Here is a 56976-nt window from a genome sequence, read left to right as displayed (position 1 = left end):
GGGCCGTAGGATGCGGCGCGGTGAGCGGCGCGCTCACCCTGCCGCGGCTGCGCCGGATCGTCGGACCGAACCGGCTGACCGAGGCGGGAACCGTGGCGCTGGCGCTGGCCATGCTGATGCTGGGGTTTGGCCAATCCGCCGCTGGGGGGATTGCCGCAAGCTTTCTGGCGGGGCTGGGCTGGATTGCCGTCCTGACCAGCCTGAACCTTTCGGCGCAAACCGCGCTGCCGAATTGGGTCCGGGCACGCGGGCTCGCGATCTCGCTCATGGTCTTTTATGGCAGCATGGCAGTCGGCGCGGCCTGCTGGGGCCAGGTCGCCGCGCGTTCCTCGCTCCGCACGGCGCTGCTGGCCGCGGCCCTGGGGGCAATTCTCGCCATGATCCTGACGCGCCATGCCCGGCTGGGCCAGGGGGATGGGCGTGATCTAGGGCCGGCGCTGGCATGGGCAGAGCCGACCATCGCCACCGATTCCGTCCCGGAATTCGATCGCGGCCCCGTCATGGTGACGATCAGCTACGAGATCGAGCCCGCGGACCACCTGCCCTTCCTTGCCGCCATGGCCGAGCTTTCGGGCGAGCGGCGTCGCGACGGGGCGCATGATTGGGGGATCTTTCAGGATGTCTCTGATCCGCGGCTCTGGGTCGAATGGTTCCTGCTGCCCAATTGGGCGGAACATCTGCGCCAACATGCGCGGGCGACCGGCCATGACCTGGCCCTGCATTCCCGCGCCCGCGCCTTTCACCGGGGCGCGTCTCCGCCGCAGATCCGGCATTTGATCGCGCCGTCACGCTGAGGGGCGTTTGCCATCGCATCAGAAAGGAGTTCGGGATGAAAACAATACTTGGCCTTCTGCTGGCCTTCGCGATTGGCGTCGGCTGTCGTTTCGCGGGAATCCCCCTGCCCGCCCCGCCCGCATTGATCGGGGCGGCGCTGGTTCTGGCGATGACGCTGGGTTATGTGCTGACCGACCGGTTTGCGGCATCTCGCGCTGCGACCACCCGCCTGCTCTGCGGTGGTCCCACCGGGCAGCCGCGCGAAGACCGATCATGACTGCGGCGCTTGCGGGACTCGCCCTTGGCGGGCTGATCGGCTCGACCTGTCGCTGGTTCGACCTGCCCTTGCCCGCCCCGCCCAGGATCACCGGCGCCTTGCTGGTGGTCGCGATGACCCTGGGTTTCATCGCGGCCGATTTGCTGCTGGAAGGGCGGGTCTGACGGCCCGCCAACCGGGCTGGACCTTGGCGGCGAACCTGCCATGATGGCAGTGCCGGATCCCGTTCCGGCCCACGACGACGAAGGGTATCCGAATGAACGAGGCGCGCCCGGTTTCCCCCCAGACCCGAGCAAGCGCGATGCTGCGCCATGCCGAGATCTGCGAGACCGAATTCCCCCTGCATGACCTTCCTGCCGAGGGAGGATTTGCGCTCGCCGCGATTACCGGCGTCACCGGAGCCTCCTATCGCCCGCTCGGCGCGATGATGCTGATCGAGGCCGGGGGCCGGCATCGGGGCAGCCTGTCTTCGGGCTGCCTCGAGCAGGATGTGATCCTGCGCGCGAGGCAAGCCATGAGCAATCGTCAGCCCATGCTGCTGCGCTACGGAGAGGGTTCCCCCTTTCTCGACATCACGCTTCCCTGCGGCGGGGCGCTCGAGATCACGATCATTCCCCACCCTCCGCGCGGCTTGCTGGCGGCTGCGGCGGAAAGGCTCGCCGCGCGGCAAGGCGCGAGGATCGTCATTGCAGAAGACCACCGCCTGGTGGCGCAGGCGGCGCGGGGCCTGGCCTTGTGGATCCTGCCGCAGATCCGCTTTCTCGTTCTGGGCAAGGGGCCCGAGGCGGCCTGTTTTGCCAGCCTCGCCCGGCAGGCGGGCTATCCGGTCGAACTGCATGCGCCCGACCGGCAAACGCTTGATGAGGCTGGGTTCGGCGAGATGACCCCAGGCTGGCCCGAGGGGGTCAGGATCGATCCCCGCACCGCGATCGCGATGTTCTTTCACGACCATGACCGCGAGGCCGAGTTGCTGGGTCCCGCCCTTGCCGGGCCCGCCTTTTATATTGGCGCGCAGGGCAGCCTGCGGGCCCATCAGGCGCGCTGCAAGGCATTGGCCGCCCTTGGTGTGCCCGCCCAACAGATCGCCCGCCTCGCCTCGCCCTTTGGGCTCATCCCATCGGCGCGAGACCCAAGGACGCTTGCCGTCTCGGTCTTGGCCCATGTTCTGGACAGGGCCAGGCAGCAGAGCGGCGCGGCGTGAGCCTTGGCGTCCTGATCCTGGCCGCCGGCGGGTCGCGCCGGTTCGGTCCCTCGGACAAGTTGATGGCCCGGATCGCGGGGCGACCCATGCTGGCGCATGTCCTGACCGCCTTTGCCTTGCCCGAGGCGCGGGAACGCCTGGTGGTCGTCTCATCCCGGACCGTCGCGGATCTTGTCCATCGGATGGGTTTCGAGCCCCATCGGATCGCACCCGGTCAGGAACAAAGCGCCAGTCTTAGGGCCGGGGTGGACCTGCTTGGAAAGCGCGGGGCCGAGCGCATTCTGGTGGGGCTGGGGGACATGCCCTGGATCACCCGTGACGATCTGCGCGCCCTGCTGGCCTTGGCAACTGCCGAAGCTGCTTGCGCAAGCAGGGCCGGTATCCCAATGCCGCCCGCCGTCTTTCCAGCCCGCCTGTTCGACGATCTGACGGCCGCGACCGGAGATCGCGGCGCGGGTGCAGTCCTGCGTCATATCCCGCCGTCGCGGCAAGTGCACCTGCCGGATGCGCATTTGCGCGATGTCGACGAAGCGACGGATCTGGCGTGAGCCTTAACCTCAGGCCTTGACCACGGTGGCGGCCTGCAGTCCCAGTCTGGCCATCACGTTCCGCGTGTCGATGACCAGCGCCGCCTTGCGCAGCAGGCTGTAATCCACAGCGTCGTGATCGGTCGCGATCAGGACGGCATCGCATTCGGCAATGGCCTCGGGGGTCAGGTCCACCGAGCGACGGCCCCGATAGTCGCCATAGTTGCGGGTCGGTGGAATCTCGGCCAGATGCGGGTCGTGATACGAGACTTCGGCCCCGCGCTCCTCCAGCAATTCCATCAGCTTGAGCGCCGGGCTTTCGCGCAGGTCCGGGACGTTTCGCTTGTAGGCCATGCCCAGCAGCAGGATCCGCGCCCGGCTCAACGCCTTGCCCTGGCGGCGGTCCAGAGCTTCGGCGAGGCGGGTTACGACATGGCGCGGCATGGCGGCGTTGATCTCGCCGGCCAGTTCGATGAAGCGCGTCGGAAGGTCATATTCCCGCGATTTCCAGGTCAGATAGAAGGGATCGATCGGAATGCAATGGCCGCCAAGACCCGGACCGGGGTAAAAGGGCATATAGCCGAAAGGCTTGGTCTTGGCCGCTTCGATGACCTCCCAGATGTCGATCCCCATTGCGTCGTAAACGATCTTCAATTCGTTCACGAGCGCGATATTGACTGCCCGGAATATGTTCTCGGTGATCTTGACCGCCTCGGCCGTGGCCGTGCTGGAAACCGGCACCACCCGGGCCAGCGCCGCGCCGTAAAAGGCGGCGACCAGTTCCTGCGCGGCATCCCCGTCTCCGGCGACGACCTTGGGGATGGTCGAGGTCGAAAACTGCGGATTGCCCGGATCTTCGCGTTCCGGCGAATAGCCCAGAAAGAAATCCGTTCCAGCCCTCAGGCCGGTGCCTTCGAGGATCGGCCCCAGCACGCTGCTTGTGGTGCCGGGCCAGGTCGTCGATTCGAGGATCACGAGCTGCCCCGCGCGAAGGCTTTGCGCGATGCTGCGGGCGGTCTCTTCGACAAAGCGCAGATCGGGCTCGCGATGCGCGTTCAGAGGCGTCGGCACACAGATCACGATGACATCGCATTCGCTCAAGCGCGCCGCGAAATCGGCGGTGGCACTGAACCGGCCCGTCGCCAGCGCCCCGGCCAGCATATCCGACGTGACGGCCTGAATGTAGCTGTGAGCGCGAGAGATGAGCGCGATCTTGGCCGGGTCTATATCGAATCCCGTGACCGGATAGCCTGCGTTGACAAGCGTCACTGCCAGCGGCAGCCCGACATAGCCCAGCCCGATCACCCCCGCCCGCGCTTCGCGGGTCTGAATGCGCGACATGAGCTTCGCAGCGGGGTCCGGTAAGGTCATGGATGCGTCCTCAAGGATCTGGAATGACGGTTGAAAATTCCGCTGACGGCTGTCAAGCTTTCTGCGGACTGCCCCTCATCCCAGCCGCAGGAATTCCCGATGTGTTGCCTGCAAGCGCGCCCTGACGCGCCCGTTAGAGTGATTACCGCCCTCGTCCTCGTCTTGGCCGGGACAACCGCGCCGCAGACAGGCCAGGCCTCGGAGCCCTCGACATTGCAGGACGGGTTCGAGGCCCAGGATTTTTCGCCCGAGGGCGGCCTGTACTATCGCGACAATTTCGAGCAATCCGCCGGGGAAGTGGTCTTTCAATCCGAGATCACCCGCGCGGGCCGGGGCGCCTTGCAGCTTTCGGTCCGCCCGCTTTGCCCGGCCGGGGCCGAGGGCTGCAGCGAAAGGGCCGAGATCTGGGAAAGGACCGCCCTGCGCATCCCCTATGACAAGGGGGTGTGGTATGGTTTCTCGATGCGCTTCGCCGAGCCCGTGCCGCAGGACGATCACCGCTATGTCATGGCGCAGTGGAAACGCGAGATCGGACCGGAGGCGGATGGCGATTTCAGCCCTTTCCTTGCGCTGCGGATGCGTTCGGGGGTGGTCTTCGCAACCGTCGAGACGAATTTTCTGGCCCTCCCGCCCGACGCGCCACCCGCTGCCAATGGACGCTGCCCGGCGGGGTGGAGCCCGGTCTGGCTTCGGCCGGAAACCCGGCAGATGCGGGTCCTTGTCGCCCATGCGCCAAATTGGAGCGACAGGATCGGTCCGGAATTCGACCGCTGCACGAATGCGGTCCGGGTCACTGGTCCCCGCGCTCTTCCCGAGGCCGGGCCGTCCTGGCATGACTATGGCTTTTACACCCTGCCGGGTCCGCGCGGCGGGGGCATGATCCATATCGCCGTCGATGGGGCGATCGCGGCCACGATCCGCGGCCATATCGGCCATGACGATCACGGGCTTGGCGAGAACCAGTATTTCAAGTTCGGCCCCTATCGCGATGCCGGCGCGGGCAAGTGGACGCTTTTCTATGACAACTTCATCCGCGCCGCGACATGCGAGGCCGTGCTGCCCAAGGCGCGGTGCGAAGGGCTGGAGTGAGGATCGCCTTTTATGCGCCGCTGAAACCGCCGGATCACCCGGTCCCCTCGGGCGATCGCCAGATGGCCCGGTCGCTGATGGCGGCCCTGAGACGGGGCGGGCATCGGGTCGAACTGGCCTCGGAACTGCGCGCCTACCTGCCCGATGCCCGGGATGAAGCCCGGTTTCTGGCGCTACAAACTGCCGCGCAGGCAGAGCGGGCGCGGCTGGCCGCGCTCTGGCGCGAGAATGGCGTGCCGGACGTCTGGTTCTGCTACCATCCCTATTGCAAGTCCCCCGACATGATCGGTCCCGAACTCGCGCGGGAATTCGCTTTGCCCTGGGTCAGTGCCGAGGCCTCGCTGTCAGCGCGGCGCGACCACGGGATCTGGCGGCGCAGTCAGGCGCTCGTCGCCGATGCGCTCGCGCAGGCCGCGGTCAATTTCACCCTGACACGGCGTGACGCCGAGGGGCTTAGGGGAATGCTGCCGGATCTGCGCCTCGCGGCCCTGCCCGCCTTTCTGGATCTGGACGATCTGCCGCCGCCCGCACCCTCGCCCAATGGTCAGCTGGTCACCGTCGCGATGATGCGCTCGGGCGACAAGATGGAGAGCTACCGCGCCTTGTCGGCTGCCTTGCGCCTCTTGCCCGCCGGGACCGGCTGGCAGCTTGACGTGGCCGGGGACGGCCCGATGCGGGCAGAGGTCAGGGCGCTGTTTCCGGCCGGAAAGGTCCGGTGGCACGGCCAGCTTTCGGCGCAGGAGGTCCGCGCGCTCTTTGCCAAGGCCAGCATCTATGTCTGGCCGGGTCAGGGCGAGGCCTATGGGCTGGCCTATCTCGAGGCGCAGGCCGCGGGACTTCCGGTCGTGGCATGGGCGACGGCGGGCGTTCCCGAGGTCGTGTCAGACGGGGAAACGGGCTTGCTCGCGCCAGAGGGCGACCTAGCGGGTCTCGCCGCAGGGATCGCCCGGCTTTTGTCCGATCGCGGGCTGCGCCGCCGGATGGGCGAAGCGGCGCGCATGCGTGTCATGGACCGGCACGGCATCGCGGCGGCGGCCCTGATTCTGAACAGTGAATTGCAAAGGATCGCCCGATGAGCCGCGAAAGAGAGCTTGCCCGACACGCGCTGGCCCTGCGCGCCGAGATGGGGCGACCCCTGCGCCTTTGGTGGCGCGATGACGATGCGGTTATTCCGACAGCCCCGTTGGACCGGTTGCTCGGCATCGCGGATGCGGCCGAAATTCCGCTGACCCTCGCCGTGATCCCGCAGCCATGGAACGGGATCTCGACCGGCGTCGCGCTGGCCGAGCGGCTCAAGAATGTGCCGCGCCTCCGGGTGGCGGTGCATGGCTGGTCACATCGCAATCACGCCCCACCCGACGCCAAGCGCCAGGAGCTATGCCCGACACGGCCCCTGGAGGAGATGCGTGCCGAACTGCGCGGCGGGCTTTCGCTGCTGCGCGAATTTCACGGGCCGCGCGTCCTGCCGCTGCTGGTTCCGCCTTGGAATCGGATCGCCGACGCGCTGGTTCCGCATCTGGCTGCGGACGGGTTTTCCGCACTCTCGACCTTTGGCCCCGAACGGCCCGTGCCGGGGCTGAGGGTCGTCAATACCCATCTCGATGTGATCGACTGGCGTTCTGGCCCGCGCGCGCGGGATCGCGACAGCCTGTGGCGCGATCTGCGTCTTGCCGCGCAATCGGGCCAGCCCTATGCGGGACTTCTGACCCATCACCTGGCCCATGACGAAGAGAACTGGCACTTTCTGAGCGAGATGATCGACCTCACCCGCGATGGCGGCGTCGAATGGACCGGAATCGAGAAACTTGCCGGTCTGGACTGAGCATTATTGCTGGCCGGGGTTCTTGCCCAATTGCGCCCCCAGCGAGCGGATCACCCCCTCGCTGCTCTTGCAGCATGAGGTCATGAGCTGCATGAAGCAACTGCTGTTGATGCGCAGCACCTCGACATCCGAAAGGGCCGTGACCGTGGCATGCCGGGGTGTGTCATTCAGCATCGAGGACTGGCCGACGATGGCCACCTCGACCTCGGATCCGGTCTTGACCGTATGGCGGTCCGCCTCGGATCTGAACACATCGACCGAGCCTGACAGGATCACATAGGCCCCGGAACTGGGCTCACCCTCGCGGAACAGGATTTCCCCCGGCGCGAAGCTCTCGCGGCCCGAGGCAAAGCAGAGCAACTTCAGCCGCGCCGGGTCGACCCGCGACAGGAGGGGCAGTTTCCGCAAAAGTGCAACCTCGTCTTCCAGCAGCATGACAAGCCCCTTTCAGGCGCAGCGCCTTCCCGACCCGTGCAAGACGGGATCAGGAAATGACTGCCTGAAACTCACCAAGGTTATCGTTCACGTCCCCTGTCCCGGACAGCGCGGCCGCAACCAGCCTGCCCCGGGAAAATTCCGCCTTTCTCACAAAATGGTGTGCCAGCGCGGGATTTGCAAGCACCCAGACGATGCCCGGCGGTTCGGGCTGCCCCGCCAGAAATGCAAGGATGTCCTGGATCATCCGCTCCTGGAACACCGGATCCACCCCGGAAAGCGGTTCGTTGAAGACATAGAAGCGCGAATCCCGCAGCAAGGTCCGGGCAAGCGCCAGCCGCTGCCGCTGGAACAAGGTCAGCCGACGCCCGCCGGCGCCGATGTCATAGCCAAGGCCGAGTGTCAGAACGGCATCGCGCAGCTTGCGATCCTCGGCCATTGCCTCGGCGAGGATGCTTCGCACCCGCTCGGCGATCCGCTCTTCCGAGCGGCCGATGCGGCGGTTGATCTTGCCGAAGAGAATATTGTCGAGAATCGTCGCACGCGCCAGATAGGCTGCGGGATCATAGGGCTGAAGATGGTCGCGCAGGGCCGCAGGCATCTGCCGGTCAAGTCTTTGGCGGCCCTCGACCAGCATGTCGCGCAAGCCGTCGTCAAGCAGGCCGAAGCGGTATTTCGGCTCGATATACCACATGGCCAGCCGCACCAGACGGACAAGATGCGCGGGTTTCGCGCGATCCGCGCCGCCCGTTTCGGTCTGCGATAGGATATGTTCGAATTCCGGCAGTTCCTCGGGGCTCATATAGGTCAGCCATTGCAGGAGGTCGGGGTTGTCGGCCATCCCGCCGAACAGATCCAGGGTGACGCGGGCAAAGTTCCGGCCCAGATCGAAAAGCCGCGGCAAGAGGCCCGTCGCGACCAGCGTTTCTCGAAAGAACGGATCCGAGACGATCACGCCGATCGAGGCATTCCTCTCGGCCGGGATGCCAAAGAGAAGGTTTTCGCCAATCGTCGCTTCGGCATTGTAGCGCCCGCGATCAAAGGGCAGGACGGTTCCTGCCAGGTCGCGCTCGGTCAGGCGGGCATGCAGCCGGCTGCGCATCGCCAGAACCGCCGCGACAAGCTCTGGCGTGGCATCGGGGTCGACCGTCTGGTGAACGGCAAAGCTCATGATGTCGCCGCGCAGGCCGACCACCTCGAGCACTTCATGGATGGCCGCCATCAGTCCGGCATCGCGCAGCGAAGGCTGAATGGCGTCATAGTCGATCCAGTCCAGATCCTTGTCGAAGACCGGGTTTCCTGTCATGCGCGCCTCTTTCAGACGCCATTCGCGCATGTCATCCGGCTCAGGATTGCCGTCGGCCAGCGGGTCCGCGGGCCGACGCTTGAGCCCATAGGTGATGTTATCCATGACCGTTCCGCCCAGCAGGTGGATCGCCGGGCCAGCATAGCCGATCATGCGGCCCGTCACGCGCTCGGGAAGCTGGCCGAGATCACGCTCGCCCAGCACGATCCTGCCCTGCGAAGGCGCGACTAGCCCGGCGAAGACTTCGCCGATGACGGGCGCGCCGCCGCCGGATTCCCCGATCACGGCGAGGGTCTCGCCCGGAGCCACCTGTAGCGAAACATCCTCGAGCAGGGGCGAGCCGAATTCATTGCGCAGGAACAGACGCTGCATCGCGAGCGGGCCAAGCGTATCGGGCGGGATCTCGGCGTCGATATCGTGCCTTGCCGGATCGACCAGACCCTCGGCCTCGAATTGTTCGATGACCTGCTCGTATCGGACCTGCATGTCCTGGCGCGCCAGATCCCAGTCGATCAGTTCCTTCAGGGGGCCGGGCAGTTCCTTATAGGCATTGATCACCGCGATCAGCTGCCCGACATCCAGGCTGCCGCGGATCGTCAGATAGCCGCCGATGGAATAGAACAGGAAAGGCGTCACCTGCGCGATGAAGTTGTTGAGAAACTTGACCAGGAATTTCCACTGGTAGATGTCATAGCGGATGCTGAAGATCCGCCCGAGTCTGGCGACGATATCGGCCCTTTCCCAATTGGTCGCGTCATTGGTGTGGATGGTCTGGATGCCATCCACGATTTCGGCCACGCGCCCCGCGAGCTCTCGCGCGGTCAGCTGTCTTTCCCGCCCCAGCCGGATCAGCCGCCTGCGCATCCGCGGGATGATCAGGACCTGAATGCTCGCCATGACCGCCGCCACCACGCCCAGCCAGAAATGCTGGACGAAGATGAAGATCATCGCGGTAAGCGCCTGACCTCCCAGAAAGACCGGCTGGGTAAAGGCATCCGCCGCAAAGCCGCCCAGCGGCTCGATCTCATCCTTGACCAGACTGGACATCTCGCCGGATTTTGCCTGCCGGAATCGCTGCGGGGGAAAACGCAGGATACGGTCGACCAGCTCATAGCGGGTCCGGCGCAAGAGTCTTTCGCCCAGAAGGCCCTTGCGGACATTGATGTAGAATTTGAACAGGCCGTTGATGATGACAAGCGCCAGAAAGGTCAGGCTGAGCGCGATCAGCAGCGGGACCCGCTCAAGCGCGACCCCCTCGAAGATCCGGATCTCTCCGATGAAAGGCAGGGTCGGCGCGATCCGGAAGAAAAGCTGCGTGCTGCCGGGCTCTTCGAAACCCATGCCCTGAATCGGGCGGTTGACGATCTGCTTGGGCAGGTCCAGCGCCAGATAATATGGGATCATCGAGACCAGCACGACCATGACGATCAGGATCTGCTCTCGCCGCGTATGCATCCAGATATAGCGAAAGATATTGGGTTCCATCGAAAGCAATCTCTGTGCCGCGGCTTCAGGGGCTGGAAAGTCCAAGGCAGAAGGGCGCGGTCTTCTTCAGACAGGTCTTCGATATTCGGCGAAATTGTAGAGGATGTTGGCAGTCTGCTCGGCCCCGTCAAGGTCAAGCCCTTGCGTCTGGGATCTCGGTCGGACGAGCGCCGCACTTATTGCCGCCGCCAGTTCCTGTCCGCTCAGCCCATCTTCCGGCAGGACCGTCGCGCGGCCGATTTGCGCAAGGCGGCGGGCGCGGGTCGCCTGCTCGGTCTCGCCTCCCGCTGCAAATGGCACAAGTATCGCATGGCAGCCCGCACGCAGCAGGTCGCAGACGGTGTTGTAACCGGCCTGCGATACCGAAAGCCGGGACGCGGCGAGAAGCCCCACGAAATCCGGGCGGAACGTTTCGATCTTCACGGTTCTGGATGACAGCGCGGCGGCGCGCGCCATCAGCTCGTCGCGCTGCGGCTGCGGCAGATTGGGGCCGCAGATGATGCAGTGACGCAGACCGGGGGGCAAGATCGCGGCCGCCTCGAGTGCGGCCCGCGCCAATGCCGCCCCGACCGCGCCCCCTCCCGCGGAGGTGACGGTGTCAAAGCCCTCGGGACGCTCTCGCGGGGGGGGCGGCGCGACCAGACCCGTATAGGTCAAGCGATCCGCAATCTGCCCGGCCAGGGGAAAACTGTCCTCGAGCCGCGCGAATGTCGGATCGCCATGGATCAGCACGCCGTCGTAATGGGCATGGATCAGCGCGACGGTTTCCTCGGCCCGGCCGGGTTTCGCCTTTTCTTGCACGATGTCGCGCAGCGAGCAGAAAAGCACTGGCCGCGGACGGGCTGTTTCAATGGCGTCAAGCAATGGAAGAAGTTCGAAGCGCATCTGTCTGCGGCCAAAGGGAAAAGCCTCGGTCAGCACGATATCGGGCCGAAGCCGGCGAAAGGCGTCGCACAAAAGATCGCGACGCGCTTTCAGGAAATCGTCCTGGACAGGTCGCCCTTGCGCATCCGCAAGCCCGGCGAAACCTTCGCACGCCATCTGAACCGGCGGCAAGGCGATATGCGCCAGGCCCGGCGGGGGAAAGCCCGGCACGGGCAGGCCTCCGGTCACCAGCGTGATCTCGGCGCCGCGGCGGGACAGGGCCTGGGCGATGCGGCTGGCTCGTGCCAGATGGCCGATGCCCAGCAGGTGCTGGACATAGAACAGGATGCGGGGCCGCGCCGGATTTCGGGTCAAGACGCGCTCCAGCTTTCACGGAACAGGGCGGCAAGCTGGTCGATCCCCCGGTCATGGCGAAAGTCCTGCTTCACGCGATGCATCGCGGCTTCACCCAGCCGGGCGCGCAGGCATGGCGCGCCGATCAGCCGTTCCAGCGCATCGCGCAGCGCGACCACGTCATCCGGCGGGACCAAAAGCCCGGTCTGCTCGTCGCGAATGAATTCCGGAATGCCCGACAGCGTAGTGCCAAGACAGGCCAGACCCTGACTGGCCGCCTCGACGATCACATTGGGCAGCCCATCCCGGTCCCCATCCGCCGTCCTGCGGCTGGCAAGGACGAAGAGATCGGCCGCGCGATAGGCCTCGAGCACCTGCGCCTGCGATGCGGGTCCACGCCATTCGACCCGCCCGGCAAGGCCCAGCCGGTCGGCCTGCGCCCGAAGCTGGGGCAACTCGCCCCCGCCGCCGACATGGACCAGACGCCAATGCACCCCCGCGGGCAGGCCCGCCAAGGCGTCGAGCAAAAGATCGAAGCCCTTTTTCGGAACCGCGCGGCCGATCGACAAAAGGCGCACCGGCGCTGCGGGGTCACGCCCATCGCGCAAAGGGCGCAAACTGGCCGGGGACGGGAAACGGTCGAGGTCGAGGCCGTGATAGGACAGATGCACCCGCGCCCGCGGCGCGAGGGCCGACAGCCGTGCCTGACCCGCCTCGGTGCAGACCACGGCCCAATCGGCATCGGCCAGCTTGCGCGACAGATCCCAGCCCGGCGACGTCCAGATGTCCTTGGCATGGGCCGAAAAGGTGAAAGGCCGCCCGTCCATCGCCGCGGCATAGCGCGCGACCGAGGCAGGCGTATGCGCGAAATGGGCATGGATCCAGTTCGCGCCGTCAGGCATTTCCGCCACCGTGACAAGCGCCTGACCGAAGCGCCGCAGCCGGTTGGGCGTGGGATCGCGCGCGAGGTCGCGCAGAAGCAGCCCGACGGCCCGCCCGAACCCCGGACGTCCAACGCAGGTCCAGAAGCTGCGTAACACGCGGCCCGGCTCGTGCCAGAGATATTCCGGAAGGTAGCTGACCGTCGCGCGGATCTCGTCATGGATCGGGTGGTGCGTGCGATCGGTCGGATGCCGCAACGAGACGATCCGCAGCCGGAAGCCCCGGCGTTCGAGGCCCAGCAACTCCTGGGCGATGAAGGTCTCGGACAGGCGCGGATAGCCCTTGACGAGGACGATAAGCAAAGGGGGCTGCGTCATGCCGGCCCCGGGACTGCACGCAATTGGTGCCTGCCCGACGGACGCAACCAAGCCCCGACGTCGCGCGCGATATTCTCGCGGCCGTCAAGGCGCAGAAATCCCGCTTCGATCGCGCTGGTCGATCGTGAGGGCGGTGGCGATTGCGGCAGGTCGCGCAGGGCAGCGGCCATCTGCGCGGGGTCGCCCGCCTGCGCGGGCGGCATGACCCGCAGCATCCCGAACGCCTCGGCGCGGCTGGCGCGAATGGCCTGTTCGCGCCGCGGCTGGAGGCGCGGCACGATCACGGCGGGCCGGTCGAAGCTGAGGATTTCGCAGAATGTGTTATACCCTCCCATCGCCACCACCCCGGCCGCGCCAGCCACCAGATCCTCGAGCCGGTTGTCGAATTCCAGCACCTCGATCCCGGGCAGGTCTGCGGCGCGGGCGATGAATTCGGCGCGTTCCCGGAAAGGCAGATAGGGTCCCAGCACGACCAGCGTGCGGCAAAGCCCGGGATCATGCCGATGCGCGGCATAGACCTGCTCGATCAGCTCCGCACCGTCGCCGCCGCCCCCGGTGGTGACGAGCAGATACTCCCCCTGTGGCCGGGCCTGCGCCGGTTCGGCGCGCAGCAGCGAACGCCGCAGAAAACCCGTATAGCGCATCCGTGCCCGGATCGTTTCGGATACCGGCAGCCCGGCAAGCGGGTCGTAGAAGGATTGCGGCCCATAGACCCAGATCGTGTCGTAATAGGCCTCGATCCGGCGCAACAGATCCTTGCGCGCCCATTCCGGTCCCAAGAGTTCGGGCGCGTCCATGACATCGCGCAAGCCCAGGACCAGCCGCGTGCCCCGCGTCTTGAGCAGGGTCAGCGTCTCTTCGATCTCGCCATGCAGGCCCATCGGCTCCTTGTCGGTGATGAAGATGTCGGGGCGGAAGGTTTCGGCGGTATTGCGAATGATCGCGCGGCGGATCTCGAGCGTGTCCTCCAGCGCGGTATGCTGGGCCATGGATTGGTATTCGCCGTTGCGCAGCTTGATCACGCTGGGGATCTTCACGAAATCCACGCGCATCCGGTAATCGAACGCCCCCGCGATCGTGGTCCCGGAAATGATCATGACCGAAAGGCCGTGATAGGCATCGACCAGAGTATGGGCGATCTCGCGGCAGCGGCGCAGATGGCCTAGCCCGAAGGTGTCGTGGCTGTACATAAGAATGCGGGCATTATCGAGTCTGGGTTTCATGGCATGTTCCGAAATCGATTGGTCGCACGGTATCAGTGATAAGGATCGGCGGCGTCTCGCAGACCGTCGCCCAGAAAATTGAAGGCAAGGATGACCAGGATAATGGGCAGCATGGGCCAAAGCAGCCAAGGATAAAGCGCGACAATGTTAATGCCGCGCGCCTCGGTCAAAAGGATGCCCCAGCTTGTGACCGGGGGACGCAGCCCGAGGCCAAGGAAGGTCAGCGCGGTTTCGCCAAGGATCATCGCGGGGACCGAGAGGCTGGCGCTGGCGATCAGATGCGACAGCACCCCGGGCAGCAGGTGCCGGCCGATGATGCGCGGCGTTTTCGCGCCCATGAGTTCGGCGGCAAGGACGTAATCCTCTTCGCGCAGGGCGAAAAGCTTCGAGCGCACGGCCCGTGCCTGGCCGGTCCAGTCCAGCATCCCAAGGATCACCGTGATGCCCAGATAGACCAGAAGCGGGCTCCAGCTCATCGGTATGATCGCCGCCAGCGTCATCCAGAGCGGGATCGAGGGGATGGACTGGATGACCTCGATCATGCGCTGCATGGCGTGATCGAACCAGCCGCCGCGATAACCCGCGATGCCGCCGATCACGATGCCCAGGACAAAGCTGACCATGGTGCCCAAAAGTCCGATCGTCAGCGAGATCCGGGCCCCGTGCAGGATCCGCGACAGCACGTCACGCCCCAGACGATCCGTGCCGAGCAGGTTCAGGCGCCCGCCCTCGGCCGGGCAGAACAGGTGCAGATCGGCGGGAAGGAGCTTCCAGAATCGGTATTCCTCGCCGCGACAGAAGAAGCGCAGCTTCTGGATATCCTGGGGATCATCGGAATAGACCCGGCGCAGCTGGTCCAGGTCCAGCCGCATGGTCTGGCCATAGACGAAAGGCCCGACCCATTGCCCCTCATGGAACAGATGGACGCGCTGCGGCGGGGCGTAGATGAAATCGAGGTTGCGGCTGTCTAGCCGGTAGGGCGCGAGAAACTCGGTGATCAGGAGCGAGCCATAGATCACCAGCAGGAACACGCCCGAGATCAGCGCGAGCCGGTGGCGGCGGAATTTCAGCCATGTCAGCCTGAACTGGCTGGCGCTGCCCATGCCGAGATATGCCCCGCCCGGCTCGGCCTTGGGGTCGAAGGGAATATCCGAGACGTAATGCCCCAATTCCCGACCCGGCGGCGGCAAGGGCCCGTTCATCCACGCCTCCCTTGCAGGCGGATGCGCGGATCAAGCAGGCTGAGCGCGATGTCCGAGACCAGCACCCCCAGCACGGTCAGCCCGGCCAGAAACATCAGGAAGGAGCCGGCAAGATACATGTCCTGACTTTGCAGCGCCCGGATCAGCATCGGCCCGGTGGTCTCGAGCGACAGAATGATCGCCGTGACCTCGGCCCCCGAGATGATCTGCGGCAGGATCGAGCCTATATCCGCGATGAAGAAATTCAGCGCCATGCGCAGCGGGTATTTCAGCACGACCCGCGTGGGCGAAAGTCCCTTGGCCCGCGCCGTCACGACATATTGCTTGCCCAGTTCGTCCAGCAGGTTCGCCCTCAGCCGCCGCGCCATCCCTGCCGTGCCCGCCGTTCCGATGATCAGAACCGGGATCCAGATATGTTCGAGGATGGAGCGGAACTTGGCCCAGCTCATCGGCTGGTCAAGATATTGCAGATCCATCAGATGCCCGATCGAGGTACCGAACCAGACATTGGCGAAGTACATCAGGATGATCGCCAGCATGAAATGCGGCACGGCAATCCCCATCAGACCCAGAAGCGTCAGCCCGTAATCGCCCCAGCTATATTGACGCGTCGCCGAATAGAGCCCGATCGGAAAGGCCAGCATCCAGGTGAAGGCGATGGTGACCATGCTGATCAGGATGGTCAGCCAGAGCCGGTCGCCGACGACCTCGTTGACCGGCATGCGATATTCGAAACTGTAACCGAAATCGCCATGCAGCATGCCGCCCACCCATTGCAGATAGCGCAGCGGCGCGGGGTCGTCGAAATGATAGCGCGCCTTGAGTTCCTCGATTTCCTGAAGATTGGCCGCCTCGCCCAGCATCTTCAGTTCTTGCACATAGCTTTCGAAATAGTCGCCCGGCGGCAGTTCGATAATGGCAAAGATCAGCATCGAGATGACCACCAGCGTGGGCAGCATGATCAGGATGCGGCCAAGGATATAGCGCAGCATCTAGCCCTCGTCCTTCTGCCAGAACGTATCGGGCATGTAGATCCCCAGAAGCGAGGTGGGCTGGAACCCGATCAGCCCGGTCTCGGGCACGTTCTGCAGCCGGGCGTGGCGCGCGACGGGTTGCTTCGCCCCGTTCACCGTGCCGATGGTAAAGACCTGATCCGCATGGATCGCCAGCATCCGATGCCAGATCTCGGTCCGCTCGTCATGGCTGCGCGATAGCCGCCAGCGCCGGACCAATGCCACCAGTTCCTGCACCTCGGGCAGTTCCGGCGCGATGCCCTGCGCCCCTTTCGAGGAATAATGCACCCCCCAGCGCGGCCATTGATGCTGGTCGTCGGTGGTCGGGGCCAGTTCATAGGGGGGCATCTCGGCCGTGGGCACGGCATTGTCGAGGCCCATCCACACCGCCATGCTGGTCTGTCCGGCCATGCTGCGGCTGCGCAAGAGGTCACGCTGAGAAACCCGCGTCCAGAGCGCGATCCCGACTGCGTGGAAATGCCCGGCGACCAGTTCCAGAACATCCGTCTCGACCGTGCTTTCGCCAGCGGTTTCCGCAAGGATGCCCGCCACGCGCCCGTCCGGCAGGCGACGCAACCCGTCCATCCGGGGTTTGGACAGCAGCGTCTGGTCCAGAAGCGCATTGGCCTGATCGGGATCGTATTGCGCCCAGGCGCGGGCATATTCCTCGCGGTAGAGGGGGCTTTCCGGCATCACCGTATTCGCGCTTTCGCGGGCAAGGCCAAAGAAGAGCGCCTTGTTGATCTCGGTCCGGTCGATCGCGATCGAGAGCGCCCGCCGAAGCCGAACATCGCGAAACAGCGCGCTCCAGACCGGGTCGGCGCAGGTCATGTTGGGCAAGAGCGCCACGCGCGAGCCCTGGGTGCGGGTCCAGAGATCGACCTTGATGGGAAAGCGGCTCTCGGCCTCTTTCACCAGCGTATAATCCGAGAAATCTATGCCGAATGCCTGCAGGTCGCTTTCGCCGGTTGCGACCTTGGCGGGGATGATGTCATAGGTCGAGACATTCATCACCACGCGATCGACATAGGGCAATTGCCGCCCCTTCTGATCGACGCGGTGGAAGAACGGATTGCGCTCGAATACGAATTGCTGGGCCGGGGGGCGGGTCCGGGGGCGCCACGGGTCGAGCGTCGGCAGATCGGGATTTTCGGGTCGCGTGATGCGGCTCATTTTCTGATGAAGCGCCTGCCAATCGTCCACGCGTTCCGCCCGGATCAGGGCGTCGAGCCGGTCCGGCGAGGCGTAGCTCGCATGGAATCCCTTCATGTAATGGGCAGGCATGCAGATCCGCAGCGGCGAGGGCGCGGCGAGCAGCGGCAGGAAATCCGGCAGGGGCGCGGGCCAGGAATAGCGCAGGGTCAGATCGTCCAGCAGTTCGAAATCCGGTCCCTGCCCCTCGAGCCGCATCTCGGGGGGCATGCCGCCCAGATCGTCGCGCAGGATCACGTCCTGCCAGCAATAGCGAAAATCCTCGGCGGTAAAGGGATGGCCGTCCGACCAGCGATGCCCCTTGCGCAGATGCAGCGTAAAGCTGCGACCCTCATGGACCTCCCAGGCGGAGAGAATATCCGCGACGAGGTTCAGTTGCAGGTCATATCCGACCAGCCGCGCATAGCCATTGATCGGCATGTAGCGGATGTCGCGCTGGCCGCCGATCAGCACGCGCAGCGTTCCGCCATGCTGCCCCGCGCTGCGGCCCAGGGCGTCAAGGTCGATCACGCGCGGCTCGACCGGCAGGCGCATCTCGACCGGGGGCAATTCCCCCGCGGCGACGCGTTCGTCGAGCATGGCCGCGCCGGTAAACCCCCGCCCCGCCTGCGGGCCGAAAGCGGTCGCGCAGGCGAGCATCGCCGTGGCCTTGCGCCGGGTCAGGACCGGCCCCTTCATCGCGCCGCCCCGGTCCGGGGAATGGCAGACGCCCGGCATGACGTCCGCATCCGCACCCGGTGGCCTTGGCCCATATCCTGCAGTTCCGCAGGCGCGCCGGGGGCCTCGCGAAAGGCTTCGGGCCAGAGCAGTTCGGCCTTTTCCGCGGGCATGCGCGCCGCGGCGATGTCAAGACGCCGGGCCGGGTCCGGCACGGGCACCGCGGCCAGTAGGGACCGGGTATAGGGATGGATCGGCGCTTGCATGATGATGTCGCGGGGGGCGATCTCAACCAACCGGCCCCGCCACATCACGGCAATCCGATCCGCCATGTAGTTCACCACGGCCAGATCATGCGAGATGAACAGATAGGTCAGGTTCAATTCTCGTTGCAAATCCTTGAGCAGGTTCAGGATCTGGGCCTGAACCGAGACATCCAGCGCCGAAACGACCTCGTCGCAGACGATGAATTCCGGCGCCAAGGCCAGTGCGCGGGCAATGCCGATGCGCTGTCTCTGCCCACCCGAGAAACTGTGCGGGAACCGCGTGGCAGCACCCTCACCCATGCCGATGGCCTGCAGCAGCGCCGCGACCAAACGGCGGCGCTCGGCCGCGCTGCCGCGGCGGTGGATATCCAACGGCTCCGACAGAATATTGCCCACCGTCATGCGGGGCGAAAGCGACGAGACCGGATCCTGAAAAATCATCTGCACGCGGCTGCGCAGCGTCGCGAGTTCCGCGCCCGATGCCTCGGCGAGGTCGATGACGCTCGGACCGTCGTCAAGGATGATGCTGCCCCGGTCCGGCTTGATCGCGCGCACCAGCAACTTGCCCAGGGTGCTTTTCCCCGAGCCACTCTCGCCGACCAGACCCAGACATTCGCCGCGCAGGATATCGAGGCTCACGTGATCCACCGCAGGCATCGGGACCGGCTTTGGCGCCAGCAACCCCCAGGACTGGTGGCGCGGCAGAAATGTCTTGGTGACGTCGCGCAAGGAAATCAGCGCCCGCGACGGGCCGGCCGCGCGTCTGGGAGCGGCGTGCTGCAGGCCCATGCGGGCAAGATCGCGAATCCCGTCGGCAGGGATTTCCCGCAGCGGGCGCAACCGCGTCCGGCCCCTTTCCCCAAGGCCCGGCACGGCCGCGATCAGGCCGCGCAGATAGGGATGGGTGGGATCGCGAAAGATCGTCTCGGTGGCTCCCGCCTCGACCACGCGGCCGTGATACATCACCACGACCTCGTCGGCGATATTCGCGACCACCCCCAGATCATGGGTGATCATCAGCACGCCCAGGCCCAGTTCCTGTTGCAGGTCCCGGATCAGGGCCAGGATCTGCGCCTGGATCGTCACGTCCAGCGCCGTTGTCGGCTCATCCGCGATCAGCAGCGAAGGGCCGCAGATCACCGCCATGGCGATCATGGCGCGCTGCCGCATTCCCCCCGACAATTCGAACGGATACATCGAATAGACGCGTCCGGGATCCGGGAAGCCGACCCGGCCCAGCATCACCTCGCAGCGCGCGCGTGCCTCGGCCGCCGAGACCGGCAAATGCAGCCGCAGGGCCTCGGAAATCTGGTTGCCGATGGTGTGCAGCGGCGAAAAGGAGGTCATCGGCTCCTGAAAGATCATTCCGATCTGCCCGCCCCGTATGGCCCTGATCTGCCGCCCGTCGCGCGGCAGCGTCATGAGATCGACCGCCGCGCCCTCGCCACGGTCAAAGATGACCCTGCCCCCGACCCGCGCATGGGCCGGTTGCAGGCCCATGATGGTCAGCCCGGTCATGCTTTTCCCCGAGCCCGATTCGCCGACAAGCGCGGTGATCCGTCCGGGCAGCACGCGCATGCTTGCCGCATCGACCGCGCGCAATTCACCACGATGCAGTGGAAAGGAGACCGAGAGCCCCTCCACTCGCAATAGGTCACGCGGCGCGGTCGGCAGGATGTCCACTGGTTTTCCCCGAGCACAGGCGTTGACAGCTTATGTCACGCCGTGAATCTGTCGAGTCGCAAGATGCGAAGCGGGCCTGAAATGCCGCAGCTTCCCTCAGATTGTATGCGCCGCGCGCAGGGCTATCTCTTTGTTTTTGACAGCCTGCCCCTGCGCAGCGCAGTCTTGCAACAGATCCGGCGACTCGTCCGGATGGTCGCATCATCGGGGAGGTAACGATGCGCACTGTAATTCTGACCGCTGTCCTTGCGACGGTGGGGTTTTCATCTGCATCGCTTGCACAGGACATGACCGTTGGCGTGTCCTGGTCGAATTTTCAGGAAGAACGCTGGAAGACCGACGAAAAGGCCATCAAGGACGCGCTGGAGGCCGCAGGGGCGAAATATGTCTCGGCCGATGCGCAATCCTCTTCGGCCAAGCAGCTTTCGGATATCGAGGCGCTGATTGCGCAGGGCGTCAATGCGCTGATCGTGCTGGGTCAGGATACCGAGGCCGTGGTTCCCGCCGTGCAGGCAGCCGCGGACGAAGGCATCCCGGTCGTCGCCTATGACCGCCTGATCGAAGACCCCCGCGCCTTTTACCTGACCTTCGACAATGTCGAGGTGGGCCGGATGCAGGCCGCCGAGGTGCTGAAGGCCGCGCCCAAGGGCAATTACGTCATGATCAAGGGCTCGCCCACCGATCCGAATGCCGATTTCCTGCGCGGTGGCCAGCAGGAGGTGCTGCAGAAGGCGATCGATGCGGGCGAGATCACGATCGTCGGCGAGGCCTATACCGATGGCTGGCTGCCCGCCAATGCCCAGAAGAACATGGAGCAGATCCTGACCCAGAACGACAATAAGGTCGATGCGGTCGTGGCCTCGAATGACGGCACCGCAGGCGGGGCCGTGGCCGCGCTGACGGCGCAGGGGATGCAGGGGATCCCGGTCTCGGGACAGGATGCCGATCACGCCGCGCTGAACCGCGTCGCGCTGGGAACGCAGACGGTCTCGGTCTGGAAGGATTCGCGCGAACTCGGCAAGAACGCGGCGGAAATCGCCCTGGCGCTGGCTGGTGGCAAGGCTGCGGCCGAGATCCCCAATGCCATGAAGTTCAAGACTCCCGGCGGCAAGGACATGGACGCGATCCTGCTGACGCCCGTGCCAATCACCAAGGAAAACCTCTCGACCGTGGTCGATGCCGGATGGATCACCAAGGACGCCCTCTGCCAGGGTGTCCAGAACGGCCCCGCGCCCTGCAACTGACGGGAACAGGCGACGGCGCATCCCGTGCCGTCGCCGCCTAAGGATATGAGTGATTTTTCCCCCGCCGCCTCGCGGACCCGCCGGAACTGGCTGGAGAAACTGGAAATCGACCTGCGATTGCTGGGTATGATCGGGGCCTTTGCCCTGGTCTGCCTGTGCTTCTCGGTCGTCACGGATGGCCGGTTCCTGTCAGCCCGCAATATCTTCAACCTGACGATCCAGACGGTGTCGGTCGCGATCATGGCGACGGGCATGGTCTTTGTCATCGTCTGCCGTCATATCGACCTGTCGGTCGGCGCGATCCTCGCTCTGGCTTCGGCGGTCATGGGGGTGATGCAGGCGCGCTGGCTGCCCAATGCGCTCGGGCTGGGACTGGGGCATCCGCTGATCGCGCCGGTGACGATGATCTCGGGTCTGGTCACGGGCACGGCGATCGGGGCGCTGAATGGCTGGCTCGTCGGCTATCAGCGCATCCCCGCCTTCATCGTCACACTGGGTGGGCTGCTGATCTGGCGCTATGTCGGCTGGTATCTGACCGCGGGACAGACCATCGCGCCGCTGAACCAGACCTTCCTGCTTTTTGGCGGGGCCGAGGGCACTTTGGGGGTCGGGGCCAGCTGGGTCGCGGGCGGGCTCGCCGCCGCCGCCGCCCTTTGGGTGATCTGGTCCGGCCGCCGTCGCAAGCAGGCGCATGATTTCCCTGTCCGACCGGTCTGGGCCGAGACGGTGGTGATGACGCTGGCGGTCACGCTTATCATGGGCTTCGTCGCCATTCTCAATTCCTATGAGCTGCCCCAGGCCAAACTGCGCCGGATCTTCGAGGCGCGCGGCGAAATCATGCCCGAGGGTTACACGCAGGGCTATGGCCTGCCCATCTCAGTCCTGATCCTGATCCTGGTCGCCGTTGCCATGACGGTGATCGCGGGGCGGACACGCTTTGGGCGCTATATCTTCGCGACAGGGGGGAACCCGGATGCCGCCGAGCTTTCCGGCATCAATACCCGGCTGCTGACCGTCAAGATCTTTGCCCTCATGGGGTTTCTTTGCGGCCTCTCCGCAATCATCGCGCAGGCCCGTCTGCAATCCCACCCCAATGACATCGGCACATTGGACGAGTTGCGGGTGATCGCCGCCGCAGTGATCGGCGGCACCGCCTTGTCGGGCGGCATCGGCACGATCCACGGCGCGATCCTTGGGGCCTTGATCATGCAGAGCCTGCAATCGGGCATGGCCATGGTCGGGGCCGACGCGCCCTTGCAGAATATCGTGGTGGGTGTGGTTCTGGTGCTGGCCGTCTGGATCGACATCCAATATCGCAAAAGGCTGGGCATGAGATGACGCCACTTGTTGAAATGCGCGACATCTCGGTCTCGTTCGGGGGCATCAAGGCGGTGGACCATGTCTCGGTCGATCTCTATCCCGGCGAGGTCGTGGGCCTTCTGGGCCATAACGGGGCCGGAAAATCCACGCTGATCAAATGCCTTTCCGGTGCCTATCGCCCGGATGCGGGCGAGATCCATATCGACGGCAAAAAGGCCGAGATCCACAATACCCGCGACGCCCGCGCCTATAACATCGAGACGATTTATCAGACGCTCGCATTGGCAGACAATCTGGACGCGGCCTCGAACCTCTTTCTGGGCCGCGAGCTTGTCACCCCCACCGGCCTTCTGGACGAGGCCCGGATGGAGGCCGAGACGCGCCGGATCATGGCGAGGCTCAATCCCAATTTCCGCAAGTTCTCGGAACCGGTGATGGCGCTGTCAGGAGGACAGAGGCAATCGGTCGCGATCGCACGCGCGGTCTATTTCAATGCCCGCATCCTAATCATGGATGAGCCGACCGCCGCGCTTGGACCGCAGGAAACCCAGATGGTGGCCGAACTGATTGACGAATTGAAACGCCAGGGCCTGGGGATTTTTCTGATCGAGCATGACATCCATGCGGTGATGAAACTCTGCGACCGCGCGGTGGTGATGAAGAACGGGCAGCGCGTCGGCACGGTGCGCGTCGATGAGGTCACCGATGACGATATCCTTGGCATGATCATCATGGGGCGCAAACCGGAAACGGCTGTCTGACAAATGGCGCAGGGCCCGCTCCCCATCATCCGGGTGCGGTGCTGCGCCGGACCACGCGTAGCTTTCCGCTGGGACCGCCGCCGCAGAAGAACCGCTCCGCCCCGTCCGATTCGAGCCCCGAGACGCCGATGCCCTCGGGCAGTTCGATCGTGTCGATCACCCCTCCCGACGCTGGATCGACATGGCGCAATTCGCTGCGATCCTCTTCCCATGTGCCGTGCCACAATTCGCCATCGACCCAACTGATGCCGGTGACAAAGCGGTCCGAGGCGATGCGGCGCAGGATCGCTCCGGTTTCGGGGTTGATCTGCACGATGGCCCGGTCCTTGTATTGACCGACCCATAAACTGCCCTCGGCCCAGGCCAGTCCCGAAGCATCGCCGCCGGCCGGTGCCGGGATTGTGGCCAGAATCTTGCCCGTTGCGGGATCGAGTTTTCGGATATGCTCTCCCGCGATCTGAAACAGATGCGTGCCATCAAAGGCCGTCCCGGCATCTGCGGCAAGATCTACCGCGCGCCCCAGCACGCCCGTATCGGGGTCGAGCGCCTGCAACTGCGTGCCCGTGGCCAGCCAGACTTGCGCGCCGTCATAGCTTACACCATGCACGGCCTTTATCCCCGGAAAGGGGCCATATTCGCGGATGATCTCGGCCTCGTGCTTCATCTGTCCAACCTACCCCTCCGGCAATGCCAGCGAGAGTAACATGCCTGTCGGGAAACCCGGCACGCCTTTGATGATCCAGCGCCGCGCGCGACCATGGCCGAACCATTCGACCTTTTCCGCCCGGTACAGCGCCTCGAGCCCGCGTTGCACCGTGCGCGGGCTGACCCCCAAGGCGAGGGCAAGGCCCGAACTGCTCCAGGCCTCTCCATCCGCGAGAAGGGCGAGCATCTGCCCCTGCGGGCCCTCGACCAGCGGGGCCAGAATGGTCGGTGGGCCGCCGTGCGGCTGCAAGATGAAACCGCCGGACGTCGCCGAGACCTCTGCAAAAGGAGCGATCAGCTTTCGCAGCCGCGCGATTTCGACCCGCAGACGCGCGCGATGCGATTCATCCGCCTGCCGCGCGCGAAAGACCCGAGCCAGAAGATCCTGACGCGCGACATCATCCGGCCAGGCCTCGGCCAGACAGCGCGCTAGGCCGAACAGCACGGGGCGCGCGGCCAGAGACACGACCTGCCCCGATTGGCGCAAACGGTTTCGGAACGCGTCCAGAATGAACAGGTCCGACGCGATCAGGGCCTCGATTTCCGCAAGCCGCATCAGGCGCTGGCCGCTCTTTTCGATCCGTCGGGCGAACGGCTGCTGAATGGCCCGCTCGGCAAGCAGGACCTCCATCTCAAGCGCCGGAACCGCCCCTGTCGCCGGGGCGTTTCGCGCATGCCGCACCGCCTCGAGGGCGGGTTGGCTCTGGATGCGCCGCATCGCGATTCCGGCCCGGACAAGCCAGTAGCCCGGCAGCGACAGCGCGGGCATATCGCCAAGGTCGATCGCGGCCAAGGCATCCTCGGCGGCATCGACCTCGCCCATCAACAAGGCAAGTCGCGCCTGCAGGCAAGACGCATGGGCCGCATTGGCGCGATCGCCACATGCCGTCAGGACCCGTTTCGCTGCCGCCAGACTCGCGGGCAATCCGGTCAGATGACGCGTCACCAGCGCGATCTCGGCACCGGCGAGATTGCAGCGGGCGACCGCGAGCGGCTCTGCCGGCCCAAAGCCCCGCGATGCCCCGCGCAACAGATCGCGGGCCCGGTCCAGATCGCCCAGCCGGGCCATGGCGATGCCGCGCAGCGCCAGCGCGGCGGGATCGGAACGAAGGGCGACACGCTTCAGCGCCCCGAGCGCAGCGCCCGTGGCCAAAGCGCGCGAAGCGGCAGCAATCACCTCCTCCATCGAAATCGCGCCATGCTTGTCACTCCCGGTCCGGCCCGGACCCGTTCTAGATCTGGGACATCGAAAGACCATCGGACAGGAGCGGCCCCATGGCAACGCAGTTACAGGTCTCGGAATGGCTGTCGCGTGCGGCGGCGCCGGTCTGCCTGGGGATGGCGTGGGTGGCGGCGGGGGGCCACGGGACTATATGCGTCTCGACCCCCGGTCCCTGGCCCCTGAACGACATGGCCACGATGTATCTGCTGATGAGCGTCTTTCATCTGCCAGCCTGGCTGCGGCCATGGCGCGGCAAGACCATCACGCCTATCCCCCTGAAAAAGGAGAAATGCCAATGACCCCCACCATCGTCCCACGCGAGGCATGGCTTGACGCGCGCAAGGCATTGCTGGCCCGCGAACGCGCCATGACCCACCAGCTTGACGAATTGCGGGCCGAGCGACGCAAAATGCCCTGGGTCCGCGTCGAAGAGGATTATGTCTTTGACGGTCCTTCGGGAGAGCGCAGCCTTTCCGACCTCTTCGAGAACCGCAGTCAATTGGCCGTCTATCATTTCATGCTGACGCCCGGCTCGGATCATGTCTGCGAGGGCTGTTCGTTCATCGCCGATCACATCGATTCGGCGCGACAGCATTTCGAGCAGGCCGACCTGTCCTTTGCCGCGATCTCGAGGGTACCCGTCGCAACAATCGAGGCCGTCAAGCGCCGCATGGGATGGAGCTTTCCCTGGCTTTCCTCGGCGCGGAACAGTTTCAATTTCGACTTTGCCGTGTCCTTCACGCCCGAAGACCGCGCCACGGGTCGCGCGATCTACAATTACGGCACCGTCATCCGGAACAGTTCCGACATGTTCGGAACGAGCATCTTTGCCAAGTCCGAGGACGGTGCGGTCTATCACACCTATTCCACCTATCACCGGGGCAATGAATTGCAGATCGGCGCATTCAACTGGCTCGATCTTACCCCCAAGGGCCGGAACGAAAGCGGGACGATGAGCTGGGTGCGGCTCCATGATGAATATTGAGCCCTAGGGCAAGCGCAGGGGTCAGGGTTGTGAACGCCTTGGCCCTTGACCTTGCGCCATTTCGCCGCAACCACTGTCGTTCCACAGATCAGGCGACGATGGCGCGGATAATGTCACAGAAATTCCCCCCCCTTTCCGCGCAACTGGCGGATGCTTTCCGCCTGCATCGCGACCGCATCGCGCTCAGGGATCGCGACCTGCACTTGAGCTATGGCGAGTTGGCCGCCTATATTTCCGCCTGCCGGGATATGCTTGAACCGGAAAAGGCCGTCGCGATCTATGGCGCGCCGGGGACGCTCTTCGGGGCGGCCGCGACCGCCTGCGTGGTGCTTGGCTGCCCTTTCGTGCATCTTGATCCCGCCATGCCTAACCCGGTTCTGGCCAATATCGTCGAAGAACTGGGGATCGGCCTGATCGTGACGGCGCAACCTACCCGCGCCGGGCAGTTGCCGCAGCATTGTCGCGTCGTCGATGCCGCCAGCTTCCTTGCCGGTCCTGCCTGCCCGAATCTCGAACCGGGTCGCGTCGCCCCCGAACATCCGATCTATCTCGTCGCGACTTCGGGCACGACGGGACGGCCGAAATGCATTCCGGTGACTCATGACGCGGCCTCACTGTCCTATGAATGGCGCGACGCCTATACGCCCTACGCCCCCGGGATGAGGGTCGGGGTCTATATCTTTGCGATCTGGGAAATGTTCCGTCCTCTGCGCAATGGGGCCGAGGTCTGTTTCCCGGTGCTCGAGGACCTTCTCTCGCCGCAGGCTCTGGCCGGTTTCATCACCGAGCACGACCTGCATGAGATGCTCTTTACGCCCTCGTTCTTCGAGAAGATGCTGCAAGGTCTGGATCATCAGCGCGCCGCGGCTCTACCCTTGCGCCGCATCATCCTGAACGGAGAGGTGGTCAGCGACCGCCTCGCAGCCGAGGCCCGCGCCAAGCTGCCCGAGGCGGCGCTGTGGAACCTCTACAGCATCTGCGAAACGCATGACATCTGCATGTCCCGATTGGCCGGTCCGTCGCGCCGCGCCGAGGGGGTCAGCGTCGGCAAGGCCATGCCGCATCTGCGGGCAGTGGTGCTCGACGATCACGATCGCCCCTGCCCGCCCGGCACGCCCGGGCTGCTGCATTTCGAGGGGCCCCGCATGCTGGGACCGGGCTATGTCAACCGGCCCGAGGAAACCGCGCGCCGCTTCCGCGAGGTCGTCATCGACGGCCAGAGCGCGCGGCTTTACGACACCGGCGACCGGGGTCTTGTGGAAGCGGACGGCGAGATCATCGTCATGGGCCGCATGGCCCATATGCTGAAGCTGCGCGGCTATAGCATCCAGACCCGCGAACTGACCGAAACCATGGCAGAGTTCCTCGGTTTTTCCCACGCCATTCCTTGGGTCCGGCAGGATGGCGATCAGGACCAGATGCTGGTCTTTTACTACACCGCCGATTCCGACCAATCTGCAGCCAATCTGACCCAATGGCACATTCCGGGCGGCCAGTGCCGTATCCCCGAGCCGTTGGCACGCAGGCTGCGCGCGGTCCTGCCCGCCTATTGCGTGCCGAGCTATCTTGTCCAGCTTGACGAGATCCCGATCCACGCGGTCTCGGGCAAATGCAATTACGCCGCCCTGCCCGAGATCCTTGCGCCCAGCCGCCAAGATGACCACTCGCACCTGCCTGCGAGCTTACGCCATGCCGCCCGGATCCTGTGCTGCGAGCCCTCCGAGATTGATCCCGGCCGATCCTTTTCCGAACTGGGCGGCGATTCCCTGATGTGCGTCGATCTGATCGTGTCGCTCGAGCGCGAATACCGGACCCGCGTCGATTTCGACCGGGCGCTGAACCTGCCGCTGATGCGGCTTCACGAACTTCTGGCGGAGGCAAATCTCGGCGGCACGACCGAGACATTCGACCGCAGGGGGATCTTCCTGACCGGAGCGACCGGATTTCTGGGCAGACATGTGCTGGCCGAAGCGCTCCGGCGCCTGCCCGGTGATCAGGTGGTCTATTGCCTCGTGCGCCCCGGCCTGCAAGAGGCCCGCGCCCGGCTCGAGGCCGCCGCGCATGGGTTGCCGCGTGATCGCGTCATTCTGGTCGAAGGCGCGCTCGACCAACCGGATTTCGGGCTTGCCCCCCGCGACTATGCCGCTCTTTGCGCCCGGATCGGTCAGGTGATCCATTGCGCGGCGACGGTGAACCTGGCTTTGGGGCGCAGTCAGATGGAAGCATGGTCGCTGGCCGAGACCCAGACCATTCTCAAACTCTGTCGCGATTCTGGCGCGGATCTTCGCTTTTCCTCCTCCAGCGCGGTCTTTCCCGGGCAGGGTGGCCCCCATCCCGAGCGACCGGCCAATATTTCCGGCGATGGCTCGGGCTATGGCGCGGCCAAGGCCGTGGCCGAGGCGCAGATTGCGGCATCGTGCATCGCCGCGCTGATCCTGCGCCTGCCATCGCTTTACGATCTTGACGCACCGAACCCCAGGGATCTCTACGAGAACGTCCTGACGGCCTGTCGCGAGATGCGCGCCCTGCCTCAAGGGTTGAGTTTCCCGATGACTGATGTTCGCGCCGCGGCGGCACTTCTGGTCGCTGCCCGCCCGGCGGCTGGGACGCGCTTCTGCAACCTCGTCGCGCCGCCTTTCACGCCGCAATGCGAGGGGTACGAGGTGCTACCGATCGAGGAATGGCTGCATCGCGCGCCGCTGACCGAGGGGATACGCAAGCTGATCGCGGCCGATCACCGGATGCTATGCGCGACGGCCCATTTCGACAATGCCGCCGCCCGGAACCATTGGGAACAGGCCGGATTGGGAGATTTTGCTGCGATCAGCACCCCCGAGCGGCTGATCGCGGCGCGGCTCGGCTACCACAGAGAGCCCGCATTGACCTGAACATCCTCCATGGTGATCGCGCGGGCGGCATCACTGACCAGAAAGGCGGCCAGCTCGGCGATCTCTTCGGGCTGGACCAGCTTGCCTTGCGGGTTCGACGCTTCGTATTTCGCGACCACCTCGGCGCGCGGCGCGCCCGCCGCGACCTCGTCATCGATGAATTTCCTGAGCATCTCGGTCTCGACCCAGGTGGGGCTTATGCTGGTGCAGGTGATGCCATGCGCCGCCCCTTCGAGGCTGACGCAGCGCCCGAGCCCCAGAAGCCCGGCCTTGGAGGCGCAATAGGCCGCATTCGCGGCCATGCCCTGATGGGCGGCGACCGAAGCGATATTGACGATGCGGCCCCAGCCCTGCGCCTTCATCAGCGGCATGACCTCGCGGATCATCTTGAACGTGCCGGTCAGGTTGGTGTCGAGCGTCTCGTTCCAGATCCGGTCGGAATGGCCAATCACCTCTGCCTCTTCATAGACGCCCGCCGCATTGACGAGAATATCGACGCGCCCACGCTGTGCGATGACAGATTGCACGAAACGGCTGCAGCTTTCCGTATCACGCACATCCAATCGGCCAAACGCGACGCTGTCGCCGAATTCCGCCTCGAACGCGGCGCGCCGTGCAGAGTCATCGGCGCTGCGCGCACCGACATGCACCAGCATCCCGCCCTGGGCGAGCCGTCGCGCGATCGCCCGCCCGATCCCGGACAGGCCCCCGGTCACCACGGCGACCCTTGGTCGATCATTGATTGGCATCTTGCGCCCCCCGCATCTCGTTTGCGCCCTGCTCTACAGGCTCGGGGCGGCGGGCGAAACCAAAAGCAGTCTTCAGCCGCGATCCCGCAATTCTCGCGACAGGGTCGCGCCATCACCCTGCCCCCTCGCCCGCAAGGCAAGCCGGCCACGATGCAAGGCGTCGCGGATTTGCCGCGCGGCTCGTGCCCGCGGCGACCGGGCCCATATCACCAAATCGGCATAGTCGCGGCTTTCCGTCGCAAAAGGCGCATAGGCGGCGGCCCCGGAATAAAAATCCACGCGCCCCGAAAACCCCTCATCGATCAGCCCCGCGATGGCATGGCGCAACAGCAGGAAACCGAGCGAATATTTTCTGTAATCCTCATCGTAAAAGGCCTTGAGCGCAACGGCCTGCGCGCCATCTCGAAGCCAGATCATGCCCGCCACCATCCTGCCACGGTCCCGCACCGAGACCATCCAGGCCCGCCCGCCATCACCGAAATCGGTCTGGGTTGCGAGGCGGTAAAAGCGCTCGATCCTGGGCGTGGCGGAAAGCAATTCTCCGCGCTGCGCCTTCCAGCTTGCCCGCTCGGCCGCAAGATATTCGGACAGGCCGCTGCAAGCATCCTCGGCACCGAATTCGGCATCACATTGCTTCAAAAAGGCGCGCTGCAATTGCGCTTTTCGGCCAAAGGTCGATGGCGAGCGGCTGGCGAGGTAGGTTTGCGGCTCTTTTCCAAGCCTAGCCAGCCATCGCGGGGATTGACATTCGCATGCGACGCTTAGCCCAAGTTCTGCTCCGGCAGCGACGAAATCGTCACGCCATTCCGCAGACAGCCCCTGAAGATGCAGCATCTCCCATCCCGGGCGCGCGGCAAGGGCGGAAAGAAGCGAGAAGGCCCCGTCCGTGCCGGGACGTCCGGCCAAAGCGCGCTGGCTGTGGCCATTGGTGAAACTGCGCAGCACCCTTGCGCCCATACGACGCTCGCGGGTCAGGGCCAATGCCGCTTCATCGCCGACCACCAGCAGGTCGTCCTCTTGCCCAAAGGATTGGTGCCACAGTTCCGCCCATTTCGCGCAGGTCGTGAGATCCCCATCCCGATCCAACAGGCGGCGCAGCCCTGCATCGCGCATGGCATGCGAAAAAGAGGTGATCCCGGCGCTCATCCGTCCTGCCCCCGCAGCCGCGCCAAAAGCGCCAATGCGCCCCCATAAATCCCCGGACGCATGACGACCAGATGAAGATCGTCGCGGCTTTGATCGGCATAGGGGCGGGGCCATTCCGCGGTCGTATTGAAGTCGATGCGAGAAGCGCCATTGCGCCAGGCCCAATCGATCAACTCATGCAGCACCAGCCTGCCATGACCGGCCTTTCCGCTGCTGGGCCGGTGCAGGGTGATCATCGTCGTCAGGCAGCCCGCCCCGAAAAATCCCAGACAGGCGGCATGAAGTCCGTCATCGCCGCGCGCCACCGACATCACGGGCCGCAAGCGCGGATCGCGGGCCAGCGTCTCGAAAAATTCGCGCTGTTGCCCCTGATACGGCACCGAGAGCGCCTGTCCCCTTGCCTCTGCGACCAGCCTGCCGCCAGCCTTCCAGCTTGCCGCGCCAAGGGCCGCAAAGGCCGGCATCAGGTCGCTCGCCGCATGGCCGTCCAGCACGTCGAAGCGAATGCCGCTGCTTTCGGCCTCGGACGAGGCCCGGCGAATATTCTGGCGAAATTTCTTTGACTGGGTCGCGACGATTTCCGCGATGGGCCTCGGTTTTTCCCGCATCAGATAGGCACGATCCGTACGGCCGCGGAAAGCGGGACAGCCGGCATGGCGGAAGGAAGCTGCGGCAAGCTCGAATTCCCCCGCCTCGATGGGAAAGATCCCGATATCCCAGCCCCGCAGCCTGCGCAGCCGCAGCGTAAGGGGAGGCCAGAAGATTTCCTTGGCCAGGTCGCCCCGGCATCCGGCCATCCGCAGATTCCCACATTCCAGGCCGAGAACCGGGCTAAGCTGGCGCAAGGGAATAACGCGCGACCGTTTTTCGGTCAGAAACGCGGCATCGCCCGACAGGTAATCATAACGCGGAACCAGTCCGGGATGTCTGAGATGGCGCGAGATCATCAATGGCTGCACCGCCCGCAGCGTTCCGGCCCCATCACGCAACCGGGCGGCAAAGATCCGGGCGCGGTCATCGAAATGCGCGGCGAATGCCTGCGAAAAAGCCGGATGCCCCAACAGGGGGTAGTTCGGCTCGGCCTTGGCCAATTCCTCCCATTCGGGATCGGGCCACAAGGGGGAAAGCTCAGCCGTGATCGCGGTCGGGATCATGGGCGGCCCTTGTGGATTCCGGGGGCAGGTCCTCGACCCGGCGCGCCAATCTTTCAAGCGCGCGGCCAAAGGCGTTTTGACGCAAAACGATCATCACGCCAAAGGGTTCGCAAAGATCGGTATAGGCCCGCAGCCAGCCATCGGTCGAATTCATGTCCAGTTTACGGATGCCGTTTTCCTCGCACCAGAGCAGCGCCTCGTGCATCAACGCATGTCCGGGCGAGAAGGCTTGCGCCGCCGGATCGAAAAAGGTGAGCCCCCCGGTCAGCCATCCATCGCATTCGAACCACAAGGCAATGCCGCGACATGCCTTTTGCTGAAAGAGCACAAAGATCCGCGGCGCGATTCCGCGCTGGCCGGCCAGTGCCCGCAGAAAGGCGATCTGGGTCTCGGTCAAGGGCACGCGGACCGGCGGCCTGCGCTCAGCCTCGCGGTTCTTCCAACTCACCGCCGCCATCTCGCGAAGATGGCCCAGTCCCGCCTCCAGCCGATCGGGCCCGAAATACTCGACCCGTATCCCCGCCGCAGCATTGGAGCGGAGCATGCGGCCAAGATTTTTCCTTGTGTTATGGGACATTCGAGCGAAAAGCTGATTCCAGCCCGGATAGTCCGAATATCCAAGATAGTGTCTTCCGGTCTGCCGGAAAATCGCCGTGAGCCCCGCCTCTTGCCAGGCCTGCGCGACCTCATGTGCCATGCCCTGCGGGACGGGGATCTGCGCATAGTCCCAACCCGGCAGGGCTTTGAGGGCGGCTCCGATCCGGCAGAGCGCCTGAACCGGCTCCGCGTCCAGAAGCCGTGCCGAGCCGCGCTGATTTCCCGCTTCGAGCGAAGTGGCCGGCGCGAGCATGCGCAAGGGAAGGACACGTTTGCGGGCCTCGCGGACGAATTCCGCATCCGCCGGAATGGTCAGAAAACGCTGACCAAGCTCCAGCGGGGCGCGCATCCGCACCCGCACCGCCGGATAGGTGAATCCGGCACCGGTCAGCACAGCATATCGCAGATTTGCTGCGAAACTCTGCCGCCAGGCTTCGACGAAGCCGGGATGTCCATGCAGGGCCGAGAAAGGCCAGGGCTTGGCGGCGACAAGGGCGTGGCGCGGCGGATCCTTGTGCCGGAACCCGACCGGCATCTCATCGGCGCGGCTCATTGACTAACCCGAAGCCAGCGCGTCGAGATGGTGGAAAATGGCCTCGGTCGTCGCTGCCTGAGCGACGGGATACATCATGTAGCGATCTCCGTGAAAGGCGTAACGCGCGATATAGATGCCCTCGTTTTCGAGCCTTTCGAAAAGCTCTTCGGCATTTTGCGGTCGGTGGGCGAGGACAAAGGGAGTTTCCGCCGGCAGGGGGGCAAGGCCACGCTGCTCAAGCCCCTGAAACACCGTCTTGCGCTCATTGATGAAACGGGCATGAAGCGCGGCATAATATGCCCGATCGGCCAGCGCCGCGGCAGCGGCCGCCGCCGAGGGCGAGGACAGCGAAAAGATATTCTCGGTATTGCGGACAAGCTGCGCCAGATCCGGGGCGGCATAGGCATAGCCCACCCGCGCACCGGCAAGGCCGTAGAATTTCGAGAATGTCCGTAGCCCGATGATCGCGTTTCGGCGTAATTTCACGGCGGCGACCGTATCGAAAATGCCAGACGCGGCCGCGTATTCGATATAGGCCTCGTCGATGATCACCGGCAACCGCGGTGGCAGCGCATCGAGAAACTCATCCATTTCCGCCTGCAAAAGCGGCGTCCCCTCGGGATTCGCAGGGTTGATCAGATAGACCAGCCGCGTCTGCGGCGTGATCCGGTCCAGAATGGCACGCAGATTCTGCGACGGGGGCGATTGGGCATCCCCCAGGTGAAAGCGGGCGCGCGCCTGGGTCACACCGGCACGCCGGCAGACAAGGTTGAATCCGAACCAGCCGGGGTCATGCGAGACCACCTGCTCGCCCGGTTTTGCAAATAGCGACACGAGGCGCGCCAGCACCTCCCAAGACCCCGGCCCAAAGGCGAACGAGGCCTCGGGCAAGCCATGCAGATGCGCGAGCATTCCCGTCAGTTCCGAAAGGCGCTCATCGGGGTAATGGCTCAGCGGCGCTGCCTGAAGCGACCGGTCGATCGCCTGCAGGGCCTCAGGACTGGGGCCCCACGGATTTTCGGCCCGGTCATGGATCGAGAAGCGCAGCGGATCGCGCGCCGTCGCTTGGCCTTGATGCAGGAAGGGCGGATAGGCGATCGGGACAAGAAGCGATTTCGGACCAGCCAGCAGCGTCTCGGCCTCGGGCGCGGCGAGATATCGCCACGAGGCGACGACCCGCCCCTGCACCTCGGCCGCGGGGGCGGTCGCAACATGCAGAAAGGCCGGAACGACGACCGGGGCGGGCGGCAGCAGGGCGTTCGAGGCCCAGTCATGCGCGGCCTTCCGCTCGGTCTGGACGGAATGCAGCGACAATGTCACGACCGTGATGCCATGCCCGTCGCCGTCCGCGGCCATGGCCCGGGTCAGGCTTTCCAGCCCGGATTTCGAACTGTTATAGGCCGCCATTCCCGCGCCGGGCATCTCGGTGGCAAGAGACGAGACATTGATGATGCGCAAGGGGCGGTTCTGCGCGACTGCCAGCCGCGCCGCCGCCCGCGCCATCAGGAATGCGCCGGACAGGTTGATATCAATTGCCTCGCGGAACGCGCGCGGATCGGCCTCCCAGAAAGGCTTGCCCCAGGGTCCGCCCACGCCGGCATTGTTGACGAGAATATCGACCCCGCCGAGCCGGGCATCGATCTCGGCCAAGGCACGCTCGGCGGCTTCCGGATCCGAGGCATCTCCCACCACGACCTGCACGACCGCGCCCTGCGCGATCAGGCGCTGCTTCGCGTGCTCCAAGGGCGCCAGGTTGCGCCCCATCAGCGCGACCCTGGCCCCCGCCTCGGCCAGCGCCCCGGCCAGGACCAGGCCGACCCCCTGCCCCGCACCGGTCACCAGCACCACCTTGCCCGCAAGCTCGCCTTCATTCGCGACGTAAGGCAGATTGCGAATCGTCGTCTCGATCGAATCCGGGGTCGTGAAATGCGCCCTGACGCGCCGTGCGACAAGTGTCGCTTTGGCGGCAAACGTCTTGAGGCGGTGTGTCCGTGAAAGGTCGACTCTCTGCATCATCCACCGTCCGACATGCAGGGTAAGCGAGAGATTCAAGCTGTCAGCCAAGACTTGCTCAAATGCATCGAAGAAACAATAATAATCGCCATGACCTGCCGGATCCTTCCCCCGGGAGGACCGAACATCCCGGCAGCGCGGGCAGGTCGTCATGGCTCACCATCCCATCTACTCCCCCCCGGCAGACGGTCCCGGCACCCCCCTCGCAGGCGTTGTTGATGCACGCATTGGTTGAACAACTGCGCCGTTCCGCCACAGCCCAGGTCGCGCTGGGAAATGCCGCGGGGGCCGGATTGGGGCTGCTGCTTCTGCTCGTGCTGTCGCGCAGCCTTGGCGTGACCGGTTACGGCCAGATCGCGCCCGTGCTGACGATGATCGATCTTGGACAATTGCTGATCGATACGCTTCTGGCGGCAGGCGTCGTGACGGTCGCATCGCGCCGAATGACGCTGCAAGATGCGGATGACGCGCTATATACCGGATTGTTGCTCAGACTGGCGGGCGGATTGATCTATGCGGCGATCCTTGTGCTGGCGGCCGAATGGCTGTCGCGCAAGATGCTGCCCGATCTGCCTTTGGCCGTCTGGATGATGCGGTCTGCGGGCATCGCCGGAGGGTTTCTGGCCGTGCAGAGCGCGCTGATTGGAATTTCACAAATTACCAATCGCTTTCATAGCGTTGCGATATCTTCTTCTTACAAGAACCTGTGCCGGCTAGGAGCCGCCCTGCTTTGTCTCGGGCTTGGCGTCAGGGATCCCGCCCTGTTGGGCATTGCGCTGGCCGTCTCGGGCCTTGTCGCACTTGCCGCGACCATGGTCACATGCCGCGGCCGTTTCGGATCCGGCAGGTTTTCGCCGCAGATCGCGCATGAGATGCTTGCGATCAACAAATGGATGGTGCTGGCCTCGGTCTCGATCGTCGCCAGCCGGGTCGACATCATGCTGCTTTCGGCCTTCAGCACGCCCGATCAGGTGGCCTATTACGCGGCATCGCTGCAACTTTGCGTCGCGATCGGCATTCTCAGCCAAGCGATCGTCACGACACAACTGCCGCATGTGTCACGTCTGGAAGAGCGCGACGAAATGCGCCGATATGCCGTGACCTGGGTGAAGCGCGCGCCCTGGTCTCTGCTGGCGGTCGCGGTCTTTCCGTTTGTCAGCCCCTGGCTGCTTTCTGGGTTGATGGGGGGGGACTTCCGGCCAGGGCATCGCGTATTTGACCTGCTTTTCGCCTCGTCCATGCTGACTTTGGTGATGAACCCTTTGTTGCTGACGCTCTTTCCCCTGGGCTCTGCGCGGCTTTTCGGCCTGATCGCATTGCTTCAGGTTCTGGGGAAATGGGCCATCGCCTGGGTGGTGATCCTGCCTTATGGCGCGACAGGCCTGGCCGGGGCGGATGTGCTGACGAAGTTGACGGCGGCAGGAGCCATCCTCTGGTTCGTTTTTCATGCTCTTGGGAAAGGCAGCGCCCCGGCTGACCCTGCGCAGGCGCGCGATTCCTAGACGCGCGTTTCCAATCGAACGACATTCGTGGCCCGCGCCGCCGGGGGCTGCGCCCGAATCGCGGTCAGGGCGGCGAATTCATCCGCGTCCCCGATGATCCCGACCTTTTCGGGCCGGACCAGATTTGCCAAGGTCTCGGACAGCGCACGGCGCTCGCGCAGGCGCTCGTCGAAATAGGCGATGGTCCGGCCGAGACCCTCGACAATATCCACGACCGGCGCCCAGCCCAGTTCGCGCGTGGCCAGCGTTATATCCGGTCGACGCCGCGTGGGATCGTCCTGGGGCAAGGGTCTGCGCTCGATCCGGCTCGCGCTTCCGGTCATGGTGATGATCCGCTCGGCCAGTTCGAGGATGGTCCGCTCCTGGGGATTGCCCAGATTGCAGGGCCGGGCCATGTAGCACGGTGCCTCCATCAGCCGCACCAGCCCATCGACAAGATCCGACACGAAGCAAAAGGACCGCGTCTGACTGCCATCGCCATAGACCGTCAACGCCTCGCCCCGAAGCGCCTGGACGATGAAATTCGAAACCACCCTGCCATCATCCGCCGCCATCCGGGGACCGTAGGTGTTGAAGATGCGCGCCACCCGGATATCCACACCATATTGGCGGGCATAATCATGGCAAAGCGTCTCGGCCGCACGTTTGCCTTCGTCATAGCAGGCACGCGGACCGCTGAGCGACACGCAGCCGCGATAGTCCTCGCGCTGGGGATGCACTTCGGGATCGCCATAGACCTCGGAGGTCGAAGCCTGCAGGACCCGCGCCCCGCTGCGTGCCGCCAATTCCAGGACATTGATCGCCCCGAGCACGTTGGTGCGCATGGTTCGAACCGGGTCGGCCTGATAATGGGCCGGGCTGGCCGGGCAAGCCAGATTGTAGATCCGCTGGATATTGTCGATTCCCGAAAGCGGCAATTCGACATCGCTGGGCCGGAACTCGAATCGAGGATTGTAAAGCAAGTGCCCGATATTACGCAGAGAACCCGTTTGCAGATTGTCCACGCAAATAACCCGGTGGCCATCCTCGAGCAGTCTTTCGCATAGGAAGGACCCAACGAAACCCACGCCACCGGTAACAAGAACTCCAATCATTACGACCCCCCAAACACCGAAACTTTTGGCTGGTAGGCAAGGAAAATCCTGTATTTCCAATGCCTTTAGACGCCCGTCCTGCATCCGGCAGGCGTCGAATCTCTTTTCGGGGCACCCTTCACGGGACTTAACCTGTGCATAATTACCACAGTCGCCGGATTGCCGAAAGTTTTTCCTTGGTGGCCTGTCAGCCTGACCAGCCCGGTGCTTGGGGCGGATCGCGTCCGGGGATCATCCCGGCGGATGGCTATATCCCAGCACGCGTCCCGAGCCATCGACCTCGCAGATATGTCGGCGTGCGCCATCGCGCGTTTCAATCTGCGCGATCCCGCCCTCTTCCGAGAGCCACTTCGCGCTGACCTGTGAAACTGGCCGTGCGACATGGGCCGCGATCACCTGCGCACAGGACGCTTCACGCATCGAGCGCGACGCGCCGGAAGGCATCTCCGGCGCTGCGCAGGCAGCCAGCGATCCCAACAAAACCATGGCGGGGATAGGTCGCATGATGTGTCCTTTTGCAGAAGTTCGGCACAGCCTAGCACGAAACCGCCCGCCAGACATTTCGCCGGAAACGCGCCGGGGCCGTTGCGCCGGGAGATGCGTTTCCCCTTGGGCAAGTGCCAATGCGAAAGGAGAAACCATGGAAACCGCCAAGAACACGATCTGCCTGTGGTATGACAAAGAGGCCGAGGAGGCCGCGCGGTTTTACACGGCGCTGTTTCCCGACAGCCGGGTGACATCCGTGTTTCGCGCCCCCAGCGACTATCCGTCGGGCAAGGCGGGGGATGTGCTGACGGTGTCATTCACCGTCGCAGGGATCCCTTGTCTGGGGTTGAATGGTGGCACCGCCTTTCGCCATAGCGAAGCGTTTTCATTCCAGATCTCGACAGAAAATCAGGCCGAGACCGACCGTTACTGGGATGGGATCATCGCGAATGGCGGCCAGCCCAGTGAATGCGGCTGGTGCAAGGACAAATGGGGGATCTCTTGGCAGATCACGCCGCGCGTCCTGAGCGAGGCGCTCGCCATCGGCGGGGACGAGGCCAAACGGGCCTTTGACGCGATGATGGAAATGTCCAAGATCGACGTCGCCAGAATCGAAGCCGCCCGGCGCGGCTGAGGACGGAAACGGAAGGGATGCGACAGATTGGCTCTCTGCGGTTGTGCGCGATCGCGGGGCACTGTATGCCGCGCGCAAAATGACGGTTGATTGACGGGCATGTGACGAGTGAGCAAGGCGGATGAAAACATCGGGGTCTCCGACGGCCCCCGCAACCAGTGGAAAACCCTCGACAAGGATTTGAAGCGGGTCGTTAGCCTCGAAGAGGCCAGCTTCAGCGTGTCACGCGCTATGGCTGCCCCTGCACTGGGGCTGCTTTTCGTCATCGTCGTGGCGCTTTCGGCCCTGACCCTGATCGGCGCCAGCCAATCCGGCATGCTGATCGTCGGCGCGGCCGTCGTCGCCGCCTATATGGCGCTGAATATCGGCGCCAATGACGTGGCCAACAACATGGGTCCGGCCGTCGGCGCCAAGGCGCTGACCATGGGCTCGGCCCTGATCATCGCCGCGATCTGCGAAACCGCGGGCGCGCTGATCGCAGGCGGGGATGTGGTCTCGACCATCTCGTCAGGGATCGTTTCGCCCGAGGCAGTGGCCGATTCCTCGACCTTTGTCTGGCTGATGCTCTCGGCCCTGATCGCGGCGGCGCTCTGGATCAACCTCGCAACGCTGATCGGCGCGCCAGTTTCGACCACGCATTCGGTGGTCGGAGGCGTGGTCGGCGCGGGTGTGATGGCTGCAGGCTTTGGCGCGGTGAACTGGCCGCAAATGGTCAGCATCGCAGCAAGCTGGGTGATCTCGCCCTTGCTCGGCGGCATCTTCGCGGCCCTGTTCCTGGCATTCATCAAAGCCAAGATCGCCTATGTCGATGACAAAATCGGGGCGGCTAAGCGCTGGGTTCCGGTGTTGATCGGCGTGATGGCGGGAGTGTTCGCGACCTATCTCGCGATGAAGGGCCTGCGCCGCATCCTTCCGATCGATCCGCTGACCGCGCTCTGGGTCGGCGCTGTGATCGGGGTTCTGTGCTGGATCGGCGCGCGCCCGCTGATCGCGCGCCAATCCATCGGCCTCGAGAATCGCAAGAAATCGCTGCGCCCGCTTTTTGCCATGCCGCTGATCATCTCGGCCGCGGCACTGTCCTTTGCCCATGGCGCGAATGACGTCGCCAATGCCGTCGGGCCGCTGGCTGCTGTGGTCCATACCATCCAGCATGGCACGATCGCGGACAAGATCCACATCCCGATCTGGGTGATGGTCATCGGTGCGACCGGAATTTCGCTGGGGCTGATGCTGTTCGGCCCCAAGCTGATCGCATTGGTCGGAGATCAGATCACCAAGCTCAACCCGATGCGGGCCTATTGCGTTGCGCTTTCGGCGGCGATCACGGTCATTTTGGCAAGCTGGCTGGGCCTGCCGGTCAGTTCGACCCATATCGCCGTGGGCGGCATCTTTGGCGTGGGCTTCTTCCGGGAATGGCATGCAGAACGCCGCGCAAAGGTGTTGGGCCTGCAAAAGGGCAAAATCATCCCGCCCGAAGAACGCAGTCGCCGCAAGCTGGTCCGTCGCTCGCATGCGGTGACCGTGGCCGCAGCCTGGGTCATCACTGTGCCGTTTTCTGCCGTGCTCTCGGCCGGCATCTTCCTGGTCCTGTCACAGCTCGCGTCGTGACGGGCCTTTAGTCAGATAGTCTGAGTCCGTCGCGGGCGGGCTCGAAAACCGATCCCGGGCGGCATACCCGCCCGGATCGCAGCAAGGCCGCCGAGCCGCTCAGGCGGCCAGGTATTTCTCGGCGGCCTGGCGGCCCGCCAGCCTTGCGAGCCGGGCGACATCGTGACGGCTCAGACCCAGATCGGCCAACTCGCGGTCGCTGGTCATGTCAAGCTCGTCAAAAGTGCGCCGCTCGACCTGACGTGCGACGAAAAAGGCCTTGATCCGGCGGGCCAGTCCAACTTGCGCAATCTGACCGTGGCCGGCGCGAGCTGCGGGGTTAAGCACTGCTGCATTCATAATTCATCATCCTTTCTGTTTGCGCTATCAGAATGGGTTCTGCGGTGCAGCATGAGTAGCCCCTTTCGCGTCATTGCAGCCATGTCGCCACGCGATGGCCGGTTAACGCAGGGTTAAGCTGGTCGGGGATTGCGTTTAGCTGCCGCGGCCAGCGCTCAAAAGAGTTTCCTTGCAGTTCAAGATGGTTAGTCGGGATACCCCGTTGCGCCTACTTGCGTCAGTTTGTTCATACTTGCCCATCCACGCAAGTAGAGCGCAAGTAATGAGGCAAGTAACGCAAGTGGGATTCAGTTACATGCCTATCATCAAAAAGCGGCTGACCGACGCCGCAGTGGACAAGCTGCCATTCGAATCAGGCAAGCAAGTCGAGTATCAAGACACCGACGACAAGTTCATCAGACTGATCGTCGGGGCTGGCAGCAAGTCATGGATTGCGCGGGCGTCCTACATGGGCAATCGCAAATACACCACGGTCGGCCAGTATCCCCTGATGCTTGCTAAGGAAGCCAGTGATGCCGCCCGTGCAGCTTGCCGCCATTTCGAGGAGCATGGGGTATGGCCAGGAGTGGTGAAGCGCGAGGCCACGCTTCGCAATGCCCTCGACGCCTATAGCGTTCAGCAGCAGGTCAACAAGCGCAAGGAAGCTACCATTGCCAAGTATCGCCGGACCATCGAACTGTGGTTCAGCGACTGGTTCGACATGCCGTTGAGTTCGATCACCCGCGCTATGCTCGACCACCGCCAGTTGGCTATCGAAACCCGCAAGGGTTTGCCGCGTGGGGTAGGGGTGCGGACGGGCAACGCCAAAGAAGGTCCCGCACCCGAAGCGGCCAAGATGGCGATGACGCAGTTCAAGGCCGTGTTCAACTATGCTTGCATCATCTACCCCGACGCCAACCTCAATCCCGTGGTGGTGAAGAAGTTGGTCGGCGCTAAGAAGAAGTCCGGCAAACAGATCATTGCCACGCAGGACGTCTATGCGCGGCTTTGGACCTATATCACCGAGCAGCGTTCACCTGTGCGGGCGGCTTACCTTGCCATGAAACTCTACACGGGTCTGCGCAAGCCGAGCCTGTCGCAGCTACAATGGTCTGACGTGGACATGAGCGGTGGCGTCATCCACGTTCGCAACAGCAAGCGGGATGTGCCCTTCAACATTCCGATCACCAAGCAGATGGCTGCGATACTGGCTCTGCTGCCGCGCACCGACAGCCCGTGGGTATTCCCGTCTAACCACAACCCGTCGGGGCATCTTGTGACCGAGGAAGGCACAGGGATGCCGTCGAACCCGCATGATTTCCGGCGTCTTTGGGCCACTGCTGCAAAGAAGGCAGGTGTGCCAGATTATGAGCGCCACGTTCTAGGTAACTGGGTGGTTGAGAATGAGGAGGCAGCGGGCTACCTGCAGGATATGTGGGACGATCTTGTCGTGGCGCAACAGGCGATTAGCGACTGGATCGACAAACAAACCGGCGCAGCACCTATTAAGGCGCTTGCGGAGTCCAACTGGTAACGCATAGACTGCAATTAATAGCCGACTAACGCGGCACAGCGCGGGCTATCTAGGTAAAATGCCTATCTGTGGAAACAAGGAGAAAGGCCGATCAACCTTTTGTTTCCACAGGTGCTCTATGGCATCCGACGAAGATCGCATTATCCCGACAAGCCAGCTAAACGAGAACGCCACCCGCTTTGGGTTTCCGGCTGGTTTTAACCTTGCGGGCAAGATTGCTTGGATACGCAATGATACGCGACATCCAGACCGCCCCGCCCCTCCACATATCCAGCTTGGCCTCGAATATGGATACCGTGAATCGGTAATCCGTGACGTTGCCAATGGGCTTTACGATTTGCCCACACGCCGCCGCCGCATTCAAAAGGCTCGCGGACTTTAACGGAATAATGAAAGGCGCAGCGAGATTAGTTTCCGCTGCGCCTTCTTTGTTTCCCGTTTGTGGATGCTCTGCGCATTTAGTAAAATAGCGCAAATGCGTAAATAAGGAGCAAGGGATTGCGTATTCAACTAGCTGCCATGTCGGCGGCGCTCTGCCTATTCGGTTCCGCAGCAATGGCAGATATGAAGTGCTTTTCTCTAACTGACCACTATGTTGAACGAACCGGCGACGTCCTCGATATGTATGAGGCCGAGACGGAAATTAAGCAGCGCTCAGTCCTTAGCACGGCATTTTATGCGGTCCACGGGGAGTTTGGAGATTACATCAGACGCGAAGACGAGGGTTTGCCTCTCAAATCTTGCGCCAATGAACGCTTCATTACGAGGAAAAAGCTGCATGAATTAGATGCGCGGTTTAGTAAGGCGCAGCGCCCACGGAACCCAGTTGAATATGGATCACCGGCATCTAAGAAATGTCTCGACCTAGATCAGAGCTTTGCAAAAGTCGAAAAGCGGCTCACAGCGTATGAGAAAGCAGCCGCTTCATACGACGGCAAAAGGAAGCGTCTTACAGATATTCGATTCGATGCCCTGCAAGCGATAGCGGATATGCTAAAGAGCAATCTGGATCAGAGCCTATCAAGCGTTAAGAGAAAACGGCCGCCGCAAGAAATCATCGCGCATTTGAAACGATGCGATGGTGTCAAGGTCGCGGTGGGTATGAAGATGGATGACTTTCAGTTCCGCTATGAGAAAGCAACTTATACCGCGATTAAGAATGGTTACAAAGGGGCGGAGAACGGAAGATAAACTCTTTGCCATCTAATCTAACTCTTTGTTAGGCGCCTCTTGGGGGAGGCTATATAATTACGTCATAGGTTAAATAACCAGTGGCGAGGTATCTCCCCCATGCGTCAACAACCAATCCCCATACTGCAACCCATCGTTCATTGCAGCGGGAATTTCTCAGTAAAACTCGGCTCTGCCTCAACGCAACACGTTGCGCGTATCGCGCTTGAATATGCGGCGGGGCTTGCCCGAAGCATGGAAGACGGCAAGTTAGAGGGAGGCCCAGCGGAATATGTCAAAGCAGCAGAAACCGCTAGGCAGGGCTTCCGTGATGCTGAAGCAACCGTCGAGGGGGCAAGCGATCTTCTCGAAGCCAAGCGCCTTGCTATCAAGATCCTTGAGGGGACAGCCGCCGACTATCCGGCAGGACTCGCAGCGGAGCCTCTGGTGGCCTGCGCCCTCGAAATGCGCAGCGCTGCTGACAGCCTTCTCTCCGTTGCGCCCAATGCCGCAGAGGCCGATCTGTCTGAGGTGCTTCACGGCCTGCGCGAAGCCGAGCAACAGCTAGCCATCGACATCGAGACCGCCAAGCGCAAGCTAGGGCCGTGCGAGGCCGAGGCTCGCAGGTGCGTCGGCGCAGCATGGGCGGCATGTGACGGACACCCGGTGGCCCGCCAGCGCTTCGCAGAACACAGTCTAAAAGACTTCCTGCCGACCCATTGGCCTAAAGGAATCCAACCGTCGGGGGCAAAGCAGCTTGTGGCTGATGCTGTGTCTCAGCGCCGCCTGACAGCGCATGAGAAGCGCAATGAGCGCAGGCGCCATATGACCCCGGCGGAACTGGCGGTGGAGCGTGCTCGTGCCGCTGATGCCGCCGCAGAGGCCCGTAATCAAAAGGCGGCCGAGAACATCCACCGCATCATGGGAGGTGGCAAATGACCGAAGCACCTTGGGCTCACCGTGATCGCGTTAAGGCGGCAACTGCAAAAGCCTCCAATGAGGTAGCGCGGTCATCCGTGAAAGCAGCGCTTGCCACCACCGCCCCCGCACCCGCTGACAGCACGGTCATGACGGTGGGCATCTACAAGAAGTCGCGCCTAGCGATGATGGAAGCTACGGCGCGTCTGGTCAAAGAGGAACGCGATGCCCTGCGCGTCGAGGATGCAAAGCTGCGCAGCGAGGCCGATGAACTCCGTAGCCAGGTCGCCGCGCTGGTGGCTGAGGTTAAGGAGTTGCGCAGCGAGATCAAGCTAGCCGGAAACTATGCCCCCGACGCCATGTATCAGAACGCCACCGCTGCAAAGCTAGCGGCGCTCAAAGCAGGCATGGTGAAATACTCGATCGGTTTCATGCGTGAACGCGCCTGCTTTGTAGACGGCAAAGAAAATGCAGGAATCGTCATGCGGGGGGCTTTGTCAAAATGAGCGCCACCGCCATGACGTATCAAGACCAGCCGCAGACCGCCTATGATGTCTGCCAGCATGAAATCGCACACGCGGTTTCGGCTTGTCTGACCCTGCACCGCACCGCCCCTAAATATTATTCGGATATGTTGCTGCATATCGACGCTAAAGGCGCGGTGTTTGTGACGTTCACCGGCGAGGTTCCGGCGCATATCAGGAAAAAGGTAATGGCGCTTGCGGCACTGGGTCCACTCGCCCTGATGCCGCAGGAGCATATTGCCGAAACCTTGCGTCTGGCAGCCTATGAGAAGGCGGGTGTTCTATCCGACCGCGATATTTCCGTCCTGTATGAGATCACCACCAGCAAGAATGAACGCGATACCTCGATCCTAGCGACCTTGGCGCATTTCAATATCTATGCAGAAAAGCTAGCGCGGGTGACGGATGAGCTTATCGGAATCACCGATCTCGACATCCTTGCACCGCTCTTGGTGCCGCGAGAGATGGCGCATGTGTCAAATACAACGTCGCTGATGCTCGGCTTGGACCAGCGGCTTGGTCAATCCTATAAGGGGACTCTGCGCAATGCCCGCGATAAAATTGCCAAAGGATAACGGCCGCGTTGTTCATGCTGCGCAGCATGTGCTTGCCTATTACTTCCAGCGTGTAAATGGGTTGGTGAGATATGACCGTTACGATAATGCTGCTGTCCTAATCGCCACCAAAAGCTATCACCGGCAAAGATTCCCGATGACTAGTTTCGGTGTCATGGTCGTCATGGCGCTCAACAATATCCGTAATGGACGCCTGTGCAACTTCCCCAAAGATGATGCGGAACGACTGGTGGGCATAAGATTGCATCGCCATGTCATAACCGAACATGGGCAGTCCGAATTGCAAGCAGCAATGCTCCTTGCCGGATATATCGACCGTCACGATATTGACATGCGAATGGCGCAGGAAGCCGATGATCAATCTGGCGTCGTCGCGTTTTGCTATGATGATATGGCGGCCCTCGATTCGCCGTTTACCGCAATCAAGCGCTTTGCGACATTCGGCAATAAGGAAATGCAGACGGGACTGGTTAAGCTGCTTCCCGATGTTGATGTCGAGGCATTCAGGCCGATTATCTCCCCCATAGCAGAAGACGCGGTGCAAGGAATCCGTGAAACGCTCGAACGCGATCCCGAAGAAGCCGCGTGGCTCACCTTCCAAATCGCCCGAGAACTCGAAAAGCTGTCGCACAGGAGTCAGGAATAATGCAAATCGACTATTTCGGCTTCACCTACAATGAAGCCATCGCTCCGGCCTTCATCCTTTTTGATACCGGCAATCCGCGCAACCATTTTATCTGCCACCGTCCTAGCGGGCGTTTGCTGGAACTCGAAAAAGTTATGGTGACGCTCGAAGACGCTGGCTATGTGCCGGAAAAAGGCGAAATGGGATATGCTGACAGGTGGCTCGGCGACCATACTCAATACGGCATTCCGGGGCTCGCCACCGCCGTCTATCTGCCGGAGCAAGAAGACCCCGACGTGGTTCCGCCTGCCGCCGAGTTCAATGGTGCGCCGCCTCACAGCCTCGCGCAGCTGATGCGCCTCCGGCTTGCTATGCCCGCAACGCCCTGGACGAAAGGGCGCTATGCGAAGCTAGGCGACGGCTCCGAGGTGCATTTCGGTCGCAGAGGCTGGCAGCTTGGGCGCGCCCCTGCGTAGAACAGCGCAGATCACCGTGCGCAGCGTGGCGCAGATGGCTGCTAGAGGGGGCTCGGCTATAGGGGTAGCTGAGAACGCCTCGCAGCCATCATCTGCGCGTTTAGCCGGGCTTGCGCCGGATGCCGAAGTTGCGCTGCATCGTCCGGTCCAGCTTCCCCGTGGCAAACATTGAATAGCAGAGAAAATTCTCTGCAACTGCTCTCGGTGAGCACAACTCGGCAAGCCAGGGTGTGCGTCAGGCCTGAAGTCTGGCACGATGAAGATTCTTGAAGCTTCAGCAAACGCAACGTAAGCGATGTAGCGCTTTGGGGTCCCAGCATTGCGACGCGAAGGGGGATGGGATAGCTTGGCGTTGACAGAAAACTTGGCACTTCTACGGTGCTGGCAGAAAACGAGACTTGCTCAACGCCCATGGACGACCTACGTCTTCACGATTTTTCGAACACTTCGCTTGATGACGCTATAAGCCTCATCGAGGCAGAGATACGGGACGAGTACCTACAGCCACACACCTACCCGTGGGTCATCGGCTATTCAGGTGGCAAGGACAGTACGCTTGTTGCTCACTTGGTCTTTAAGGTTCTTTTGACACTGCCGCGCAGTCAGCGCACGAGAGAAGTACACATCGTGTCAAATGATACGCTTGTTGAGAGTCCTCTCGTAATTAAGCATATCGTAGATAGCTTGGAACAGATCCACGACGCTGCAATGGCCCTTCGCTTGCCTGTTAAAACGCAGATCACGCGACCTGAAATTTCACAGACCTTTTGGGTAAATTTAATCGGCCGAGGTTATCCCTCGCCAAATAGAACTTTTCGTTGGTGTACAGATCGGATGAAAATCCAGCCGACAAGTTCTTACATCAAGTCCCGCATTGATGAAGCACAAAATGTCATTTTATTGCTTGGTGTACGCCGCAGCGAATCTGCAACACGCGCTGCTTCCGTTAAGCGTTATGATAATGGCGAGCGTTTAAATCGACACAACGATCTTGTCGGTTGTTTGGTCTTTCGACCCATCGTTGAGCTCACAACTGATGACGTGTGGGAGTACCTCGGCGAAAATGATGCCCCATGGGGCGGTGACCATAGAAAGCTGATCAAGCTTTATCGTGACGCCGGAGGCGGAGAGTGCCCAGTCGTTACTCAGAAGTCAGATGCTCCTTCCTGTGGTAGTTCCTCATCGCGCTTCGGATGTTGGACTTGTACGGTTGTTGACAAAGACAGAAGCCTTGAGGGCTTCGTTGAGTCCGGATTCTCTGAATTTGGAGCGCTGCTAGATTTTCGTGACTGGCTCGTTTCTATTCGCAATAACCCTGAAAAGCGGCAAGCGCGACGTAGAAATGGATCTATTACGATCACAAGCACCGGAACCTACATTCCTGGGCCGTTCACAATGGACGCGAGAAGCGAAATACTAGATCGACTCCTTGGGATACAGGCTGATTTAGATGTTGAGCTGATTTCAAGTAATGAGATTGAGGAAATTAAGCGAGTCTGGTCGGAAGAACTGACCTCGAATGCGTCTAAACGTGCACGTACGACGGTCGATACGGTGAAAAAGGATAAGACATGACCCAGAATGTCGTCGTATTGTTTGACAACTCAGAAGGAAGATCTCTTGTTCGTGAAGAGTGCATAGCGAACAAAATCTACTATCAAGAGTTTGTCGAGCTTGTGCAAGCCGAAGTCGATCAGACCGGCAAGCAGAGGAAGAAAGGTCTTTGGGATTCTTTCGATGACATTCTTGATCGAATTGAGATCGGAGATTGATCCTTTATGTACCTAAAGAGCATTGTACTTCGTGACTGGAAGGCCTACGCAGTCGCATCATTCGAATTCCCCGCTCCCACTAGTGCCAAGAATATCATTCTGATTGGCGCACAGAATGGGTACGGTAAAACGTCTCTTTTTGAGGCTATCGTGCTTGGCCTTTTTGGGCAGAGTGGATTACCTCTCGTGGCCCGTTCTCCGTTTTCAAGTGACGACAAGCAGAGGCTGGCAACCTCTTATAGGTCATTTCTTGAAAAAGCTCTCCATCGAGGCGCAATCGACGCTGGCCGAAGTTCATGTTCGGTTAAGTTGACGTTTGTTGATGACGATGAAGAGATTGAAATTCAGCGCGTATGGTACTTTAGCGAACGTGGTCAATTCAAGCCGTCGGATGAAGAGGTCCGGATACTCGAAGGCTCAACTAAGAAGGTTGTCGGTCCACGTTCAGCAGACGATGGAGATGATTTAGAGTGGTATCGAGACTACATAGCTAAGCGCTTCTTGCCTTATTATCTAGCGGCCTTTTTCTTGTTCGACGGTGAACAGGTTAGTGCTTTTGCTGAGCGTGAAATGGCTGCGCAAGTCCGCTCTGGCATTGAAGGGCTGCTGGGAATTCCGGTGTTGCGGGAGCTTGCGCAGGACTTGCGTGCTTACGCTCGCGTCCGCAAAGGCGAGGTGAATAACGTTAGCGATAATACCATAGAAAGAATTGAACTTGACCTCGATAACCTAAATTTCCAGCGGGGGAAGCGGAGCGAAAGAATTGCTGAACTTGAGCCAGAGCATATTAATCTCAAGGAGCAGCGTGAAAAGCTCACGCGGGAGCTCGCAAGCTTTGGCGCTGGATCGCAAGCGCAGTTTCAGGAACAGTACGAGAAACTAAATCGCTTACAGAGAAGCGTTGAGGATGGGAAATCCCATTTGGAGTCGCTATTAGCTCAAGATATTGCACCTGCGCTTTGCGGGCGAGGATTGCGTGAACAGCTTAAAAAGAGCCTCCAAGGGGAAATTATTCGGCAAAAATGGGTGGCAGGCCGCCAGCAAGGCGACGCGAACCTTGAGCGCTATGTTGCAAGCGTTCGCACGTCATTGGAGCGCGTCCAACCTCACCTTGATAGCATTCAGAAAGATTCCGTCGTTTCGATTGCGCGAGAAGCCTGGGAAACCCTCTGGAGCCCACCGCCGGAAGGCGTTTCTCAAAAAATTCTTCATTCCTATTTGAATGAAATTGACCGTGTGAAGGTTATCGAAAAGATTGATGCTCTGGACGAACTTGGAGCACCAACCGTCGTTGAATTGCTTGATCAAATTTCTGCTGACGAGGATGCGCAGTACAAGTTGCAGCAGGAAATTTTGCGTACCGAGACAATCACTCCTCACATCGACAAAAAGAAGAATGAGCTTAATGCAATCAATGCTCGTTTGAGCGAGGTTGATCAGGAGCTTGGCGCTTTCCGGCGTGAAATAGTGGTGTACGATGCCGACATCGCCAAGAGAAATGCAGAGTTGTCGAAGCTCTCCGGCCAGTGGGATCAGGCGAAGCCCTCACTCCGTCGCGCGAGCCGTGCTCTGAAAGTTGCAAGTATGGTCGACACAATAGTTGCGCAAGCTGTTCCAAGTCAGATCAACGCCGTAGCGAAAGCGATGACGGATGCTCATCACTCGATGGCTCATAAAAAGGACCTCGTTGATCGCATCGAAATTACAGAAGAGTGCGAAGTTAAACTGCTTAATTCACAAGGGGTAGATTTGAGAAACTTCGATCTATCTGCTGGGGAAAAACAAATTTTCACGCAAGCATTGATTTCTGCGGTGGCATCGGTTTCCCAAAGATCTTTCCCGATGGTTATCGACACGCCCCTTGGCCGTCTAGATACCGAACATCGTAATGGCGTTCTGCGCCATTTGGTGCAACGCGGGCATCAAGTTATCTTGCTTACGACAAACACTGAGGTCGTGGGTGAGTACCTGGACGCTATAGAGCCACATATCCAGAAGAAGTATCTGGTGAGCTTTGAGCGAATGGGTGATATTGGAGTGTCGTCCGTTTCCGAGGGTTATTTTGAGGATGGAGCCCGTCAATGACTATTTCTATCGTTGACATTGCAGGGGCAAATTTCCGCACTGACGAAGCCTCCGACGAATTGAACAGCGAGTTCATGAAGCGGCTCGGTATGCGAAAACGCTACTTGCCTGCGCGTCTTGCGCTATCTCGATCTCTTGGAGTTCCATCACGCCCGGAGTCGATTTCGTCGGATTCCGATTGGGGGAAAACCATAAAAGGTGACACATTTTTTGGAACCGGCGCGGATCTGATGACCTGGGTTTCCTTGATTGTTCAACATGGTCCAGATCAGGAATACGACGTTCGTGGGCTTGTGGGCGCAGTTGCAGCGCATTGGCGTCGTGGGATCAATTTGCTTGATGCAGACTGGCGGCAGAGTGGCGAGGACATCTCACGCTTTGTTCGTAAACTCGTTGAGCATGCTGAATTGCCATTGGCTGGGCGGATGAAGCACCGTGAACGAACTCAGAATGTCGACCCGTTTTCTAGCAATGAGTTAATATCTGTCCCTGTTGGCGAGATTTCGACAGATGCAAACTCCGGTGCTGCCATAGAATGGGTCCTGAATGGCCCGGGATGCTCGCCGCATAGCGCAGTAATGGGAGGTGTCGGGTCCGGCAAAACGAGGACAGCCGTATCCATTCTTCGGGCGGTGCGAAAGGCGGCGCCGATACCTATAATTGCGTTTGATTTTAAGGGAGATCTAGCGACCGACGAATCTGGCGGTGGGTATCATCTGGAGCAGCTATATGACGCGACTGTTATCGAGCCTCCCAGGATGCCTGTCCCGCTCAATGTGCTGGCTTTGCGGTCGCGGGACGACATTGATCTTTCGCAAGCTGCTTCACGGTTTCGCGAATCATTTTCTCGCCTTAAGGGGGCGAGGCTCGGCGACAAGCAACGTGACGCAGTCTATGAAGCAGCATCTAGGGCATTGCGTTCGCAGACGCCCTGTCAGTTGGACGATTTTCAAAGAGAACTGATCAGCATCTATGCCGAGCGTGAGATGAAGGAGGATGGAGCAATCGCGGCCGCACGCGAAATATGCCGCTTCCCGTTGTTCACTCCAGAATTGACGCCGGATGAGTTCTTCAGTCGGTCTTGGATTATCAAGCTCCCGCCTCATGTGGTTGAGGAAAGCCGGTCTATTGTTGTCAATCTCGTACTTGATGCCCTAGACCAATATTTAAACAGTTTGCCTGACACCGCAGTTGCTGAGGATGGCAGTCGTGGAATGCGGATCATTGCAATGATCGATGAGGCTCATCGAGTTCTTGGCTCTCGACTTCCGTCTCTGTCGAACTTGGTCCGTATGAGCCGTTCAAAGGGCGGGGCTGTCATGCTCATATCCCAGAGCCCTGATGATTTTTCAGGTGAAGATGATGATTTCTTGAGCGAGATGGGCTTGGTTGCTGCATTCTCAACTAATGCGCCGTCGAAGGCGGCAACACGAGTTCTGGGTCGAGGTGCAAATTTGGCAACGCTCTCGACCGGTCAGGCCTATGTAAAACGTCGCGGCGACCAAGCGGCGCGAAAAGCCCAATCTTGGTCGCCCACCTAAACGATTATTTCCGCACTACGAAGGCGTGGCCTCCGGCAACCTCGGAGGCACTTTCTAGCACAACGCCAAGCTGTTGGCACATGTGCGGAATATCTATTTGCGCGACTGGATCGGTAGTTTCGATCAACAGAAGTTGACCGGCAGCCATGCTCTTGAGAGCTTTTTTTGCTTTGATGACCGGAATCGGGCAAAGCGTTCCGCGAACGTCTAGGTGTTGGTCGTATGTCATGGTTGGTCTCCGGTTTTTGATTGTCCATGCTGGTGTTGTGCTCACCATGTCAACGGGATATGCGCAATCATGCGCAGGTGAAGGTCTAGACCGTGTCCCGGACGATCTTGAAGGGCCGCTAATATATTAGTTCGTTAAAAGATTCCGCGACCCGGCGCGCTGGCCCACCCGAGCTGCGTTCTTCTCCACCGCCCCCCCGCCGGATGGCCCCCCCACGGGCTCATCGCCGATCCATCCAAGGACCATCCGTGGATGCCACCACAGGGCCGCGCTGTGGACCGCACAAGGCAGCGACCATGCAGCCCCATACCACCCCTGCGGCAGACGCCAGCAGCCTTCTACGCCAAAGACGTCACAGCGCAGCCACAGCCGCATTGTTGCAACGACCTATAGGCTGACGGCTTCGTCCTCAGCTGACATCGCAGCACCCGAACGGATGCACCCGCCAGCCAACCAGCCGCACCGCCACCACACCACCTGGCCCACATCCGCAACAGCTTGACGATGAGCCTGAGGCATCAGGGCTAGCCCACAGCAGGTGCAGCGTCAGTTGCGCAGACGCGGTATTTACGCTTGACCAATATATTGAGAAAATCTCCACCGTTGCCACAAGAGAACAAAGCGGATACGATGATGACGGGAGGGCATAACCATCTTGGGAAATTGGAGAGATGAATGGGTAAGGCCTTTAACGTCGCAGATAGTTTCCTCATTCGGAATCCACTCGGTCAACCGGGTGTAGTCCAAGAAGTAGAAGCAGGCGTTCGCCCGGTCGATCTGCTGCCGACGGGATACTATGCGGATAACGAAGTCCGTTGCAGCTTCTGCACTCAACGTCAGGCTCACCGCCGAGGGTATTTCGCTGTCCTACCTGACGGCGCACTGGCCCTCTGCGGTAACTGCTGCGCGATCAAGATAGCAGGGAAAGAAACGGTAGGTGCGATTGACCGGCGCCGAAACCTCGCAGCCTCCGGTTTAAAAAGGAAAGAGGCTGCGGATCGGCTGACTGCTGGATTGCCCGCGGTGATGGAGGCTTTAGAAGATGGGCCACTTCATGCCGAGGCCACAATTCGGAAAACCTTGCAAAAACTCCATGATGTCTTTGGTGGCTCTGGGTATGTCCCCGATGCTATGATCTCGCATGGTGCCGGCGGTCTCAAATCCGTTCTAAAAGCTGTCACAAACGACAACTTCTCGGAAAAGGATGTTCCGGCGTTGATGCAGAAAAAGGCGAAAGCTATTTCTCTGATCAAGTCCGGGGTGGAGATGTTACCTGAGCGCCGACGCTTAATCTCTTACCCTGCGATAGGCGAGTTCCTAAAGGAAACTCATGCAAGGAATGGGTGGGTGATCAAATGGAACGGTCAGACTATCGAATACCGGAAAGTCCCTGATGCAGAACCCCGAACAATCTTCATAGAACCACTCCATGTTGATATTCGTCGGGTCAAGGCGATCCTCTCAGGGATGTAAGGGCAATAACTGCCATCGCCAATCGACGACAATGCGCGCCCATGTAGCACAAAAATAGCCCATGTGATGCTTTGAATAGCCCATGTGATTTTCCCACATGGGCGCGCTTTTTTCCTTTGTTTTCAAGCATGGCGCTCATGTTGCTATAGTTGCTATAGTAGTTATTTGTCTCTGCATCAAAACACAGCGTCACGTCAGTCAAGCCGACCGCGCAGCAAAAAACGCTGATCGCGTCACAAACTTGATTTAACATGGGCAACTAGGGCAACATGAGCGCCACCCTTGATATCACTAGCAAAAAGCGCGCCCTAGTGATTTTACTACATGGGCTATTTTTTAGCACATGGGCTATTTGCTTTCCGCTAATGCAATGTGCGCCAACTACCCGCATAGGGTGTGGCGCACATCTTCTATGTTTAGCAACGTCATTCTACCTTGCAAGCGCTTTTATTAATGACGTGCTTTGCTGATCTGGTCCGTGACATCATCGCTGAACATGTCGTCCAGTATTGGATCGTGGGTTTCCTTTTGCGCCTCTGCCCCGCGTTCAAAAGGGATCACCTCGGCGTCGGTATCCCCCCAGTCAATGCTGCCCCCAATCGCCGCCTCGATCAACTTACGGGCTTCTTCCAGTGGTGGCAGGCAGTAGATATAATCGCCAGACTGGCCTTTGCGCTTCTGCTTCACGGTCTTCTTCGGGAACAGGTATTTTCCAACGTCTTTGCCAAGTTTCTGCCCTGTCTCCGTTCCACCTTTACGGGTATTGTGCTTGCACCACTCGCGGTATGCAGCAAAGAAGTGGGGCTTGTTGATCTCAAACGTCGCGCCGCGAGTCCATGATTCAGTTCGCGTTCCTGCGCTGCTCTTATACGGCCACTCGATCTCGCCAAGGGTCAGCACGTCAACCAGCCATTTCAGGAACGTCGGTGCGGCTTCCAGCTTCTGGTCCGCCAGTGCCTTGGTCTGTGGCACTTTGCGGATATTGAACGCGCTGAGGTCCATCGCCTTCAGGTCGTGCAGCATAGCCTCGCGGCCTCCGGCGTTCATCTGCTCGCGCAGCGGCTTGAAGTAGGCATCGTCCTGCTTGTGCTTTTCGCTGACATCCATGACGCAGAAGCGACGTTCATCGAGGCCAGCCGGGACCACATAGTCATTGTTCGAAGACACGATCACCCCGAGGTGGTTGTCGGCTTGTATGGCTTTGCGGCCCTTGCCCTCGAACCCAAGCTGCTCGCCGGTGATCATGGCTTTGAGGACGCCCTCATGGCGCTTGTCCCCGGCCCAGAACGCTTCGTCAGCCCCCAGCAGGCAACAGTCCATGAGGTGGTCGTTGAAGCGCCCCATGACCTGATCGCCATGCGCCGTCATGTAGAAGTGCTGGCCGAACAGCTTCCCATAGTTCTCGAAGAAGGTGTTCTTGCCGACGCCGCGCCCACCGCGCAGCACCAGCGCAACGCCGGGGACGCTGCACGGGTTCTGGATCTTCCAGGCCATCCAGCCAAGCACATAGTCAAACAGCTCTTGGTCTCCGGCGCAGATCACTTCGCGGACGTGGTCTTCAAACAGGGACCAGTCACCGGGATTTGGTTCCACAGCGAAGCCTTGCCAGAGGTTCAGGTGGTCGGGCCATTCGTTCTCGGGGTCGAGGACGACTCCAGCAAAGGTCTTGCGGTTGCGGTCCTTGAGGTAGGTGTCAGCCAATTGGGCCTCCACCATCTTCTGTCCCTGCATCACCCAGACAGTTTCGTTGATGAGCAGGTTTTTGAACTGCGTGAATGTCTGCGTCTCCCATTCGCGGCGGGTGTGGAAGCGGCTGGGGCGAACCTTGCTATGCATGACCACTGGCTCACCGCCGCGATCAACCACATGGAAGCGCTGGACCATCAGTTCCACGACATCGTCATAGTAGGGGATATCCGATTGCCCGATGCCGAACTGGCGCGTCTTGCACAACTCTTTGTTGCAGACGCCACAGATCGGATCTTCCTTGCATTTGTAGAACGCATTCTCCGTCTTCCACACCGACTTGGCGATGGGCTTGACCTCTTTGTCTGACAACGACGGGCGGCAAAGGCGGTTATTGTCCGCCTTCAGCATCTCGTCCAGCGATGCAGCATCCGAGGCCATGCCAGCGCGCTTGTAGAACACGCCCAAGCTGTAGAGGAAATTGTTGCGGTTGTGTTCGAGAACGCCCGCACCCACGATCTTCTGCAAGCACGGTGGACCTTCGTAGAGTGCGGTTCCCGGCTGGTTCAGCTTGGCGTCAGCGGCTGTCTCTTGCGCCGTAGGGCGGCGGGTGTCGCGGGTCAGCTGGGGTAGTGCCTGATCCAGCTTCTGCACCGCCTGAGCGTCCAGCCTCGCAGCTTTGCAGCGCTGGAAGAACACGTCCGCTGGCAGCGGTCCGTCAGGCGACCAGCCGAGGCGGTTGGTGCCATTGTAGCAGAGGTTGAGGCCGTTCCCCTTGTTGCCGAGGGGATTGGCGTTCATGTCGTAATCGACCAATTCCTGCTTCGGGAAAGCGTCGATCTTGTCCACGGCAAGCCCAAGTGCCTGGGCGATATGCTGCCTTAGACGTTTCATCAAGTTGTTCGCCAGCGACGCCGGGGTCAGTTCGGCAAAGAAGACATGGGCATGGACGCCACCAGACTTGCTGATGGTCATCAGCACCGGAATGCCGAGGGCTTCCAGCGTCGCGGCAACATCCGCAGCCAGTTTATTACGTTCTTCCGGCGTTTCGGTATAGTGGTCAATATCGACGGCTGCACGGTTGCAGTGGTCGCGATTATAATCGCCTGCTTCGGCATTGGGGCCGAGGCAGTTAAGGACGATGCTGAGGCCGATGCGACCAGTCAGGTGGTCCTGAAACTCAATCGGTTCCAGCGTATCCGTTACTGTGTAGTAACTGGCCTCTACCTTTTCGCCATTCAGGACCTTATCGCGGTCTCCGATGGGCATTGTTGCAGAAGCCCAGTCTGAGCCAGACTTTCCCCTTTCCCCCTTGAGATCAGGCCACGCGATCAATCTCGGCAGTGCCGAGGGCGTTGAAGCGGTTCATCAGTGCAATGCGGATGTG

At 61.8% G+C, this 56976-nt stretch carries 51 protein-coding genes (1 of these 51 only partly in view); 29 read left to right on the top strand and 22 right to left on the bottom strand.

Features of this window, described 5'->3' with window-relative positions:
• The 5 genes from ESZ60_RS15220 to ESZ60_RS15200 all read left to right on the top strand — a co-directional run.
• Positions 1 to 794 carry the end of an MFS transporter gene (locus ESZ60_RS15220; protein WP_134681587.1) on the top strand. Its footprint begins 826 nt before the window's first position, so only the last 794 of its 1620 coding nucleotides appear in the window; the start codon falls outside the window, past its left edge; its stop codon occupies positions 792 to 794.
• 35 nt (positions 795 to 829) lie between these two features.
• Positions 830 to 1051, top strand: a complete 222-nt coding sequence (locus ESZ60_RS15215) for a DUF1427 family protein (protein ID WP_134681586.1) — start codon at positions 830 to 832, stop codon at positions 1049 to 1051.
• Positions 1048 to 1215 (top strand): DUF1427 family protein, encoded by a 168-nt coding sequence (locus tag ESZ60_RS15210; RefSeq protein WP_134681585.1) that lies wholly within the window; start codon positions 1048 to 1050, stop codon positions 1213 to 1215. Before ESZ60_RS15215 ends, ESZ60_RS15210 begins: the two co-directional genes overlap by 4 nt.
• Positions 1216 to 1307: 92 nt before the next feature.
• Positions 1308 to 2252: an XdhC family protein gene (locus ESZ60_RS15205; RefSeq protein WP_134681584.1), complete on the top strand. Its 945-nt coding sequence runs from the start codon at positions 1308 to 1310 to the stop codon at positions 2250 to 2252.
• On the top strand, positions 2249 to 2800 hold the full coding sequence (locus ESZ60_RS15200) for an NTP transferase domain-containing protein (RefSeq protein ID WP_167620178.1): 552 nt from the start codon (positions 2249 to 2251) through the stop codon (positions 2798 to 2800). Before ESZ60_RS15205 ends, ESZ60_RS15200 begins: the two co-directional genes overlap by 4 nt.
• Positions 2801 to 2809: 9 nt before the next feature.
• Here the strand turns inward: ESZ60_RS15200 and ESZ60_RS15195 are convergent, their stop codons facing one another.
• Positions 2810 to 4150, bottom strand: a complete 1341-nt coding sequence (locus ESZ60_RS15195; RefSeq protein ID WP_134681582.1) for a nucleotide sugar dehydrogenase — start codon at positions 4148 to 4150, stop codon at positions 2810 to 2812.
• A gap of 138 nt (positions 4151 to 4288) precedes the next feature.
• Between ESZ60_RS15195 and ESZ60_RS15190 the strand changes: the two genes are divergently transcribed.
• From ESZ60_RS15190 to ESZ60_RS15180, 3 genes are read left to right on the top strand one after another with little or no spacing between them, the layout of a single operon-like run.
• Positions 4289 to 5239, top strand: a complete 951-nt coding sequence (locus ESZ60_RS15190) for a polysaccharide lyase family 20 protein (RefSeq protein ID WP_209021318.1) — start codon at positions 4289 to 4291, stop codon at positions 5237 to 5239.
• The gene (locus ESZ60_RS15185; protein WP_134681580.1) at positions 5236 to 6315 is read left to right on the top strand and encodes a glycosyltransferase family 4 protein; all 1080 of its coding nucleotides are present in this window, start codon (positions 5236 to 5238) and stop codon (positions 6313 to 6315) included. The genes ESZ60_RS15190 and ESZ60_RS15185 overlap by 4 nt, the downstream gene beginning before the upstream one ends.
• Complete coding sequence (locus ESZ60_RS15180) at positions 6312 to 7061, top strand: polysaccharide deacetylase family protein (RefSeq protein ID WP_134681579.1); 750 nt, start codon at positions 6312 to 6314, stop codon at positions 7059 to 7061. The genes ESZ60_RS15185 and ESZ60_RS15180 overlap by 4 nt, the downstream gene beginning before the upstream one ends.
• A gap of 3 nt (positions 7062 to 7064) precedes the next feature.
• On the opposite strand, the gene ESZ60_RS15175 is transcribed toward ESZ60_RS15180, so the two are convergent.
• The 9 genes from ESZ60_RS15175 to ESZ60_RS15135 form a co-directional block, all read right to left on the bottom strand.
• Complete coding sequence (locus tag ESZ60_RS15175) at positions 7065 to 7496, bottom strand: cyclic nucleotide-binding domain-containing protein (RefSeq protein WP_134681578.1); 432 nt, start codon at positions 7494 to 7496, stop codon at positions 7065 to 7067.
• 49 nt (positions 7497 to 7545) lie between these two features.
• The gene (locus tag ESZ60_RS15170) at positions 7546 to 10287 is read right to left on the bottom strand and encodes an ABC transporter ATP-binding protein (RefSeq protein ID WP_134681577.1); all 2742 of its coding nucleotides are present in this window, start codon (positions 10285 to 10287) and stop codon (positions 7546 to 7548) included.
• A 66-nt stretch (positions 10288 to 10353) separates the two neighbouring features.
• Positions 10354 to 11526 (bottom strand): glycosyltransferase family protein, encoded by a 1173-nt coding sequence (locus ESZ60_RS15165; RefSeq protein WP_209021317.1) that lies wholly within the window; start codon positions 11524 to 11526, stop codon positions 10354 to 10356.
• On the bottom strand, positions 11523 to 12764 hold the full coding sequence (locus ESZ60_RS15160; protein ID WP_134681575.1) for a glycosyltransferase family 4 protein: 1242 nt from the start codon (positions 12762 to 12764) through the stop codon (positions 11523 to 11525). The genes ESZ60_RS15165 and ESZ60_RS15160 overlap by 4 nt, the downstream gene beginning before the upstream one ends.
• Positions 12761 to 13987 (bottom strand): glycosyltransferase family protein, encoded by a 1227-nt coding sequence (locus ESZ60_RS15155; protein ID WP_134681574.1) that lies wholly within the window; start codon positions 13985 to 13987, stop codon positions 12761 to 12763. The genes ESZ60_RS15160 and ESZ60_RS15155 overlap by 4 nt, the downstream gene beginning before the upstream one ends.
• A 32-nt stretch (positions 13988 to 14019) precedes the next feature.
• Entirely contained in the window at positions 14020 to 15189 is a 1170-nt protein-coding gene (locus tag ESZ60_RS15150; protein WP_134681573.1) for an ABC transporter permease, read from the bottom strand.
• Positions 15186 to 16181, bottom strand: a complete 996-nt coding sequence (locus ESZ60_RS15145; RefSeq protein WP_134681572.1) for an ABC transporter permease — start codon at positions 16179 to 16181, stop codon at positions 15186 to 15188. The genes ESZ60_RS15150 and ESZ60_RS15145 overlap by 4 nt, the downstream gene beginning before the upstream one ends.
• Positions 16182 to 18131 carry an ABC transporter substrate-binding protein gene (locus tag ESZ60_RS15140; protein ID WP_209021316.1) on the bottom strand — a complete coding sequence of 650 codons (1950 nt, stop codon included), beginning with the start codon at positions 18129 to 18131 and terminating at the stop codon, positions 16182 to 16184. It abuts the gene before it with no gap.
• Positions 18089 to 20020, bottom strand: coding sequence for a dipeptide ABC transporter ATP-binding protein (locus tag ESZ60_RS15135; RefSeq protein WP_134681571.1), 1932 nt, complete (start codon positions 20018 to 20020; stop codon positions 18089 to 18091). Before ESZ60_RS15135 ends, ESZ60_RS15140 begins: the two co-directional genes overlap by 43 nt.
• 218 nt (positions 20021 to 20238) lie before the next feature.
• Between ESZ60_RS15135 and xylF the strand changes: the two genes are divergently transcribed.
• Genes xylF through ESZ60_RS15120 form a run of 3 tightly spaced genes read left to right on the top strand, consistent with a single transcriptional unit; the run spans position 20239 to position 23345 of the window.
• Complete coding sequence (gene xylF, locus ESZ60_RS15130) at positions 20239 to 21264, top strand: D-xylose ABC transporter substrate-binding protein (protein ID WP_134681570.1); 1026 nt, start codon at positions 20239 to 20241, stop codon at positions 21262 to 21264.
• A 45-nt stretch (positions 21265 to 21309) separates the two neighbouring features.
• The gene (locus tag ESZ60_RS15125; RefSeq protein ID WP_134681569.1) at positions 21310 to 22602 is read left to right on the top strand and encodes a sugar ABC transporter permease; all 1293 of its coding nucleotides are present in this window, start codon (positions 21310 to 21312) and stop codon (positions 22600 to 22602) included.
• Positions 22599 to 23345 carry an ATP-binding cassette domain-containing protein gene (locus tag ESZ60_RS15120; RefSeq protein WP_425331324.1) on the top strand — a complete coding sequence of 249 codons (747 nt, stop codon included), beginning with the start codon at positions 22599 to 22601 and terminating at the stop codon, positions 23343 to 23345. The genes ESZ60_RS15125 and ESZ60_RS15120 overlap by 4 nt, the downstream gene beginning before the upstream one ends.
• 25 nt (positions 23346 to 23370) lie before the next feature.
• On the opposite strand, the gene ESZ60_RS15115 is transcribed toward ESZ60_RS15120, so the two are convergent.
• Together ESZ60_RS15115 and ESZ60_RS15110 are read right to left on the bottom strand one after the other, a co-directional pair.
• On the bottom strand, positions 23371 to 24009 hold the full coding sequence (locus ESZ60_RS15115) for an NHL repeat-containing protein (protein ID WP_134681567.1): 639 nt from the start codon (positions 24007 to 24009) through the stop codon (positions 23371 to 23373).
• 9 nt (positions 24010 to 24018) lie between these two features.
• Entirely contained in the window at positions 24019 to 25236 is a 1218-nt protein-coding gene (locus ESZ60_RS15110; RefSeq protein ID WP_134681566.1) for a helix-turn-helix domain-containing protein, read from the bottom strand.
• Between the two features lie 89 nt (positions 25237 to 25325).
• Between ESZ60_RS15110 and ESZ60_RS15105 the strand changes: the two genes are divergently transcribed.
• The 3 genes from ESZ60_RS15105 (at position 25326) to ESZ60_RS15095 (ending at position 29145) form a co-directional block, all read left to right on the top strand.
• On the top strand, positions 25326 to 25571 hold the full coding sequence (locus ESZ60_RS15105) for a hypothetical protein (RefSeq protein ID WP_209021315.1): 246 nt from the start codon (positions 25326 to 25328) through the stop codon (positions 25569 to 25571).
• The gene (locus tag ESZ60_RS15100) at positions 25568 to 26257 is read left to right on the top strand and encodes a DUF899 domain-containing protein (RefSeq protein WP_134681565.1); all 690 of its coding nucleotides are present in this window, start codon (positions 25568 to 25570) and stop codon (positions 26255 to 26257) included. The genes ESZ60_RS15105 and ESZ60_RS15100 overlap by 4 nt, the downstream gene beginning before the upstream one ends.
• Positions 26258 to 26367: 110 nt before the next feature.
• On the top strand, positions 26368 to 29145 hold the full coding sequence (locus tag ESZ60_RS15095) for an AMP-binding protein (protein ID WP_134681564.1): 2778 nt from the start codon (positions 26368 to 26370) through the stop codon (positions 29143 to 29145).
• Here ESZ60_RS15095 and ESZ60_RS15090 read toward each other — a convergent pair.
• The 5 genes from ESZ60_RS15090 to ESZ60_RS15070 all read right to left on the bottom strand — a co-directional run bounded on the left by ESZ60_RS15090 (position 29118) and on the right by ESZ60_RS15070 (position 35342).
• Positions 29118 to 29894 (bottom strand): SDR family NAD(P)-dependent oxidoreductase, encoded by a 777-nt coding sequence (locus ESZ60_RS15090; RefSeq protein ID WP_134681563.1) that lies wholly within the window; start codon positions 29892 to 29894, stop codon positions 29118 to 29120. The two genes, ESZ60_RS15095 and ESZ60_RS15090, sit on opposite strands and share 28 nt — an antisense overlap.
• 72 nt (positions 29895 to 29966) lie before the next feature.
• Positions 29967 to 31040, bottom strand: a complete 1074-nt coding sequence (locus ESZ60_RS15085; RefSeq protein WP_167620177.1) for a GNAT family N-acetyltransferase — start codon at positions 31038 to 31040, stop codon at positions 29967 to 29969.
• A complete protein-coding gene (locus ESZ60_RS15080; protein WP_134681561.1) occupies positions 31037 to 32194 on the bottom strand; it encodes a GNAT family N-acetyltransferase in 1158 nt (385 codons plus the stop codon). Before ESZ60_RS15080 ends, ESZ60_RS15085 begins: the two co-directional genes overlap by 4 nt.
• Positions 32169 to 33344 (bottom strand): GNAT family N-acetyltransferase, encoded by a 1176-nt coding sequence (locus ESZ60_RS15075; RefSeq protein WP_134681560.1) that lies wholly within the window; start codon positions 33342 to 33344, stop codon positions 32169 to 32171. The genes ESZ60_RS15080 and ESZ60_RS15075 overlap by 26 nt, the downstream gene beginning before the upstream one ends.
• Before the next feature lie 3 nt (positions 33345 to 33347).
• The gene (locus tag ESZ60_RS15070) at positions 33348 to 35342 is read right to left on the bottom strand and encodes an SDR family NAD(P)-dependent oxidoreductase (protein ID WP_167620176.1); all 1995 of its coding nucleotides are present in this window, start codon (positions 35340 to 35342) and stop codon (positions 33348 to 33350) included.
• Positions 35343 to 35557: 215 nt separating this feature from the next.
• Here ESZ60_RS15070 and ESZ60_RS15065 point away from each other — a divergent pair, with 215 nt between their 5' ends.
• Positions 35558 to 36841, top strand: coding sequence for an oligosaccharide flippase family protein (locus ESZ60_RS15065; protein WP_167620175.1), 1284 nt, complete (start codon positions 35558 to 35560; stop codon positions 36839 to 36841).
• Here the strand turns inward: ESZ60_RS15065 and ESZ60_RS15060 are convergent.
• Both ESZ60_RS15060 and ESZ60_RS15055 read right to left on the bottom strand, forming a co-directional pair.
• On the bottom strand, positions 36838 to 37935 hold the full coding sequence (locus ESZ60_RS15060; protein ID WP_134681557.1) for a UDP-glucuronic acid decarboxylase family protein: 1098 nt from the start codon (positions 37933 to 37935) through the stop codon (positions 36838 to 36840). The two genes, ESZ60_RS15065 and ESZ60_RS15060, sit on opposite strands and share 4 nt — an antisense overlap.
• Before the next feature lie 231 nt (positions 37936 to 38166).
• Positions 38167 to 38439, bottom strand: a complete 273-nt coding sequence (locus ESZ60_RS15055) for a hypothetical protein (protein ID WP_134681556.1) — start codon at positions 38437 to 38439, stop codon at positions 38167 to 38169.
• A gap of 136 nt (positions 38440 to 38575) precedes the next feature.
• Between ESZ60_RS15055 and ESZ60_RS15050 the strand changes: the two genes are divergently transcribed.
• Together ESZ60_RS15050 and ESZ60_RS15045 are read left to right on the top strand one after the other, a co-directional pair.
• On the top strand, positions 38576 to 39055 hold the full coding sequence (locus ESZ60_RS15050; protein ID WP_134681555.1) for a VOC family protein: 480 nt from the start codon (positions 38576 to 38578) through the stop codon (positions 39053 to 39055).
• Positions 39056 to 39163: 108 nt separating this feature from the next.
• Complete coding sequence (locus ESZ60_RS15045; RefSeq protein ID WP_245155716.1) at positions 39164 to 40663, top strand: inorganic phosphate transporter; 1500 nt, start codon at positions 39164 to 39166, stop codon at positions 40661 to 40663.
• 99 nt (positions 40664 to 40762) lie between these two features.
• Here the strand turns inward: ESZ60_RS15045 and ESZ60_RS15040 are convergent, their stop codons facing one another.
• The gene (locus tag ESZ60_RS15040; protein WP_134681554.1) at positions 40763 to 41002 is read right to left on the bottom strand and encodes a YjiS-like domain-containing protein; all 240 of its coding nucleotides are present in this window, start codon (positions 41000 to 41002) and stop codon (positions 40763 to 40765) included.
• Positions 41003 to 41297: 295 nt separating this feature from the next.
• Here ESZ60_RS15040 and ESZ60_RS15035 point away from each other — a divergent pair, with 295 nt between their 5' ends.
• From ESZ60_RS15035 to ESZ60_RS14985, 11 genes are all read left to right on the top strand, one after another.
• On the top strand, positions 41298 to 42515 hold the full coding sequence (locus tag ESZ60_RS15035; RefSeq protein ID WP_167620174.1) for a tyrosine-type recombinase/integrase: 1218 nt from the start codon (positions 41298 to 41300) through the stop codon (positions 42513 to 42515).
• Between the two features lie 498 nt (positions 42516 to 43013).
• Positions 43014 to 43706, top strand: coding sequence for a hypothetical protein (locus tag ESZ60_RS15030; RefSeq protein ID WP_134681552.1), 693 nt, complete (start codon positions 43014 to 43016; stop codon positions 43704 to 43706).
• Positions 43707 to 43805: 99 nt separating this feature from the next.
• Complete coding sequence (locus tag ESZ60_RS15025) at positions 43806 to 44624, top strand: hypothetical protein (protein ID WP_134681551.1); 819 nt, start codon at positions 43806 to 43808, stop codon at positions 44622 to 44624.
• The gene (locus ESZ60_RS15020) at positions 44621 to 45109 is read left to right on the top strand and encodes a hypothetical protein (RefSeq protein ID WP_134681550.1); all 489 of its coding nucleotides are present in this window, start codon (positions 44621 to 44623) and stop codon (positions 45107 to 45109) included. The genes ESZ60_RS15025 and ESZ60_RS15020 overlap by 4 nt, the downstream gene beginning before the upstream one ends.
• The gene (locus ESZ60_RS15015; RefSeq protein WP_134681549.1) at positions 45106 to 45702 is read left to right on the top strand and encodes a hypothetical protein; all 597 of its coding nucleotides are present in this window, start codon (positions 45106 to 45108) and stop codon (positions 45700 to 45702) included. Before ESZ60_RS15020 ends, ESZ60_RS15015 begins: the two co-directional genes overlap by 4 nt.
• Positions 45674 to 46348 (top strand): hypothetical protein, encoded by a 675-nt coding sequence (locus ESZ60_RS15010; RefSeq protein WP_134681548.1) that lies wholly within the window; start codon positions 45674 to 45676, stop codon positions 46346 to 46348. The genes ESZ60_RS15015 and ESZ60_RS15010 overlap by 29 nt, the downstream gene beginning before the upstream one ends.
• The gene (locus tag ESZ60_RS15005) at positions 46348 to 46803 is read left to right on the top strand and encodes a hypothetical protein (RefSeq protein WP_134681547.1); all 456 of its coding nucleotides are present in this window, start codon (positions 46348 to 46350) and stop codon (positions 46801 to 46803) included. Before ESZ60_RS15010 ends, ESZ60_RS15005 begins: the two co-directional genes overlap by 1 nt.
• Before the next feature lie 411 nt (positions 46804 to 47214).
• On the top strand, positions 47215 to 48378 hold the full coding sequence (gene dndC, locus ESZ60_RS15000) for a DNA phosphorothioation system sulfurtransferase DndC (RefSeq protein ID WP_134681546.1): 1164 nt from the start codon (positions 47215 to 47217) through the stop codon (positions 48376 to 48378).
• Complete coding sequence (locus tag ESZ60_RS14995) at positions 48375 to 48575, top strand: hypothetical protein (protein WP_134681545.1); 201 nt, start codon at positions 48375 to 48377, stop codon at positions 48573 to 48575. Before dndC ends, ESZ60_RS14995 begins: the two co-directional genes overlap by 4 nt.
• A 6-nt stretch (positions 48576 to 48581) precedes the next feature.
• A complete protein-coding gene (gene dndD / locus ESZ60_RS14990) occupies positions 48582 to 50660 on the top strand; it encodes a DNA sulfur modification protein DndD (protein WP_134681544.1) in 2079 nt (692 codons plus the stop codon).
• Positions 50657 to 52201: a DndE family protein gene (locus ESZ60_RS14985; protein WP_134681543.1), complete on the top strand. Its 1545-nt coding sequence runs from the start codon at positions 50657 to 50659 to the stop codon at positions 52199 to 52201. Before dndD ends, ESZ60_RS14985 begins: the two co-directional genes overlap by 4 nt.
• A gap of 4 nt (positions 52202 to 52205) precedes the next feature.
• On the opposite strand, the gene ESZ60_RS14980 is transcribed toward ESZ60_RS14985, so the two are convergent.
• Positions 52206 to 52430, bottom strand: a complete 225-nt coding sequence (locus ESZ60_RS14980) for a sulfurtransferase TusA family protein (RefSeq protein ID WP_134681542.1) — start codon at positions 52428 to 52430, stop codon at positions 52206 to 52208.
• A 675-nt stretch (positions 52431 to 53105) separates the two neighbouring features.
• On the opposite strand from ESZ60_RS14980, the gene ESZ60_RS14975 reads away from it, so the two are divergent.
• Complete coding sequence (locus ESZ60_RS14975; RefSeq protein WP_134681541.1) at positions 53106 to 53903, top strand: hypothetical protein; 798 nt, start codon at positions 53106 to 53108, stop codon at positions 53901 to 53903.
• A gap of 450 nt (positions 53904 to 54353) precedes the next feature.
• On the opposite strand, the gene ESZ60_RS14970 is transcribed toward ESZ60_RS14975, so the two are convergent.
• On the bottom strand, positions 54354 to 56858 hold the full coding sequence (locus tag ESZ60_RS14970; protein ID WP_134681540.1) for a DUF5906 domain-containing protein: 2505 nt from the start codon (positions 56856 to 56858) through the stop codon (positions 54354 to 54356).
• Between the last annotated feature and the right edge of the window lie 118 nt (positions 56859 to 56976).

This window comes from Paracoccus ravus (genome assembly GCF_004522175.1).
GTDB classification, from domain to species: Bacteria; Pseudomonadota; Alphaproteobacteria; order Rhodobacterales; family Rhodobacteraceae; genus Paracoccus; species Paracoccus ravus.
This window is presented reverse-complemented; position numbering and strand designations above follow the sequence as displayed.

Excerpts from the sequence above, each read along its gene's own strand:
- ESZ60_RS15215 (WP_134681586.1), top strand. The coding sequence starts at position 830 with ATGAAAACAATACTTGGCCTTCTGCTGGCCTTCGCGATTGGCGTCGGC.
- ESZ60_RS15210 (WP_134681585.1), top strand. The coding sequence starts at position 1,048 with ATGACTGCGGCGCTTGCGGGACTCGCCCTTGGCGGGCTGATCGGCTCG.
- ESZ60_RS15205 (WP_134681584.1), top strand. The coding sequence starts at position 1,308 with ATGAACGAGGCGCGCCCGGTTTCCCCCCAGACCCGAGCAAGCGCGATG.
- ESZ60_RS15195 (WP_134681582.1), bottom strand. The coding sequence starts at position 4,150 with ATGACCTTACCGGACCCCGCTGCGAAGCTCATGTCGCGCATTCAGACC.
- ESZ60_RS15180 (WP_134681579.1), top strand. The coding sequence starts at position 6,312 with ATGAGCCGCGAAAGAGAGCTTGCCCGACACGCGCTGGCCCTGCGCGCC.
- ESZ60_RS15175 (WP_134681578.1), bottom strand. The coding sequence starts at position 7,496 with ATGCTGCTGGAAGACGAGGTTGCACTTTTGCGGAAACTGCCCCTCCTG.
- ESZ60_RS15170 (WP_134681577.1), bottom strand. The coding sequence starts at position 10,287 with ATGGAACCCAATATCTTTCGCTATATCTGGATGCATACGCGGCGAGAG.
- ESZ60_RS15160 (WP_134681575.1), bottom strand. The coding sequence starts at position 12,764 with ATGACGCAGCCCCCTTTGCTTATCGTCCTCGTCAAGGGCTATCCGCGC.
- ESZ60_RS15155 (WP_134681574.1), bottom strand. The coding sequence starts at position 13,987 with ATGAAACCCAGACTCGATAATGCCCGCATTCTTATGTACAGCCACGAC.
- ESZ60_RS15150 (WP_134681573.1), bottom strand. The coding sequence starts at position 15,189 with ATGAACGGGCCCTTGCCGCCGCCGGGTCGGGAATTGGGGCATTACGTC.
- ESZ60_RS15145 (WP_134681572.1), bottom strand. The coding sequence starts at position 16,181 with ATGCTGCGCTATATCCTTGGCCGCATCCTGATCATGCTGCCCACGCTG.
- ESZ60_RS15140 (WP_209021316.1), bottom strand. The coding sequence starts at position 18,131 with ATGCCGGGCGTCTGCCATTCCCCGGACCGGGGCGGCGCGATGAAGGGG.
- xylF (WP_134681570.1), top strand. The coding sequence starts at position 20,239 with ATGCGCACTGTAATTCTGACCGCTGTCCTTGCGACGGTGGGGTTTTCA.
- ESZ60_RS15125 (WP_134681569.1), top strand. The coding sequence starts at position 21,310 with ATGAGTGATTTTTCCCCCGCCGCCTCGCGGACCCGCCGGAACTGGCTG.
- ESZ60_RS15120 (WP_425331324.1), top strand. The coding sequence starts at position 22,599 with ATGACGCCACTTGTTGAAATGCGCGACATCTCGGTCTCGTTCGGGGGC.
- ESZ60_RS15115 (WP_134681567.1), bottom strand. The coding sequence starts at position 24,009 with ATGAAGCACGAGGCCGAGATCATCCGCGAATATGGCCCCTTTCCGGGG.
- ESZ60_RS15110 (WP_134681566.1), bottom strand. The coding sequence starts at position 25,236 with ATGGAGGAGGTGATTGCTGCCGCTTCGCGCGCTTTGGCCACGGGCGCT.
- ESZ60_RS15105 (WP_209021315.1), top strand. The coding sequence starts at position 25,326 with ATGGCAACGCAGTTACAGGTCTCGGAATGGCTGTCGCGTGCGGCGGCG.
- ESZ60_RS15100 (WP_134681565.1), top strand. The coding sequence starts at position 25,568 with ATGACCCCCACCATCGTCCCACGCGAGGCATGGCTTGACGCGCGCAAG.
- ESZ60_RS15095 (WP_134681564.1), top strand. The coding sequence starts at position 26,368 with ATGTCACAGAAATTCCCCCCCCTTTCCGCGCAACTGGCGGATGCTTTC.
- ESZ60_RS15090 (WP_134681563.1), bottom strand. The coding sequence starts at position 29,894 with ATGCCAATCAATGATCGACCAAGGGTCGCCGTGGTGACCGGGGGCCTG.
- ESZ60_RS15085 (WP_167620177.1), bottom strand. The coding sequence starts at position 31,040 with ATGAGCGCCGGGATCACCTCTTTTTCGCATGCCATGCGCGATGCAGGG.
- ESZ60_RS15080 (WP_134681561.1), bottom strand. The coding sequence starts at position 32,194 with ATGATCCCGACCGCGATCACGGCTGAGCTTTCCCCCTTGTGGCCCGAT.
- ESZ60_RS15075 (WP_134681560.1), bottom strand. The coding sequence starts at position 33,344 with ATGAGCCGCGCCGATGAGATGCCGGTCGGGTTCCGGCACAAGGATCCG.
- ESZ60_RS15070 (WP_167620176.1), bottom strand. The coding sequence starts at position 35,342 with ATGATGCAGAGAGTCGACCTTTCACGGACACACCGCCTCAAGACGTTT.
- ESZ60_RS15065 (WP_167620175.1), top strand. The coding sequence starts at position 35,558 with ATGCACGCATTGGTTGAACAACTGCGCCGTTCCGCCACAGCCCAGGTC.
- ESZ60_RS15060 (WP_134681557.1), bottom strand. The coding sequence starts at position 37,935 with ATGATTGGAGTTCTTGTTACCGGTGGCGTGGGTTTCGTTGGGTCCTTC.
- ESZ60_RS15055 (WP_134681556.1), bottom strand. The coding sequence starts at position 38,439 with ATGCGACCTATCCCCGCCATGGTTTTGTTGGGATCGCTGGCTGCCTGC.
- ESZ60_RS15050 (WP_134681555.1), top strand. The coding sequence starts at position 38,576 with ATGGAAACCGCCAAGAACACGATCTGCCTGTGGTATGACAAAGAGGCC.
- ESZ60_RS15040 (WP_134681554.1), bottom strand. The coding sequence starts at position 41,002 with ATGAATGCAGCAGTGCTTAACCCCGCAGCTCGCGCCGGCCACGGTCAG.
- ESZ60_RS15035 (WP_167620174.1), top strand. The coding sequence starts at position 41,298 with ATGCCTATCATCAAAAAGCGGCTGACCGACGCCGCAGTGGACAAGCTG.
- ESZ60_RS15025 (WP_134681551.1), top strand. The coding sequence starts at position 43,806 with ATGCGTCAACAACCAATCCCCATACTGCAACCCATCGTTCATTGCAGC.
- ESZ60_RS15020 (WP_134681550.1), top strand. The coding sequence starts at position 44,621 with ATGACCGAAGCACCTTGGGCTCACCGTGATCGCGTTAAGGCGGCAACT.
- ESZ60_RS15015 (WP_134681549.1), top strand. The coding sequence starts at position 45,106 with ATGAGCGCCACCGCCATGACGTATCAAGACCAGCCGCAGACCGCCTAT.
- ESZ60_RS15010 (WP_134681548.1), top strand. The coding sequence starts at position 45,674 with ATGCCCGCGATAAAATTGCCAAAGGATAACGGCCGCGTTGTTCATGCT.
- ESZ60_RS15005 (WP_134681547.1), top strand. The coding sequence starts at position 46,348 with ATGCAAATCGACTATTTCGGCTTCACCTACAATGAAGCCATCGCTCCG.
- dndC (WP_134681546.1), top strand. The coding sequence starts at position 47,215 with ATGGACGACCTACGTCTTCACGATTTTTCGAACACTTCGCTTGATGAC.
- ESZ60_RS14995 (WP_134681545.1), top strand. The coding sequence starts at position 48,375 with ATGACCCAGAATGTCGTCGTATTGTTTGACAACTCAGAAGGAAGATCT.
- dndD (WP_134681544.1), top strand. The coding sequence starts at position 48,582 with ATGTACCTAAAGAGCATTGTACTTCGTGACTGGAAGGCCTACGCAGTC.
- ESZ60_RS14985 (WP_134681543.1), top strand. The coding sequence starts at position 50,657 with ATGACTATTTCTATCGTTGACATTGCAGGGGCAAATTTCCGCACTGAC.
- ESZ60_RS14980 (WP_134681542.1), bottom strand. The coding sequence starts at position 52,430 with ATGACATACGACCAACACCTAGACGTTCGCGGAACGCTTTGCCCGATT.
- ESZ60_RS14975 (WP_134681541.1), top strand. The coding sequence starts at position 53,106 with ATGGGTAAGGCCTTTAACGTCGCAGATAGTTTCCTCATTCGGAATCCA.
- ESZ60_RS14970 (WP_134681540.1), bottom strand. The coding sequence starts at position 56,858 with ATGCCCATCGGAGACCGCGATAAGGTCCTGAATGGCGAAAAGGTAGAG.